The sequence below is a fragment of the Stenotrophomonas genospecies 5 genome (assembly GCF_054473825.1).
In genome coordinates this window covers 2,174,261-2,231,586 of sequence record NZ_JBTMUW010000001.1, presented here as the reverse complement: position 1 = coordinate 2,231,586, position 57,326 = coordinate 2,174,261, and the positions used below count along the sequence as shown (strand labels likewise).

Annotated in this window: 45 protein-coding genes, 1 pseudogene and 1 riboswitch (2 of these 47 running past the window's edge); of the genes and pseudogenes, 27 read left to right on the top strand and 19 right to left on the bottom strand. The window is 67.3% G+C overall.

Features of this window, described 5'->3' with window-relative positions; translation table 11 throughout:
- On the bottom strand, window positions 1–719 hold the 5' portion of the coding sequence (locus ACX9OW_RS10370; protein ID WP_111186370.1) for a kinase. It extends 109 nt beyond the left edge of the window; 719 of the gene's 828 nt are visible here — the first part of the coding sequence; it begins with the start codon at window positions 717–719; its stop codon lies off the left edge, out of view.
- 40 nt (window positions 720–759) lie between these two features.
- On the opposite strand from ACX9OW_RS10370, the gene pdxH reads away from it, so the two are divergent.
- Both pdxH and aacA read left to right on the top strand, forming a co-directional pair.
- Complete coding sequence (gene pdxH / locus ACX9OW_RS10365; protein ID WP_053518654.1) at window positions 760–1,359, top strand: pyridoxamine 5'-phosphate oxidase; 600 nt, start codon at window positions 760–762, stop codon at window positions 1,357–1,359.
- Window positions 1,356–1,823, top strand: a complete 468-nt coding sequence (gene aacA, locus ACX9OW_RS10360) for an aminoglycoside 6'-N-acetyltransferase (protein WP_193396759.1) — start codon at window positions 1,356–1,358, stop codon at window positions 1,821–1,823. The genes pdxH and aacA overlap by 4 nt, the downstream gene beginning before the upstream one ends.
- A 47-nt stretch (window positions 1,824–1,870) precedes the next feature.
- Here aacA and prpR read toward each other — a convergent pair whose 3' ends face one another.
- Window positions 1,871–3,454 carry a propionate catabolism operon regulatory protein PrpR gene (gene prpR, locus ACX9OW_RS10355; RefSeq protein ID WP_193396775.1) on the bottom strand — a complete coding sequence of 528 codons (1,584 nt, stop codon included), beginning with the start codon at window positions 3,452–3,454 and terminating at the stop codon, window positions 1,871–1,873.
- 155 nt (window positions 3,455–3,609) lie between these two features.
- Here prpR and prpB point away from each other — a divergent pair, with 155 nt between their 5' ends.
- The 7 genes from prpB (at window position 3,610) to pbpC (ending at window position 18,728) form a co-directional block, all read left to right on the top strand.
- Window positions 3,610–4,503 carry a methylisocitrate lyase gene (gene prpB, locus ACX9OW_RS10350; protein ID WP_253118632.1) on the top strand — a complete coding sequence of 298 codons (894 nt, stop codon included), beginning with the start codon at window positions 3,610–3,612 and terminating at the stop codon, window positions 4,501–4,503.
- A 36-nt stretch (window positions 4,504–4,539) separates the two neighbouring features.
- A complete protein-coding gene (gene prpC / locus ACX9OW_RS10345) occupies window positions 4,540–5,697 on the top strand; it encodes a bifunctional 2-methylcitrate synthase/citrate synthase (protein WP_053518648.1) in 1,158 nt (385 codons plus the stop codon).
- Window positions 5,698–5,795: 98 nt separating this feature from the next.
- Window positions 5,796–8,414 carry a Fe/S-dependent 2-methylisocitrate dehydratase AcnD gene (gene acnD / locus ACX9OW_RS10340; protein ID WP_065182635.1) on the top strand — a complete coding sequence of 873 codons (2,619 nt, stop codon included), beginning with the start codon at window positions 5,796–5,798 and terminating at the stop codon, window positions 8,412–8,414.
- A gap of 51 nt (window positions 8,415–8,465) precedes the next feature.
- A complete protein-coding gene (prpF, locus tag ACX9OW_RS10335; RefSeq protein WP_253118633.1) occupies window positions 8,466–9,650 on the top strand; it encodes a 2-methylaconitate cis-trans isomerase PrpF in 1,185 nt (394 codons plus the stop codon).
- Between the two features lie 99 nt (window positions 9,651–9,749).
- Window positions 9,750–11,210, top strand: coding sequence for a bifunctional 2-methylcitrate dehydratase/aconitate hydratase (locus ACX9OW_RS10330; protein WP_253118634.1), 1,461 nt, complete (start codon window positions 9,750–9,752; stop codon window positions 11,208–11,210).
- A gap of 179 nt (window positions 11,211–11,389) precedes the next feature.
- The gene (locus tag ACX9OW_RS10325) at window positions 11,390–16,297 is read left to right on the top strand and encodes an alpha-2-macroglobulin family protein (RefSeq protein WP_459062238.1); all 4,908 of its coding nucleotides are present in this window, start codon (window positions 11,390–11,392) and stop codon (window positions 16,295–16,297) included.
- 49 nt (window positions 16,298–16,346) lie between these two features.
- Entirely contained in the window at window positions 16,347–18,728 is a 2,382-nt protein-coding gene (gene pbpC, locus ACX9OW_RS10320) for a penicillin-binding protein 1C (RefSeq protein WP_111186364.1), read from the top strand.
- A gap of 42 nt (window positions 18,729–18,770) precedes the next feature.
- Here the strand turns inward: pbpC and ACX9OW_RS10315 are convergent, their stop codons facing one another.
- Both ACX9OW_RS10315 and ACX9OW_RS10310 read right to left on the bottom strand, forming a co-directional pair.
- Window positions 18,771–19,346, bottom strand: a complete 576-nt coding sequence (locus tag ACX9OW_RS10315) for a ferritin-like domain-containing protein (protein ID WP_065182639.1) — start codon at window positions 19,344–19,346, stop codon at window positions 18,771–18,773.
- 29 nt (window positions 19,347–19,375) lie between these two features.
- On the bottom strand, window positions 19,376–19,858 hold the full coding sequence (locus ACX9OW_RS10310; protein ID WP_065182640.1) for a peroxiredoxin: 483 nt from the start codon (window positions 19,856–19,858) through the stop codon (window positions 19,376–19,378).
- 261 nt (window positions 19,859–20,119) lie between these two features.
- Between ACX9OW_RS10310 and ACX9OW_RS10305 the strand changes: the two genes are divergently transcribed.
- Entirely contained in the window at window positions 20,120–21,004 is an 885-nt protein-coding gene (locus ACX9OW_RS10305) for a DnaJ C-terminal domain-containing protein (RefSeq protein WP_253118636.1), read from the top strand.
- Between the two features lie 118 nt (window positions 21,005–21,122).
- Here ACX9OW_RS10305 and pilH read toward each other — a convergent pair whose 3' ends face one another.
- Window positions 21,123–21,494, bottom strand: a complete 372-nt coding sequence (gene pilH, locus ACX9OW_RS10300) for a twitching motility response regulator PilH (RefSeq protein ID WP_053518630.1) — start codon at window positions 21,492–21,494, stop codon at window positions 21,123–21,125.
- 88 nt (window positions 21,495–21,582) lie between these two features.
- Window positions 21,583–22,578: a YhdH/YhfP family quinone oxidoreductase gene (locus tag ACX9OW_RS10295; protein ID WP_253118637.1), complete on the bottom strand. Its 996-nt coding sequence runs from the start codon at window positions 22,576–22,578 to the stop codon at window positions 21,583–21,585.
- Between the two features lie 151 nt (window positions 22,579–22,729).
- Here ACX9OW_RS10295 and hflK point away from each other — a divergent pair, with 151 nt between their 5' ends.
- From hflK to ACX9OW_RS10265, 6 genes and pseudogenes are all read left to right on the top strand, one after another.
- Entirely contained in the window at window positions 22,730–23,863 is a 1,134-nt protein-coding gene (gene hflK, locus ACX9OW_RS10290; protein ID WP_074899529.1) for an FtsH protease activity modulator HflK, read from the top strand.
- Window positions 23,860–24,723, top strand: coding sequence for a protease modulator HflC (hflC, locus tag ACX9OW_RS10285; RefSeq protein ID WP_065182643.1), 864 nt, complete (start codon window positions 23,860–23,862; stop codon window positions 24,721–24,723). The genes hflK and hflC overlap by 4 nt, the downstream gene beginning before the upstream one ends.
- A gap of 65 nt (window positions 24,724–24,788) precedes the next feature.
- Window positions 24,789–24,974, top strand: a complete 186-nt coding sequence (locus ACX9OW_RS10280; RefSeq protein WP_053518621.1) for a DUF2065 domain-containing protein — start codon at window positions 24,789–24,791, stop codon at window positions 24,972–24,974.
- 276 nt (window positions 24,975–25,250) lie between these two features.
- Complete coding sequence (locus ACX9OW_RS10275) at window positions 25,251–26,543, top strand: adenylosuccinate synthase (RefSeq protein ID WP_053518619.1); 1,293 nt, start codon at window positions 25,251–25,253, stop codon at window positions 26,541–26,543.
- A 150-nt stretch (window positions 26,544–26,693) separates the two neighbouring features.
- Window positions 26,694–27,050, top strand: a complete 357-nt coding sequence (locus ACX9OW_RS10270) for a hypothetical protein (protein WP_340043882.1) — start codon at window positions 26,694–26,696, stop codon at window positions 27,048–27,050.
- 72 nt (window positions 27,051–27,122) lie between these two features.
- Window positions 27,123–27,386: pseudogene (locus ACX9OW_RS10265) on the top strand (hypothetical protein); the annotation flags it as partial.
- A 102-nt stretch (window positions 27,387–27,488) separates the two neighbouring features.
- Here ACX9OW_RS10265 and ACX9OW_RS10260 read toward each other — a convergent pair.
- Window positions 27,489–28,130 (bottom strand): M23 family metallopeptidase, encoded by a 642-nt coding sequence (locus ACX9OW_RS10260; RefSeq protein WP_065182645.1) that lies wholly within the window; start codon window positions 28,128–28,130, stop codon window positions 27,489–27,491.
- 4 nt (window positions 28,131–28,134) lie between these two features.
- The gene (locus tag ACX9OW_RS10255) at window positions 28,135–29,094 is read right to left on the bottom strand and encodes a L,D-transpeptidase family protein (RefSeq protein WP_414488319.1); all 960 of its coding nucleotides are present in this window, start codon (window positions 29,092–29,094) and stop codon (window positions 28,135–28,137) included.
- A gap of 235 nt (window positions 29,095–29,329) precedes the next feature.
- Here ACX9OW_RS10255 and ACX9OW_RS10250 point away from each other — a divergent pair, with 235 nt between their 5' ends.
- Window positions 29,330–31,456, top strand: a complete 2,127-nt coding sequence (locus ACX9OW_RS10250) for a methyl-accepting chemotaxis protein (protein WP_459062237.1) — start codon at window positions 29,330–29,332, stop codon at window positions 31,454–31,456.
- Window positions 31,457–31,511: 55 nt separating this feature from the next.
- Here the strand turns inward: ACX9OW_RS10250 and ACX9OW_RS10245 are convergent, their stop codons facing one another.
- The gene (locus ACX9OW_RS10245; protein WP_459062236.1) at window positions 31,512–32,303 is read right to left on the bottom strand and encodes a hypothetical protein; all 792 of its coding nucleotides are present in this window, start codon (window positions 32,301–32,303) and stop codon (window positions 31,512–31,514) included.
- A gap of 108 nt (window positions 32,304–32,411) precedes the next feature.
- Here ACX9OW_RS10245 and ACX9OW_RS10240 point away from each other — a divergent pair, with 108 nt between their 5' ends.
- On the top strand, window positions 32,412–33,203 hold the full coding sequence (locus tag ACX9OW_RS10240) for a hypothetical protein (RefSeq protein ID WP_459062235.1): 792 nt from the start codon (window positions 32,412–32,414) through the stop codon (window positions 33,201–33,203).
- A 100-nt stretch (window positions 33,204–33,303) separates the two neighbouring features.
- Here the strand turns inward: ACX9OW_RS10240 and ACX9OW_RS10235 are convergent, their stop codons facing one another.
- Both ACX9OW_RS10235 and ACX9OW_RS10230 read right to left on the bottom strand, forming a co-directional pair.
- A complete protein-coding gene (locus ACX9OW_RS10235) occupies window positions 33,304–33,726 on the bottom strand; it encodes a hypothetical protein (protein WP_262218598.1) in 423 nt (140 codons plus the stop codon).
- A gap of 35 nt (window positions 33,727–33,761) precedes the next feature.
- Window positions 33,762–35,852: a catalase gene (locus ACX9OW_RS10230; protein WP_459062234.1), complete on the bottom strand. Its 2,091-nt coding sequence runs from the start codon at window positions 35,850–35,852 to the stop codon at window positions 33,762–33,764.
- Window positions 35,853–35,965: 113 nt separating this feature from the next.
- Here ACX9OW_RS10230 and ACX9OW_RS10225 point away from each other — a divergent pair, with 113 nt between their 5' ends.
- The 3 genes from ACX9OW_RS10225 to ACX9OW_RS10215 all read left to right on the top strand — a co-directional run bounded on the left by ACX9OW_RS10225 (window position 35,966) and on the right by ACX9OW_RS10215 (window position 38,640).
- Window positions 35,966–36,676: an AraC family transcriptional regulator gene (locus ACX9OW_RS10225; RefSeq protein WP_053519032.1), complete on the top strand. Its 711-nt coding sequence runs from the start codon at window positions 35,966–35,968 to the stop codon at window positions 36,674–36,676.
- A gap of 82 nt (window positions 36,677–36,758) precedes the next feature.
- On the top strand, window positions 36,759–38,129 hold the full coding sequence (locus tag ACX9OW_RS10220; RefSeq protein ID WP_065174823.1) for an amino acid permease: 1,371 nt from the start codon (window positions 36,759–36,761) through the stop codon (window positions 38,127–38,129).
- A 100-nt stretch (window positions 38,130–38,229) separates the two neighbouring features.
- A complete protein-coding gene (locus ACX9OW_RS10215; protein WP_053519027.1) occupies window positions 38,230–38,640 on the top strand; it encodes a VOC family protein in 411 nt (136 codons plus the stop codon).
- 83 nt (window positions 38,641–38,723) lie between these two features.
- Here ACX9OW_RS10215 and gcvP read toward each other — a convergent pair whose 3' ends face one another.
- Complete coding sequence (gcvP, locus tag ACX9OW_RS10210; RefSeq protein ID WP_459062233.1) at window positions 38,724–41,591, bottom strand: aminomethyl-transferring glycine dehydrogenase; 2,868 nt, start codon at window positions 41,589–41,591, stop codon at window positions 38,724–38,726.
- Window positions 41,592–41,653: 62 nt separating this feature from the next.
- A riboswitch (glycine riboswitch) is annotated at window positions 41,654–41,756 on the bottom strand.
- 301 nt (window positions 41,757–42,057) lie between these two features.
- Here gcvP and ACX9OW_RS10205 point away from each other — a divergent pair.
- Together ACX9OW_RS10205 and ACX9OW_RS10200 are read left to right on the top strand one after the other, a co-directional pair.
- Window positions 42,058–43,284 (top strand): multidrug effflux MFS transporter, encoded by a 1,227-nt coding sequence (locus tag ACX9OW_RS10205; protein ID WP_459062232.1) that lies wholly within the window; start codon window positions 42,058–42,060, stop codon window positions 43,282–43,284.
- Window positions 43,285–43,396: 112 nt separating this feature from the next.
- Window positions 43,397–43,786 carry a hypothetical protein gene (locus tag ACX9OW_RS10200; RefSeq protein ID WP_128988008.1) on the top strand — a complete coding sequence of 130 codons (390 nt, stop codon included), beginning with the start codon at window positions 43,397–43,399 and terminating at the stop codon, window positions 43,784–43,786.
- A 105-nt stretch (window positions 43,787–43,891) separates the two neighbouring features.
- Here the strand turns inward: ACX9OW_RS10200 and ACX9OW_RS10195 are convergent, their stop codons facing one another.
- The 4 genes from ACX9OW_RS10195 to ACX9OW_RS10180 form a co-directional block, all read right to left on the bottom strand.
- Entirely contained in the window at window positions 43,892–45,859 is a 1,968-nt protein-coding gene (locus ACX9OW_RS10195) for a M2 family metallopeptidase (RefSeq protein ID WP_164151614.1), read from the bottom strand.
- A 567-nt stretch (window positions 45,860–46,426) separates the two neighbouring features.
- Window positions 46,427–48,076, bottom strand: coding sequence for a phosphoethanolamine transferase (locus ACX9OW_RS10190; protein ID WP_065182654.1), 1,650 nt, complete (start codon window positions 48,074–48,076; stop codon window positions 46,427–46,429).
- Complete coding sequence (locus tag ACX9OW_RS10185; protein ID WP_074899518.1) at window positions 48,073–48,825, bottom strand: phosphatase PAP2 family protein; 753 nt, start codon at window positions 48,823–48,825, stop codon at window positions 48,073–48,075. The genes ACX9OW_RS10190 and ACX9OW_RS10185 overlap by 4 nt, the downstream gene beginning before the upstream one ends.
- 111 nt (window positions 48,826–48,936) lie before the next feature.
- The gene (locus ACX9OW_RS10180) at window positions 48,937–50,640 is read right to left on the bottom strand and encodes an ArnT family glycosyltransferase (protein ID WP_459062231.1); all 1,704 of its coding nucleotides are present in this window, start codon (window positions 50,638–50,640) and stop codon (window positions 48,937–48,939) included.
- A gap of 131 nt (window positions 50,641–50,771) precedes the next feature.
- Between ACX9OW_RS10180 and ACX9OW_RS10175 the strand changes: the two genes are divergently transcribed.
- Both ACX9OW_RS10175 and ACX9OW_RS10170 read left to right on the top strand, forming a co-directional pair.
- Window positions 50,772–51,485 carry a response regulator transcription factor gene (locus ACX9OW_RS10175; RefSeq protein WP_065174831.1) on the top strand — a complete coding sequence of 238 codons (714 nt, stop codon included), beginning with the start codon at window positions 50,772–50,774 and terminating at the stop codon, window positions 51,483–51,485.
- Complete coding sequence (locus ACX9OW_RS10170) at window positions 51,472–52,758, top strand: sensor histidine kinase (RefSeq protein ID WP_065174832.1); 1,287 nt, start codon at window positions 51,472–51,474, stop codon at window positions 52,756–52,758. The genes ACX9OW_RS10175 and ACX9OW_RS10170 overlap by 14 nt, the downstream gene beginning before the upstream one ends.
- A 14-nt stretch (window positions 52,759–52,772) precedes the next feature.
- Here the strand turns inward: ACX9OW_RS10170 and ACX9OW_RS10165 are convergent, their stop codons facing one another.
- Window positions 52,773–53,159 carry a VOC family protein gene (locus ACX9OW_RS10165; protein ID WP_197571915.1) on the bottom strand — a complete coding sequence of 129 codons (387 nt, stop codon included), beginning with the start codon at window positions 53,157–53,159 and terminating at the stop codon, window positions 52,773–52,775.
- Window positions 53,160–53,290: 131 nt separating this feature from the next.
- Here ACX9OW_RS10165 and ACX9OW_RS10160 point away from each other — a divergent pair, with 131 nt between their 5' ends.
- Window positions 53,291–54,541 (top strand): DUF819 family protein, encoded by a 1,251-nt coding sequence (locus ACX9OW_RS10160; protein ID WP_459062230.1) that lies wholly within the window; start codon window positions 53,291–53,293, stop codon window positions 54,539–54,541.
- A 181-nt stretch (window positions 54,542–54,722) separates the two neighbouring features.
- On the opposite strand, the gene ACX9OW_RS10155 is transcribed toward ACX9OW_RS10160, so the two are convergent.
- Both ACX9OW_RS10155 and ACX9OW_RS10150 read right to left on the bottom strand, forming a co-directional pair.
- Window positions 54,723–54,947, bottom strand: coding sequence for a YbdD/YjiX family protein (locus ACX9OW_RS10155; protein ID WP_053519004.1), 225 nt, complete (start codon window positions 54,945–54,947; stop codon window positions 54,723–54,725).
- Window positions 54,947–57,028 carry a carbon starvation CstA family protein gene (locus ACX9OW_RS10150; RefSeq protein ID WP_053519002.1) on the bottom strand — a complete coding sequence of 694 codons (2,082 nt, stop codon included), beginning with the start codon at window positions 57,026–57,028 and terminating at the stop codon, window positions 54,947–54,949. Before ACX9OW_RS10150 ends, ACX9OW_RS10155 begins: the two co-directional genes overlap by 1 nt.
- Window positions 57,029–57,297: 269 nt before the next feature.
- On the opposite strand from ACX9OW_RS10150, the gene ACX9OW_RS10145 reads away from it, so the two are divergent.
- A protein-coding gene (locus ACX9OW_RS10145; protein WP_065174835.1) for a pirin family protein crosses the window boundary here: on the top strand, window positions 57,298–57,326 show its beginning. Its footprint extends 823 nt past the window's final position; the window shows 29 of its 852 coding nt (coding positions 1–29); the start codon lies at window positions 57,298–57,300; the stop codon falls past the right edge of the window.

Below are 57,326 nucleotides of genomic sequence, written 5' to 3'. Positions count from 1 at the left end.
AAGCGCTCCAGCTGCGGCCGGCTCATGCCATGCCGGCCGGGCTGAGCCGCCTGCAGGCTCTGCTCCTGCTGCCAGCGCCAGCGCGGTACCACCGAGAAGTCCGGCGGCTGCAGGAACCACAGGCGGTCACAGCGTTGCCACAATGCCGGGTAGTCGCGGCCCAGGGCCTGGTTGCACCAGTGGCGCCAGCGGCCATCGCTGTCGGCATCACGTTCAAGGGCGTTCAACGGCTGAGCCAGTTCGGATTCCTCCTGCGCCGGTGTGCCCAGGAACCAGCCTTCGAACACCAGCAGGTCCAGCGGCTTTTCCAGCCGTGGCCACTGCGCCTGTGGCAGGCGCTCGTCGGCCAGCTTGTCGAAGCGCGGCAGCGCCAGTGGTTCGCGCGCGGCGGCGGCATCGAGCAGCGCGTGGACCAGCGGCAGGTCGTGGGTGCCCGGCGGCCCCCGGGTGATCAACAGCGGATGGACCTGGCGTGCCAGCCGCTGCCGTTGCGCGCGGGTCAGGTAGACATCATCGATGGACAGCGTCGCGGCGTTCAGGCCCCGGTTCCGGGCGCGCGCCACCACCTGCTCGGCCAGCGTCGATTTGCCGCTCCCCTGCAGCCCGCTGATCGCCAATACTGGAACCGCCGCGCCGCTGCCCAGCGCATCATCCAGTGCCTGCTCGGCCAATGTTTCGGGAAATCCTTTCACCTGGGGCATATACGCAGCAGCGACCATGCCGCCACAATAGATCAATCCGTGTGAGAAGAACGCAATCATGAGCGACCTGTACGCCGAAGCCCTGTCCACGTTTGCGGCCCTGTTCGACGAGGCCAAACAGAGCCGCGAGGTCGAGCCCAACGCGATGACCGTGGCCAGTGCCGACCTGCACGGTCGTCCGTCGGCGCGCACCGTGCTGCTGAAGGCCTTCGATGAGCGTGGCTTCGTGTTCTATACCCACCTGGACAGCCACAAGGGCCAGGAGCTGCGGGCCAATCCGCAGGCGGCCCTGCTGTTCCTGTGGCGCAGCCTGCGCGAGGCCGGCATCCAGGTGCGCATCGAAGGCCGTGTCGAACAGGTGGCCGATGCGGAAGCAGACGCCTATTTCGCCAGCCGTCCGCGCATGAGCCAGATCGGCGCGTGGGCCTCGCAGCAGTCGAAGACGCTTGCAACGCGCGAAGAGTTCGATGCGCGCGTGGCCGAGGTCGAGGCACGTTTCGAGGGCAAGGACGTGCCGCGTCCGGACGGCTGGAGTGGCCTGCGCGTGGTGCCCGACCGCATCGAGTTCTGGTACGGCGCGCAGTTCCGCCTGCACGAGCGGTGGTGCTATGAAGCCGGCGCCGAGGGGCGCTGGAGCAAGCGCCTGTTGTATCCGTGAGCGGCTGCGCTGCCACGATCCGCCAGGCCACACCGGCCGATGCCGCTGCATGGTCGCGGCTGCGCGTGGGCCTGTGGCCCGACGCCGATGATCCGCTGGAGGAGCTGGCGCAATCGCTGGCCGATCCGGAAGGTGCGGTGTTCCTGGCGTGCGCGGCTGATGGTGAGGCGGTCGGTTTCGCCGAGGTGCGCCTGCGCCACGACTATGTGAACGGCACCGGTTCCTCGCCGGTCGGGTTCCTGGAAGGCTGGTATGTAACGCCGCAGTGGCAGGGCCGCGCTGTCGGCCGTGCCCTGCTGGCGGAAGTGCAGGCGTGGACGCGGGACGCGGGCTGCAGCGAGCTGGCCTCGGACAGCCGCCTGGAGGACGTAGAGGCGCACGCGGCACACCGCGCCTGTGGCTTTGTAGAGACCGAGCGGGTGGTCTATTTCCGCATGCCGCTGGACGCGGCCACGCGGGGGTAGTGCCAACCTTGGCTGGCGGCGCGCCGCGCGGTCCGCGATGCGCCTGCCTACATTCCTTCCGCGCGCAGCCAGCGCCACAAGGTGGTGCGTGACACGCCGAGCACCTGGGCCATGCCTTCGCGGTCATTGCGGTGTTCCTGCAGCAGCGCCTGCAGCTGGGCCCGTGCCGGGCGCCTGCCATTGCTTTCCAGCCGCAGGGACGGGGTGCTTTCGCGCGCCAGTTCCGGCGCCAGCTGCAGCAGGCGCCCAGCGTCGATCATCCCGTCTGCCGGCTGCCAGTGGATGCGCAGGCGGTCGACCAGATTGCGCAGTTCTCTCACATTGCCCGGCCAGTCGGCGGCACCCAGCACTGCCATCGCGTCCTGGTCCAGGGGGGCGTCGATACCACGCAGCTGGCGGAAGAAGTGCCGGGTCAGCAGCGGGATGTCAGCGCGCCGGGCACGCAGCGGGGGCAGTGCGATGCGCAGTGCCGCCAGCCGGTAGTAGAGGTCGCGCCTGAAGCTGCCGGCAGCTGCGCGATGCTCCAGCGACTGCAGCGTCGCGGCCACCACCCGCAGGTCCACGGGTGTTGGTTCGGTGGCGCCGACGCGCAGCACTTCACGTTCTTCCAGCACGCGCAGCAGGCGGGTCTGCAGCGGCAAGGGCAGCTCGCCGATCTCGTCAAGGAACAGTGTGCCGCCATCGGCCGCTTCGACCAGGCCGACCCGGCCGCCACGACGTGCGCCCGTGAAGGCGCCATCGCTGTAGCCGAACAGTTCGGCTTCCAGCAGCGATTCGCTGATCGCGCCGCAGTTCAGCGCGACGAAACGACCGCGCCGGCCGCTGGCGGCGTGCAGTTGCCGTGCCACCAGTTCCTTGCCGGTACCGGTCTCGCCGGTGACCAGCACGGTGCTGTCGTGCGGTGCATAGAGCGCGATCTGTGCGCGCACCTGCGCCATCGCCTCGCTGTCGCCGAGCAGCGCGTATGCATCGCCGCGCGGGGCGGCACTGCGCCGCGTGGTGGGGCGTGGACCCACCGAGCGTGCCAGGGTCTGGGTCAGTTCCAGCGCATGCTCGAAGGCCTGCCGTACCGAGTCGGCCGAATACAGAAGCACGCCCGGCAGCCCGGCCTGCTCGGCATGGTCGATGGCCATCCCGGTGCCGACGATCACTTCGATGCCGTTGGCACGCAGATCGGCGATGCAGTCGCGCGCATCTTCGCGGGTGACGAAGCGGCGGTGCTCGATATCCAGGCCGAAGCTCTGCTGGAAGCCGCTGAACACCGGCACGTCGCTGGCATGGGTGACCAGGCCGATGCGTGCGGCGATGCGGCGCGCGCGCGCCAGAGCCTCCATCAGGTCGAAGCCGTTGGCCTGGATCGGCACCAGCGGCAGGTCGAGCCGACTGCGCAGCCAGGCCGCGTTCGAGCCACCGGCAATCACCACGTCGCAGTGCTCGCGGCGCAGGCGTTGGCCGATCACCTCCACTGCCTCTTCGAAGCCGAGGTTGATCTGCTCGATGCGCGCGCGGCGGTCGAACTCGGGAATGACGTCACCCAGCAGGCCGGTCAGCCGCGAAACGCTGACCGTCCAGATCACCGGGCGACCGGGGTCGGCATCGGCATGGCGCAGGGGCGAGCGGGGCAGGTACATGGGGCGGACACCGGCACGGGAGTGTTTCATGATACATCTGTTTCAATGTTTCATATGTTTCATCGCTGTTAGCCGATCATGCCTTTGAAATCAATCGCTTGCAGCTTGGCATGGTGCTTGCGCCTACCCACCTGTTCCTCAACATGGATTGCCGCATGACCGCTTCCGCCCCTTCTTCCGCTGGTGCCCGCTTCCGCGAGACTCTGGCCGCCGAATCGCCGCTGCAGGTGATCGGTGCGATCAACGCCAACCACGCCCTGCTGGCCAAGCGCGCCGGCTTCCGCGCCATCTACCTGTCCGGCGGTGGTGTTGCCGCAGGCTCGCTGGGCCTGCCGGACCTGGGCATCAACACCCTGGAAGACGTACTGGTGGACGTGCGCCGCATCACCGACGTCTGCGACCTGCCGCTGATGGTGGACATCGATACCGGCTTCGGACCCAGCGCGTTCAACATCGCGCGCACCGTGAAGTCGCTGATCAAGGCCGGCGCGGCCGCCTGCCACATCGAGGACCAGGTCGGCGCCAAGCGCTGTGGTCACCGTCCCGGCAAGGAGATCGTTTCGCAGGGTGAGATGGTCGACCGCGTGAAGGCCGCCGCTGATGCAAAGACCGATCCGGATTTCTTCCTGATCGCACGCACCGATGCCATCCAGGTGGATGGCGTGGACAAGGCCATCGAGCGCGCCATCGCCTGTGTCGAAGCGGGCGCTGATGGCATCTTCGCCGAGGCTGCCTACGATCTGGACACCTACCGCCGCTTCGTCGATGCAGTGAAGGTGCCGGTGCTGGCCAACATCACCGAATTCGGTGCGACGCCGCTGTTCAGCCGCGACGAGCTGGCCTCGGCCGGGGTCGCCATCCAGCTGTTCCCGCTGTCGGCGTTCCGCGCGGCGAACAAGGCGGCGGAGAACGTCTACCAGGCGGTGCGCCGCGACGGTCACCAGCGCAGCGTGGTCGACGCCATGCAGACCCGCGAAGAACTGTACGACCGCATCGGCTACCACGCGTTCGAGCAGCAGCTCGACGCACTGTTCGCCGCCAAGAAATAAGCAGTACCCTGCACCATCAAGTTTTCGGAGGGAAACATGAACGATACGACCGCAACCCCGACCTTCAAGCCGAAGAAATCCGTCGCCCTGTCCGGCACTGCCGCCGGCAACACCGCGCTGTGCAGCGTCGGTCGCAGCGGCAATGACCTGCACTACCGTGGCTACGACATCCTGGATCTGGCCAACACCAGCGAATTCGAGGAAATCGCGTACCTGCTGGTGCACGGCAAGCTGCCGACCCGCGCCGAGCTGGTTTCGTACAAGGCCAAGCTGAAGTCGCTGCGTGGCATCCCGGCCGCGGTGAAAGCCGCGCTGGAAGAACTGCCGCCGTCGGCACACCCGATGGATGTGATGCGCACCGGCGTGTCGGTGCTCGGCTGCGTGGCGCCGGAAAAGGATGACCACAACCATCCGGGTGCACGCGACATCGCCGACAAGCTGATGGCCTGCCTCGGCTCGATGCTGCTGTACTGGTACCACTGGAGCCACAACGGCCGCGCCATCGACGTGGAAACCGATGACGATTCCATCGGTGGCCACTTCCTGCACCTGCTGCACGGCGAGAAGCCACAGGATTCGTGGGTGAAGGCGATGCACACCTCGCTGATCCTGTACGCAGAGCACGAGTTCAACGCGTCCACCTTCACCTGCCGTGTCATCGCCGGTACCGGCAGCGACATGTACAGTGCGATCTGCGGTGGCATCGGCGCGCTGCGCGGCCCCAAGCACGGCGGCGCCAACGAAGTGGCCTTCGAGGTGCAGAAGCGCTACGACAGCCCGGATGAGGCCGAAGAGGACATCAAGGCCCGCGTCGAGCGCAAGGAAGTGGTGATCGGCTTCGGCCACCCGGTGTACACCGTGTCCGACCCGCGCAACAAGGTGATCAAGGACGTCGCCCGTGAGCTGTCCGAAGAGCAGTCGAGCATGAAGATGTACGACATCGCCGAGCGCCTGGAGACGGTGATGTGGGACATCAAGAAAATGTTCCCGAACCTCGACTGGTTCAGCGCCGTCAGCTACCACATGATGGGCGTGCCGACCGCGATGTTCACCCCGCTGTTCGTCATCGCCCGCACCGCCGGCTGGAGCGCGCACATCGTCGAGCAGCGCATCGACGGCAAGATCATCCGTCCGAGCGCGAACTACATCGGCCCGGAAGATCGCGAGTTCGTGGCCATCGACAAGCGCGCCTGACCGCCGCGTGATCCATCCATCCGGTCGGCCAGGTGCCGGCCGGATGCCTTCATTGCCGCTCGCCGGCATCCGGCCCGCCCCAAGCATTCCGCCAGCCCATGAATACCGATTACCGCAAGACCCTCCCCGGCACCCCGCTGGACTACTTCGATGCGCGCGCTGCGGTCGATGCGATCCAGCCCGGCGCCTACGCCACGCTGCCGTATGTCTCGCGCGTGCTGGCCGAGAACCTGGTACGGCGTTGCGATCCGGCGCTGCTCACCGCCTCGCTGACGCAGCTGATCGAACGTCGCCGCGACCTGGATTTTCCCTGGTTCCCGGCGCGCGTGGTGTGCCATGACATTCTCGGTCAGACCGCGCTGGTGGATCTCGCCGGCCTGCGCGATGCGATCGCCGACAAGGGCGGCGATCCGGCCAAGGTCAACCCGGTGGTGCCGGTACAGCTGATCGTTGATCACTCGCTGGCGGTGGAGTGCGGTGGTTTCGATCCGCAGGCATTCGAGAAGAACCGCGCCATCGAGGATCGCCGCAACGAGGATCGCTTCCATTTCATCGACTGGACCAAGCGGGCGTTCCAGAACGTGGATGTGATTCCGCCGGGCAACGGCATTATGCACCAGATCAACCTGGAGAAGATGTCGCCGGTGATCTACGTGCAGGACGGCGTGGCCTTCCCGGATACCTGCGTGGGCACCGACAGCCATACCCCGCACGTCGATGCGCTGGGCGTGATCGCCATCGGTGTCGGCGGCCTGGAGGCCGAGAACGTGATGCTCGGCCGCGCGTCGTGGATGCGCCTGCCCGACATCATCGGCGTGGAACTGACCGGTCGGCCACAGCCAGGGATCACCGCCACCGACGTGGTGCTGGCCCTGACCGAGTTCCTGCGCAAGGAACGCGTGGTGGGCGCCTGGCTTGAGTTCTTCGGCGAGGGTGCGGCCGCGCTGACCATCGGTGACCGTGCCACCATCTCCAACATGTGCCCGGAGTACGGCGCGACCGCGGCGATGTTCTACATCGACGGGCAGACCATCGATTACCTGCGCCTGACCGGCCGCGAGGAATCGCAGGTGGCGCTGGTGGAGAACTACGCACGCAGCACCGGTCTGTGGGCCGATGCGCTGGCCACGGCGCAGTACGAGCGCGTGCTGCGCTTCGACCTGTCCAGCGTGGTCCGCAACATGGCGGGCCCGAGCAATCCGCATCGCCGCCTGCCGGTGGCCGAGCTGGCCGAGCGCGGCATCGCCGACGCAGCCAAGCTCGATGCCGGCAAGGCCGAGCAGCTGCGGGGCCTGATGCCTGATGGCGCGGTGATCATCGCCGCCATTACCAGCTGCACCAACACCTCCAACCCGCGCAACGTGATCGCCGCCGGCCTGCTGGCGCGCAAGGCCAACGAGCGCGGCCTGCTGCGCAAGCCGTGGGTCAAGTCGTCGCTGGCCCCGGGTTCAAAGGCGGTGCAGCTGTATCTGGAAGAGGCCGGCCTGCTGCCGGAGCTGGAAAAGCTCGGCTTCGGCATCGTCGCGTTCGCCTGCACCACGTGCAACGGCATGAGCGGTGCGCTGGATCCGGCGATCCAGCAGGAAATCATCGACCGCGACCTGTATGCCACCGCCGTGCTGTCGGGCAACCGCAACTTCGATGGCCGCATCCATCCTTACGCAAAGCAGGCCTTCCTGGCATCGCCGCCACTGGTGATCGCCTATGCCATTGCCGGCACCATGCGCTTCGACATCGAGAAGGACGTGCTTGGCGTGGACGCCGACGGCAACGAGGTGCGCCTGAAGGATATCTGGCCGAGCGATGCCGAGATCGATGCAGTGGTGAAGGCGGCGGTGAAGCCCGAGCAGTTCCGCAGCGTCTACAACCCGATGTTCAACGTGCGCGTGGAGCAGGGTGCGGCGGTCAGTCCGCTGTATGACTGGCGCCCGCAGAGCACCTACATCCGCCGCCCGCCGTACTGGGAGGGGGCGCTGGCCGGTGAACGCACGCTGGCGGGCATGCGCGCGCTGGCGGTGCTGCCGGACAACATCACCACCGACCACCTGTCGCCGTCCAACGCAATCCTGGCCTCCAGTGCCGCCGGCGAATACCTGGCGAAGATGGGCCTGCCGGAAGAGGACTTCAATTCCTACGCAACCCACCGCGGCGACCACCTGACCGCGCAGCGCGCCACCTTCGCCAACCCGAAACTGTTCAACGAGATGGTGCGCAACGACGACGGCAGCGTGAAGCAGGGCTCGCTGGCGCGGGTGGAGCCGGAGGGCAAGGTGATGCGCATGTGGGAGGCGATCGAGACCTACATGGAGCGCAAGCAGCCGCTGATCATCATCGCCGGTGCCGACTACGGCCAGGGCAGCTCGCGTGACTGGGCGGCGAAGGGCGTGCGCCTGGCCGGCGTGGAAGCGATCGCGGCGGAAGGCTTCGAGCGCATCCACCGCACCAACCTGATCGGCATGGGCGTGCTGCCGCTGGAGTTCAAGCCGGGCACCACCCGGCTGACCCTGGGCATCGACGGTACCGAGACCTTCGACGTGGTGGGCGAGCGCACGCCGCGCGCCGACCTGACCCTGGTCATCCACCGCCGCGATGGGCAGGACATCATCGTGCCGGTCACCTGTCGCCTGGACAGCGACGAGGAAGTGGCGATCTACGAAGCGGGCGGTGTACTGCAGCGCTTCGCCCAGGATTTCCTCGAAGGTGCCCGGGTGGCATGAGACAACCGACGGCCCGGCAACGGGCCGTCTTTCATTGCAAGGAACCGTTCCATGAGCTTTCTTCCGCAACTCCGCATTGCGGCCACCTACATGCGCGGTGGCACCAGCAAGGGCGTGTTCTTCCGCCTGCAGGACCTGCCCGCAGCCGCACAGGTGCCGGGCCCGGCACGTGATGCGCTGCTGATGCGCGTGATCGGGTCGCCCGATCCCTATGGCAAGCACACCGATGGCATGGGCGGGGCCACGTCCAGCACCAGCAAGTGCGTGATCATCTCCAGTGCGTCCGTGCCCGATCACGATGTGGACTATCTGTACGGCCAGGTTTCGATCGACACCGCGTTCGTCGACTGGAGCGGCAACTGTGGCAACCTCAGCACTGCGGTGGGTCCGTTCGCCATCGCCAACGGCCTGATCGATCCGGCCCGGGTGCCGCGCGACGGCCTGTGCACCGTGCGCATCTGGCAAGCCAACGTCGGCAAGACCATCATCGCCCACGTGCCGATGCGCAATGGCGAGGTGCAGGAGATCGGTGATTTCGAGCTGGATGGCGTGACCTTCCCGGCTGCCGAGATCCAGCTTGAGTTCATAGATCCCTCCGATGATGGCGACGCGGGCGCGATGTTCCCGACCGGCAACCTGGTCGATACCCTGGATGTGCCGGGCGTGGGCAGTTTCGAGGTGACGATGATCACCGCCGGCATCCCGACCATCTTCCTCAATGCGGCCGATCTGGGCTACAGCGGTACCGAGCTGCAGCCGGCGATCAACGACGACAAGGCCGCCCTGCAGAAGTTCGAGAGCATCCGTGCGCACGGTGCGCTGCGCATGGGCCTGATCTCGACGCTGGAAGAGGCGGCGACCCGCCAGCACACGCCGAAAGTGGCGTTCGTGGCACCGGCACAGGATTATGTATCGTCCAGCGGCAAGGCAATCCCGGCATCGGCCATCGATCTGCATGCGCGTGCGCTGTCGATGGGCAAGCTGCACCACGCGATGATGGGCACTGCCGCTGTGGCGATCGGTACCGCTGCTGCGATTCCGGGCACGCTGGTCAACCGTGCCGCCGGCGGTGGCCAGCGCGAGGCGGTGACCTTCGGGCATCCGTCCGGCACGCTGCGCGTGGGCGCCCAGGCCGGTCTCGTTGACGGGCAGTGGACAGTGACCAAGGCCATCATGAGCCGCAGCGCCCGTGTATTGATGGAAGGCAGCGTGCGGGTACCGGCCGACACCTTGTAACGCGGGACCATGGCGGTAGCGCCGGGCCATGCCCGGCGAGCGCGGCAGGGCCCGCCCATGAACCGCCGGGCGTGGTCCGGCGTCAGCGGAGAACAGACGATGTCCGACAGCCACACCCCGTCCAACGAACGTGCCGCGTGGGATGCGCTGCTGGAGGACATCGTCGATTACGTGCGCGACGTGCGCATCGACTCGCCACTGGCATTCCAGACCGCGCATTACTGCCTGCTGGATAGCCTCGGCTGCGGCCTGGAAGCGCTGTCCTTCCCGGCCTGCAGCAAGCTGCTCGGGCCCCTGGTGCCGGGCATCAGCGTGACCAACGGCGCGCGCGTGCCGGGAACGCACTACGTGCTGGATCCGGTGCAGGCGGCGTTCAATATCGGCGCGATGGTGCGCTGGCTCGACTTCAACGACACCTGGCTGGCCGCCGAGTGGGGTCATCCGTCGGATAATCTCGGCGGCATCCTGGCCGTCTGCGATTGGCTGGGGCGCAATGCCGCGGCCCTGCGTCGTCCACCGCCGACCGTGCACGATGTGCTGGTGGCGATGATCAAGGCGCACGAGATCCAGGGCGTGCTGGCTCTGGAGAATTCCTTCAACCGGGTCGGGCTGGACCACGTGGTGCTGGTGAAGGTCGCCACCACCGCCGTGGTCGCCCGCCTGCTTGGGCTGGATCGCGAGCGCATGCTCAATGCGCTGTCGCTGGCCTGGGTCGATGGCCAGGCGCTGCGGACCTACCGGCATGCGCCCAACACCGGTTCGCGCAAGAGCTGGGCCGCCGGCGATGCCACCAGTCGCGGCGTGCGCCTGGCGCTGATGGCGGCCAGCGGCGAGATGGGGTATCCCAGCGTGTTGAGCGCTCCCACCTGGGGCTTCGAAGCGGTCTCCATGCATGGTCAGGCGGTGACGCTGGGTCGGCCGCTGGGCAGCTACGTGATGGAGAACGTGCTGTTCAAGATCAGTTTTCCCGCCGAGTTCCACGGCCAGACCGCAGTGGAGGCCGCGGTCGCGCTGCACGCGCAACTGCGGGCAGGCGGGCGCAGCGTCGATGACATCGCACATATCGCCATCCGCACGCAGGAGGCCTGCATCCGCATCATCGACAAGCGCGGCCCGCTGCACAATCCGGCCGACCGCGACCACTGCGTGCAGTACATGGTCGCCATCGCGCTGCTGCATGGGCGGCTGGTGGCCGAGGACTACGAGGACGACGTCGCTGCTGACCCACGCATCGATGCGCTGCGCGCGCGGATGACCTGCCACGAAGACCCGCAGCTCAGCGCGGATTACCTGGACCCGGACAAGCGCAGCATCGCCAACGGCCTGACCGTCCGCTTCAACGACGGCAGCGAACTGCCGGAGGTCCTGGTCGAGTACCCGCTCGGCCACGCCCGGCGACGCGACGAGGGCATGCCCCTGTTGATGGACAAGTTCCGGCGGCATCTGGCCCATCGGTTCCCCACCACCCAGCAGCAGCGCATCCTGGCGGCCTCGCTGGACCCGGTGGCGCTGGCGGCCATGCCGGTGACCGACTACGTGGATCTGTACCGGCCGGGGTAGGGCGCGCCTTGGTAGGTGCCAACCTTGGTTGGCACGGGCCCAACGCCAACCAAGGTTGGCCGCTACCGGGACCGCCGGGCATGGCCCGGCGCTACCGTTCCGATGTATTCCTGCCGGATCCGCGCCAACACCTTGACGCGGCGCGCCTATAATGGCCGCCTCGATCAAGGAGTGACGACATGAGCGGTCCGGCACGGCGCAAGCGGTGGGGATGGGCGGCGGCGGTACTGGCAGGAGGCCTGTTGCTGGGTCTGGCCGGTTGCCGCAACGACAGCGGGCAGCTGCCCAAGGCCAGTGGCGAGGCCATTGCCACCCAGGCCGAGCAGGTGAAGGATTTCACCCTGCTGCGCGCCTACCCGGACCAGAAGAATGACGGCCTGTCGCTGGCGCTGGAGTTCTCGCGCCCGCTGGTCGGCACGCAGGATTTCGACACGCTGGTGCGCTTCGAAGAGAAGGTCGGCACCGACGACAGCAGCTGGACCCTGTCCGATGACGGACTGACCCTGCGCTATCCGTTCGTCGAAGCCGGCAAGGAGTTCAGCCTGGTGGTATCGCCGGACCTGCTGGCCGCCGATGGCAGCCGGCTGGGCAAGGAGCTGAAGCAGAAGGTGTTCAGTGGCGAATTGAAGCCGGTGGCCGGCTTCGCCTCGCAGGGCAGCGTGCTGCCGGCCAAGGACAGCCGCGGCCTGCCGGTTGTCTCCGTGAATGTTCCCGAGGTCGACGTCGAATTCCTGCGCGTGCGCGAGAAGGATCTGCCGACCTTCTTCAGCCAGTACCAGCGCGGCGGCCGTCGTGGCAGCTGGGAACTGAGCAGCGACTACGAGCGCAGCCCGATCAATGCGTTGGCCGAGCCGGTCTACGTCAACCGCTTCATCCTCGGCGGCAAGCAGAACGAGCGGGTGCTGACCTACCTGCCAACCCAGGACATCAAGGAGCTGCAGGAGCCGGGCCTGTACTTCGCACTGCTCAAGCGCACGGGCGATTACGAGGGCGAGTTCGACACCGCGTTCTTCTCGGTCAGCGACATCGGCCTGCACACGCGCGCCTACAAGGACAAGCTGTTCGTCCACACCGCCGGACTGAAGGACGGAGCACCGCTGAAGAACGTCGAGCTGCGCGTGCTCGACGGCAAAGGCGAGGTGGTGCTCAAGGGCAGTACCGATGGCAACGGCAATGCGCTGCTGAACTGCACGCTCGACGCCACCCACGTGCTGGTGGCCAGCAGTGGTCGCGACACCAGCTTCCTGCCCTTCAACCAGCCGGCCCTGGACCTGAGCGAGTTCGCCGTTGCCGGCCGTGACAATGCCTGGTTCGATGTCTACGCATGGTCCGGCCGCGACCTCTATCGGCCGGGCGAGACCGTGCGCCTGTCCGCGCTGCTGCGCGACAATGATGGCAAGCCGGTCAAGTCGCAGCCGGTGTTCCTGCGCCTGAAGCAGCCCGACGGCAAGACCTTCCGCGAGACCCGCCTGCAGCCGGGCGAGCAGGGCTACATCGCCTTCGAGCAGGTCATCCCGGCCGAGGCGCCGACGGGACGCTGGCAGGTGGAGTTCCGTACTGATCCGGCCAGCAAGGAAGCGATCCAGGGCATGACCCTGCGCATCGAAGAGTTCCTGCCCGAACGGATGAAGCTGGACCTGGACAGCCCGCAGAAGACGCTCAAGCCGGGCGAAGATCTTCGTCTGCAGGCCGATGGCGCGTATCTGTACGGCGCGCCGGCTGACGGCAACCGCTTCACCGCGCGCCTGGCCGTGGCAGCCGAACAGCAGCCGGTCGAGGGATTGCCGGGCTACTTCTTCGGCGACCCGACCCTGCAGCTGCCGCGCGAGGCCAAGGACGTGATCGACACGACGCTGCCGGCCAACGGCCAGCTGCGCGAGGACGTGACGCTGCCGGAAGAAGCGGCCAAGGCCAAGGCGCCGATCGCGGTGGTGCTGTCCGGCAGCCTGTACGAGACCGGTGGGCGGACCGTGACCCGCACCCTGAAGCGGGTGATGTGGCCAGCCAATGCACTGGTCGGCGTGCGTCCGCTGTTCAACCCCGACGATGGTGCCGACTCCAACAGCAACGCACGCTTCGAACTGGTGCGCGTGGACGCGGCCGGCCGGCCGCAGCCGGCCAAGGGCCTGAAGATCACCCTGGTGCGCGAGCTGCGTGACTATCACTGGACCTTCAACGACAACCGTTGGGACTACGATTTCACCCGTCGGTTCGAGAACAAGGAAACCCGCACGGTCGATGCCGGCAGCAGCGCGGTGGCGTTCGATGTCCCGGTCGAGTGGGGCGAGTACCGGGTGGACGTGTTCGATCCGGGCACCGGCCTGACCAGCCGCTATCCGTTCCGTGCCGGCTGGAGCTGGGGCGATGACAATCGCGGTCTCGATGCGCGCCCGGACAAGGTCAAGCTGGGCCTGGACAAGACCGGCTACAAGGCGGGCGACACCCTGCAGGTGACGGTGACGCCGCCGCATGCCGGCAAGGGCATCCTGATGGTCGAGACCGATCGCATGCTGTACGTGCAGGACATCGACGCCAAACCCGGTGCCACCTTCAACATCCCGGTCACCGCTGACTGGGAGCGCCACGATGTCTACATCACCGCGCTGGTGTTCCGGGGTGGCAGTGCGCCGAGCAAGATCACCCCGGCGCGCGCTGTCGGCGTGGTGCACGTACCGATGGACCGCAGGGGCCGCACCGTGGCCGTCGGCCTGGTGGCGCCGAAGCAGATGCGCCCGGAACAGGATCTGCCGGTGACGGTCAGCGCACCGCAGCTGGCCGGCAAGGCCGCGTACGTCACCGTGTCGGCGGTGGATGTGGGCATCCTCAACATCACCCGTTTCCCCGTGCCCGATGCCGGCGCGCACTTCTTCGCCCAGCGCCGCCTCGGCATCGATGCCTATGACATCTACAGCCGGGTGATCGAGAGCTTCGACGGCGGCGCCGGCAAGCTGAAGTTCGGCGGTGACATGGCGCTGCAGTCCCTGCCTCAGGCCAAGCGGCCGACCGCGCGCGTGCAGACCGTGGATCTGTTCTCCGGCCCGGTACAGCTTGATGCCAAGGGCAATGCCCGCATCCGCCTCAAGGTGCCGGACTTCAACGGCACGCTGCGCGTGTCGGCGCTGGTGTACAGCGATGACCAGTACGGCAAGCGCGACGTGGAAACGGTGGTGCGCGCACCGATCCTGGCCGAGGCCAGCATGCCGCGCGTGCTCGCCCCGGGCGACCGCAGCACCGTGACGCTGGACGTGCAGAACTTCACCGGCAAGCCCGGCCAGTTCAACGTGCGCGTGGACAGCGAGGGACCGCTGGCCCTTGGCGAGGGCAGCCGCAGCGTGCAGCTCAACGCCGATGCGAAGACCACGCTGAGCTTCCCGCTGTCGGCACGCGAAGGCCACAGCGTGGCCAAGGTGCGGGTGCGTGTGGAAGGCAATGGCTTCAAGGCCGACCGCCGCTACGACCTGCCGGTGCGTGCGGCATGGCCGCAGGTGCTGCGCTCGCAGGTACGCACGCTCGACCCGCTGGCGGCGGTCAGCCTCGACAGCGGTCTGGCCGATGGCCTGATGTCCGAGTCGGTCAATGCGCGCCTGCTGGTCAGCCCGCTGCCCCCGATTCCGTTTGCCAGTGCTCTGCAGGGCGCGCTGAATTACCCGTATGGCTGCGCCGAGCAGACCACCAGCAAGGGCTACGCTGCGCTGATCCTGGACCAGGCCACGTCGTCGATGCTCGGCGCAGACGGCCTGGACGCCAAGACCCGCCGCGAACGCATGGAGGGCGCGTTCGGCCGCCTGGCGTCGATGCAGGTGGCCAACGGCAACTTCTCGATGTGGGGCGACGATGGTTATGTGAACCCGTGGCTGACCCCGTACATCGCCGAGTTCCTGCTTGATGCCCGGGATGCCGGCTTCGCCGTACCGGACAACGTGCTGCAGAAGGCACTGAACCGTCTCAGCGAGGATCTGCTGTCCGGCGGCAACCCGTTCTACGGGCAGGACGAGCGCGAGAAACTGAAGTTCGCCAACCAGGCGTATTCCGGCTACGTGCTGGCCCGGGTCAACCGTGCGCCGCTGGGTACGCTGCGCACGCTGTACGACAACGAGCGCAGCAAGGCGGTTGGCGGCCTGTCGCTGGTCCACCTGGGCGTGGCGCTGTCGCTGCAGGGCGACGCCAAGCGTGGCCAGGCCGCGTTGGAAGCTGCCTTCGCCAAGTCCAGCAGCGAGCGCCCGTCGTACTTCGGCGACTACGGCAGCGCGATCCGTGATGATGCGCTGATGATCGCGCTGACCCACGAGAACAAGCTGGCGAAGCCGGCATGGGATGCGCGTGCGGTTGATCTCGGCCGCGGCCTGGATGCGCGCCGCAACGCCGGCTGGATGTGGCTGAGCACGCAGGAGCAGGTCGCCATTGCCCGCCTCGGCAAGGCGCTGGCGGCCAACCAGAAGGCACTGGTGGCCGGCGAGCTGGTGATCGGTGGCAACAGTGAATCGATCAGCGAGCGCAAGCTGTTCGGCCGCACCTTCAGCGCCAGCGAACTGGCCAGCGGAGTGCGCTTCACTCCGCAGGGCCAGCCCCCGATGTTCGCCAGCATCGATGTGGCGGGCATCCCGCGCAGTGCGCCAGCGCCGGACAACAGTGTGATCGGTGTCGAGCGCAGCTACTTCGGTACCGACGGCAAGCCGTGGTCGCCGCGCCCGCTGAAGGAAGGCGAAGCGCTGATCGTGCGGGTCGCCGTCAGTGCCGACACCACCATGCCGGATGCGCTGCTGACCGACCTGCTGCCGGCCGGCCTGGAGATCGAGAACTTCAACCTGGGCGATGCCAAGCAGTGGGCAGACGTGGTGGTCGATGGCATCACCATCAGCGACCGCGGTGACGCGGCCGATACCAAGCATGAGGAGTTCCGCGACGACCGCTACGTGGCTGCGCTCAAGCTCTCGCGCGGCGGAAAGGCCAATGTGTTCTACCTGGTGCGTGCGGTGACCCCGGGCACCTACTCGGTGCCGCCGCCGCTGGTGGAAGACATGTACCGGCCGCAGCTGCGTGGCGTCGGCCGCAGCAACCCGACCACGATCACGGTGGTGCAGCCGTGACCGCGCGGACGGGCCGCGACGGCGCGGCCCGTCCTGCTGGCAACCTGCAATGAAGAACGCGATGACGACCCGGCAGGCGGACCTGCGCCGCCGGCTGCGGCCGCTGTGGCCGTGGCTGCGCTGGGGAACGGCGGGTCTGCTGACGCTGCTGCTGGTACTGGACGTCGTTTTCCCGCCGCCACTGCCGAAGCAGCGCGACACCAGCACCCTGGTGGTGGCTGCCGATGGCACGCCACTGCGTGCGTTCGCCGATGCCGAGGGCGTGTGGCGCTATCCGGCCTCGATCGACAGCGTCTCGCCGTTGTACCTGCAGGCGTTGTTGACCTACGAGGACCGCTGGTTCTGGCGCCATCCGGGCATCAACCCGCTGGCGATCCTGCGTGCCAGCGGCCAGCTGCTGCGCGGCGGCCGCATCGTTTCCGGTGGCTCGACCCTGACCATGCAGGTGGCACGCATCCTCGACCCGCATTCGCGTACCCCGTGGGGCAAGCTCAAGCAGGTGCTGCGGGCCCTGCAGCTGGAAGTGCATCTTTCCAAGCGGGAGATCCTGGCCCTGTATCTGGAGCGTGCGCCCTACGGCGGCACCATCGAGGGCGTGGAGGCTGCCAGCTGGGCCTACCTGGGCAAGCCGGCCGCGCAGCTGTCACATGCCGAGGCCGCGTTGCTGGCGGTGCTGCCACAGGCACCCAGCCGCCTGCGCCCGGACCGCCATCCGGAAGCGGCGCAGAAGGCACGTGACAAGGTGCTGGCACGCATGGCCGAACGGGGGGCGTGGACACCGGATGAGGTGGAGGATGCACGCATCGAGAACGTGGTGGCGCGGTCGCTGCGACCGCCACTGCATGCGGCATTGCTGGCGCAGCGGCTGCATGCGGCACACCCCGGCCAGGCGCGCATCCGGAGCAGCATCGACATCGGCCTGCAGCGTACACTGGAAGAGCGCGTGGCCAGCTATTTCTCGAGCCTGCCGGAGCGGACGTCGGCGGCATTGCTGGTGGTCGACAACCAGACCCTGCAGGCGCGCGCCTACGTGGGAACGCTGTCCTTCGGCGACCGCCAGCGCCTGGGCCACGTCGACATGGTGCAGGCCTGGCGCTCGCCGGGTTCGACCCTCAAGCCGTTCCTGTACGCGATGGCGCTGGATGACGGCCTGATCCACTCGGAGAGCCTGCTGGTGGACGCGCCGCAGAGCTTCGGCAGCTACCGTCCGGGCAACTTCGACATGGCGTTCAATGGCCCGATCGGCGCCTCCAGTGCGTTGCGTCTGTCGCTCAACGTACCCTCGGTGGACCTGCTGCAGCGGGTCGGCGCCGCGCGCTTTGCCGCGCGCCTGTCACACGCCGGCATCCAGCTGCGTTTTCCCGCGGGCAGCCCCCCCAATCTCTCGCTGATACTCGGTGGCACCGGCGCGAGGCTGGAAGATCTGGTCGGGGCATTCGCCGCACTGAACCGCAACGGTATCGCCGGCCGCGTGCGCTACACCGATGACGAGCCGATGATCGAGCGGCGGTTGGCGTCGCCGGGGGCGAGCTGGATCGTACGCGAGATGCTGGAGTCGAACCCGCGTCCGGGGTATGGCGTGGGCACCTTCGATGTGGGAGGGCGCCCCCGCGTTGCCTGGAAGACCGGGACCAGTTACGGCTACCGCGATGCCTGGGCCATCGGCAGCACGCGGCATTACACCGTGGGCGTATGGGTGGGGCGGCCCGACGGCACGCCCCTGCCGGGCCAGTACGGCGCGGTCACCGCGCTGCCGCTGATGTTCGAGGTGGTCGACAGTCTGCCGCGCCAGCGTGGCGATTCGGCGGCGGCACCGATGCCGGCCAGCGTCAGCCAGGGCGACATCTGCTGGCCGACCGGTGAACGCGCCGAAGGATTGCCGCCGGCCGTGTGCCAGCGGCGGATGCCGGCGTACCTGCTCGACGGCGCCGTACCGCTCACGTTCCCCGAGCGCGAAGCCCGGCGTTGGCAACCGGGCCGTCAGCGCTACCTGGCAGATGCACGCACCGGTCTGCGCGTCTCGGCCGATTGTCGTCTGCCTCATGAGGAGGTGGCGCGCGAAATCGCCCGTTGGCCGGCGCTGCTGTCGCCGTGGCTGCCGAAGGCGACCCGGGAGCTGTCGCAGCTGCCGGCGCTGTCACCGGACTGCCGCGACGATGGCCGTGAGGCCAGCGTGGCGCTGCACGTGGACGGTCTGAATGACGGGGCCACGCTGGCGCGCGCGCCCAATGCCGAACACGGCGTGCGCCTGCAGCTGCGCGCGCTGGGCAGCGAGCAGGCAGTGGACTGGCTGCTGGATGGCCGCTGGATCGCACAGACCCGGGGATCTCAGCTGATGCAGCGCGAGTTCGCCGAGCCGGGCGCCCATACGCTGACCGCACTGGCCGCCGATGGCGCATGGACGCAGGTGCGTTTCAACGTCCTCCGGTAGGTGCCGGCCCCGGCCGGCACGCGATATCCGATACGCGCAGCGCTATTCCCCGATCCACCCGTCCAGCAGGTCGGCGAACTCATCGGCGTGTTCTTCCTCCTGCGCCAGGATCTCCTCGAGGATGCGCTTGGTGGTCGTGTCGCGATCACCGATGAAGTCGATCATCTCGCGGTAGCTGTCGATGGCGATGCGTTCGGCGACCAGATTCTCGCGGACCATGTCACGCAGGTCGCTGCCCTCCTTGTACTCGGCATGCGAACGCGCGCTCAGCGTGTCCGGATTGAGGTCCGGCTCGCCGCCGAGCTGGACGATGCGTTCGGCCAGCTTGCCAGCATGCGCCTGTTCCTGCTGCGCATGCTCAAGGAACTCGGCCTTGACCGCATCGGCCAGCATCCCCTTGGCGGTGAAGTAATGCCGGTAGTAGCGCAGCACGCAGACATACTCGGTGGCGAGGGCGTCGTTGAGCAGCTTGATCACGGCCTTGCGGTCGGCACTGTAGCTTTCGGTGATCGCGCCATCTTCAAGATTGCGCCGCGCGCGTTCGCGCAGGACCTTGCGGTCGCTGATGCCGGGAAGCGGGTGGGCAGACGTGTTGGCGTTGGCTGGCGTATTGGACATGGCTGGCCGTTTCCTCTTGCGGTGGAAGATCAGGTGGGCAGGTGCTCCAGCACGTACTCGGCCGAGGACACTTCGAACTGCCCGGGCTGCTCGATCCAGGCCGCGCGGACGACGCCGTCGTCCACGTACAGGGCAAACCGGCGCGAGCGGATGCCCATGCCCGAAGCACTGGCATCCAGTTCCAGGCCCAGCGCGCGGGTCAGTTCGGCATTGCCGTCGGACAGCATCAGCAGGCCCTCGGGTACGTGCTGGTCAGCGGCCCAGGCCTTCATCACGAACGGATCGTTGACCGCCATGCAGTAGACCTCGATGCCGCGCTGGCGGAACGCCTCGAACTTCTCGACGAAGCCGGGCAGGTGGCGGGCGGAGCAAGTGGGGGTGAAGGCGCCGGGCACGGCGAACAGCACCACTTTGCGGGCGTCGAACAGCGAGTGCGTATCGAGCGTCTCGATGCCCTCGCGGATGCGCTTGAGGGTCACTTCCGGAATGCGGTCGCCGACATGGATGGTCATGATGGACTCCTTGCTGGGGCAGGCTAGTGGACGGGATGGGACAGGGGCGTCAAGACATTGGAAACCCCGCGTGCAGGCCCCATCTTCAGGGGGCACGCGCCAGGGTTCCAGCCACAGCGTGGCGCAGGCCGATGGCAGGCGCATTGCGCAGGATCAGTCGGCCTCACCGGGGCCGCACGAGGGGCGGCGTAGCATCGCCGGCGCGTAGAATGAACCCGGGGCGGCGCCACCGGCGCGGCCGAAGCGAATCGAGGTAGCTGGATGGAATTCAAGGATTACTACGCCACCCTGGGGGTGGAACCGAGTGCGGGTGATGCGGAGATCAAGACCGCATACCGCCGGCTGGCACGCAAGTACCACCCGGACGTCAGCAAGGAGGCCGGGGCCGAAGACAGGTTCAAGGCGGTCAATGAAGCCTATGAGGCGCTGCGCGATCCGGAAAAGCGCGCGGCCTATGACCAGCTGCGCGCGCAGGGCTACCGGCCGGGCGAGGAATTCAATGTGCCGCCGAACTACGGTGGTGGTGGCTTCAATTTCGAGGAAGTGTTCGGCGGTGGTGGCCCCAATGGCGGCTTCAGCGACTTCTTCGAGAGCCTGTTCGCCCGCCAGCGCGGTGGCCAGGGACCGGGCGCGGGATTCAGCAGCCAGGGGCATGCACCCAACCGCGATACCCGCGCCAAGCTGTCGGTGCCGCTGGAGGCCGCCTACAACGGTGACAGCCTGCGCATCACCGTCAACGGCAGGCAGCTGGATGTGCGCGTGCCCAAGGGCATCCGTCCCGGCCAGGTGATCCGTCTGGCGGGGCAGGGCAACCACGGTGGCAACCTGCTGCTGGAGGTGGAGTACGCCGCACACCCACAGTTCGAGGTCGATGGCCGCAACATCCTGTATTCGCTGCAGGTCACGCCCTGGCAGGCAGCGCTGGGCACCAGCATCAGCGTGCCCACGCTGGGCGGCGCGGTGGAGCTGAAGATTCCGGCCAATTCCGAAGCCGGTCGCAAGCTTCGCCTGCGCGGCCGCGGCCTGCCGGGCAATCCCGACGGCGATCAGATCGTCGAGCTGGAGATCATTGCCCCGGCCGCCACCGACGAAGCGCAGAAGAAGGCATACCGCAACCTGGCCAAGGCCTTCGGCGAATCAATCTGACGTCCTGTGCAGCGCCCTCGGTGAATCAACCCAGGGGTAGCGCCGGGCCATGCCCGGCGGCTCCTGACCCGCTGCGCTCGCCGGGCATGGCCCGGGGCTACCCGCGCATGCTGCGGCTTCAGCCCTGCCCGGCGAACACCCGCTCCAGCACCTCGGACAGCTCATCTTCCGAGAACGGTTTGGTGATGTAGGCCTTGGCGCCCTGGCGCATGCCCCACATACGGTCGGTGTCCTGGTCCTTGGTGGTCACCAGGATCACCGGGATGTGCCGGGTCGCCTCGTCGCGGGCGAGGGTGCGGGTCGCCTGGAAACCGTTGAGGTTGGGCATGACCACGTCCATCAGCACCAGATCGGGCAGCTCGGCACGGGCGGCTTCCACCCCGGCGGCGCCATCTGTGGCGGTCAGGATCTGGTGCCCGAGCTTCTCGACGATGCGCTGTATCCCCAACAGCTGCGACGGTGAGTCGTCGACGATCAGAATGCGTGCCATGTTGTTCCCCAGGTAATGCCCGCAGTGTAGTGCGGGCGGATTACCGGCGGGAGGGCGGCGCCTGCCGTCCGTCGCCTGCCTGCAACGTTCAGTCGATCCGTACCACCGTGCGTCCCAGCGAGCCGCCGGCCAGCATGCGCTCGAACACCGCCGGCAGCGCCTCCAGGCCGACTTCCGCCGTACAGATCTGCTGCAGATGCTGCGGCTTCCAGTCGTCGCCCAGCCGCGCCCAGACGGTTTCGCGCAGGGCGCGTGGCGCGTTGGCCGAAGAAACGCCCAACAGCGATACGCCACGCAGGATGAAGGGCATCACCGTCATGTCCAGCTTCGGGCTGGCGGCGAGGCCCGCGCTGACCACGCTGCCGTAGGGCACGGTCTGCGCCAGCAGGCTGGCCAGCATGTCGCCGCCGGCATTGTCCAGGCCCCCGCCGAAGCGCCCGGTCTGCAACGGGCCGGTATCGGCCAACGCCTCGCGTGGCAGAACCTCGCTGGCGCCGATGTCGCGCAGGAAGCGGGCCTGCTCCGGCTTGCCGCTGATGGCGTGCACGGTATAGCCGGCGCGGCTGAAGATCGACAGCGCCAGGGCACCCACGCCACCGCTGGCGCCGGTCACCGCCAGCGGGCCCAGATCCGGGGTCTGCCGATTGTCCTGCAGGCGCAGCAGCGCCAACGCGGCGGTGAAACCGGCCGTGCCCAGCACCATCGCCTCGCGCGGGCTGAGCCCGGGCGGCTGCGCGATCACCGCACTCGACTCCAGCCGCACGTACTGGCTGTAGCCGCCGTCGCGGGTTTCGCTCAGGCCGCAGCCGGTGGCCAGCACGGCGTCGCCCTCGCGCCAGGCGGGGTCGGTGGAGGCCACGACCGTGCCGGCCACATCGATGCCGCCCACCAGCGGGAAGCGGCGCAGGATCCGGCCCTTGCCGGTGCCGGCCAGGGCGTCCTTGTAATTGACCGAGGACCACCGGGCGCGGATCAGCACCTGCCCGGGGTTGAGGTCGTCGACCCCCAGCCGGGTCAGGCCGCTGCGGTAGCCGGCGTCGTCGCTCTCGATGCGGAAGGCGGTGAACGGGGTGGTGGGGACCATCGGCGTGCCTGACTTCGAGGAAAACGCCACCTTACCCCGTTCGCCCCCTTTCGATCCTGCCGATCCGCCCCATCTTGTATGATCGGTGATGGTTCACGGCTGGCGCCGCGGGAAGGGCCCGCGCCGCAGCCCATATCTTGATGGAGCGTGCATGGCCTGGAATACACCCGGCGGCAACAAGGGCGGACAAGGCCCCGAGGACAATCGACGCGGGCCGTTCGGGTCGCGCGGCGGTGGCAATGGTGGTGGCTGGGGCGGGCTGCCCGGGCCGTTGAAGGATCTGTTCGATGGCGGCATCGTCCGCTGGGTGGTGGCAGCCCTGGTGCTGCTGGTGCTGTTCTCCAGCTTCCAGCTGATCGGCGAGCAGCAGCGTGGCGTGGTGCTGCGCTTCGGCCAGTTCTCGCGCATCCTGCAGCCCGGACCGAACTTCAAGCTGCCGTGGCCGATCGAGTCGGTCACCAAGGTCAACGCGACCGAGATCAAGACCTTCTCGATCCAGGTTCCGGTGCTGACCCGCGATGAGAACATCGTCAACGTGTCGTTGAACGTCCAGTACCGCATCGATGATCCGCAGCAGTACCTGTTCGGCACGGTCGATGCCAACCAGGTGCTGGAACAGTCCGCCCAGAGTGCCGTGCGCGAGGAAGTCGGCCGTGCCGATCTCAACGCCGTGCTGAACAACCGTGGACCGCTGGCCGCGGCTGCCGAGGAGCGCCTGCAGGCGCTGCTGCGCGCGTTCAAGACCGGCCTGACCGTCACCGGCCTGACCCTGCAGGACGCCCGTCCGCCGGAGGAAGTGAAGCCGGCCTTCGACGAGGTCAACGGTGCGCAGCAGGTCAAGGAACGCCTGATCAACGAAGCCCAGGCCTACGCTGCCAAGGTCGTGCCGGAAGCACGAGGCCAGGCCTCGCGCGCCCGTACCACCGCCGAAGGCTACAAGCAGGCCGTGGTGTCCAAGGCCGAGGGTGATGCACAGCGCTTCAGCCTGCTGCAGGCCCAGTACAAGGATGCGCCGGACGTGACCCGCAAGCGCCTGTGGCTGGAAACGGTGCAGCAGGTGCTGAGCGAGAACCGCAAGGTGATCGGCGGCGATGGCCGCCAGCTGATCTACGTGCCGATGACCGGCGATACCCGTCCTGCGACGTCGGCCTCCGGCGTGCCGAATCCGGACGTGGTGATGCCTTCGTTGCCGGGTACCACGGCAGCGGAACCTTCCCGTGACCCGGGCCGGCCCACAGGCCGCCCGACCGGGCGACCGAGCGGCCGTGAGGAGGGCAGCCGATGAAGAGTCCAATCTGGATCGCCGTGATCGTGGCGGTGGTGCTGGGCCTGCTGGGCTCGGTGTACGTGGTCCGCGAGGACCAGACCGCCATGGTCCTGAACCTGGGCAAGGTGGTGCGCTCGGACATCAAGCCGGGCCTGCACTTCAAGCTGCCGATCGTGGAAACGGTGAAGGTCTTCGACCGCCGCTTCCAGGTGCTTGATACCGCCCCTGCGCGTTACTTCACCGCCGAGCAGAAGGACGTCAGCGTCGACTTCTTCGCGATCGGCCGCATCTCCAACGTGGGTGACTACTTCCGCGCCACCGGCGGCGATCCGCGCATCGCCAATGCCCGCCTGGCACCGATCATCACCGACTCGCTGCGCAACCAGATCAACTCGCGCACCCTGCAGCAGCTGGTGTCCGGCGACCGCACCGAGCTGATCAACGAGCAACGCAAGAACATCAACGAGGCGGTGGCGGGGCTGGGCATGCAGATCATCGATCTGCGCATCAAGCAGGTCGATCTGCCGACCGACAGCCAGGTCATCAACGACGTGTATGAGCGCATGCGCGCCCAGCGCAAGCAGGAGGCCGCCAAGCTGCGCGCCGAAGGCGAGGAACAGTCGCTGACGATCCGCGCCCAGGCCGACCGCGACAGCACCGTGCTGATCGCCGAAGCCGAGCGTGATGCCCAGCGCCTGCGCGGTGAAGGTGATGCCGATGCCGCGCGCATCTATGGCAAGGCCGGTTCTGCCGATCCGGCGTTCTACGCCTTCTACCGCAGCCTGGAGGCCTACCGTGGCTCCATGACCGACGGCAACGGCGTGATCGTGCTCGACAAGAACGACCCGTTCCTGCAGTACCTCAAGAGCGATCGCTGAGGTCGCACGCACTACCCACGGGGCCCGGCCAGATGCCGGGCCCCGTGCCATTTCTGGAGTTCCCGATGAAAGACCTGTTCGCGGCCGTGTGCCTGGTCGCGGTGCTGGAAGGCCTGTTCCTGTTCGCGGCCCCGCTGGCCTGGAAGCGCATGGCCGAGCGCCTGCTGGACCTGCCTGGACCGGCCCTGCGCAGCTTTGGCGGCCTGATCCTGCTGGCCGGCCTGAGCCTGCTGTGGTGGGCACGGCATTAGCAGCGGGTCATGTTCCTTTCCGCAGGAAAGGGATCTGACCCCGTTTCGGGCCCCTGACCGCTGGGTGAAGCCGTCCGTCGGAAAGGTGGCACCCGACCCCGGAAACCCGGATAATGCACAAAAGCCGGACGGGCCTCCCCCGTTCGGCTTTTTCCGTGTCTGGGCCATCCATCGCCGGCCGCTCCCCGTTTGGAGCCGCCATGACCGCGCTGGCCACCCCCGCCACGGTTTACCCGTCCGCGGCCCCGATGGCCGCAACAAATCGAGGAGCCCGTCATGGGTCAGTCTGTCGTAGTGTTGGGTGCCCAGTGGGGCGATGAAGGCAAGGGCAAGATCGTCGATCTGCTCACTGAGGAAATCGGCGCGGTCGTGCGCTTCCAGGGCGGCCACAATGCCGGCCACACGCTGGTCATCAACGGCAAGAAGACCGTCCTGCACCTGATCCCGTCCGGCATCCTGCGCGACGACGCACTGTGCCTGATCGGCAACGGCGTGGTGATCTCGCCGGCCGCGCTGCAGAAGGAAATCGCCGAGCTGGAAACCTCCGGCGTGGAAGTGCGTTCGCGCCTGAAGATCTCCCCGGCCGCGCCGCTGATCATGCCGTACCACATCGCCCTGGACCAGGCGCGCGAACGCGCTGCCGGCGGCAAGGCGATCGGCACCACCGGGCGTGGCATCGGCCCGGCCTACGAAGACAAGGTGGCACGTCGCGGCATCCGCATCGCCGACCTGCATTACCCCAAGCAGCTGGAAGAACTCCTGCGCACCGCGCTGGATTACCACAACTTCGTGCTGACCAAGTACCTCAACACCGACGCGATCGACTTCCAGAAGACCTACGACGAGGCACTGGCCTTCGGCGAGTACGTCGAGCCGATGAAGTCCGACGTCGCCGGCATCCTGCACGACCTGCGCAAGCAGGGTAAGCGCGTGCTGTTCGAAGGCGCGCAGGGCGCGCTGCTGGACATCGACCACGGCACCTATCCGTACGTCACCAGCTCCAACACCACCGTCGGCGGCGCACTGGCCGGCGCCGGCGTGGGTGCCGATGCGATCGACTACGTGCTGGGCATCGCCAAGGCCTATGCCACCCGCGTCGGCGGCGGTCCGTTCCCGACCGAACTGGACGATGAGATCGGCCAGGGCATCCGCGACCGCGGTGCCGAGTACGGCGCCTCGACCGGCCGTCCGCGCCGCTGCGGCTGGATGGATATCGTCGCGCTCAAGCGCGCCGTGGCCATCAACGGCATCAGCGGCCTGTGCATCACCAAGCTGGACGTGCTGGACGGCATGGAGAAGCTGAAGGTCTGCATCGCCTACGAATACCGCGGCAAGCGTACCGAGTACGCGCCGCTGGACGCGCAGGGCTGGGAAGAGTGCACCCCGGTGTACCTGGAGTTCCCGGGCTGGAGCGAGAACACCCACGGCATCACCCAATGGGATGACCTGCCGCCGGCCGCGCGCGCCTACCTGCGTTCGCTGGAGGAGCTGGCGGGCTGCCCGATCAGCATCGTCTCGACCGGCCCCGATCGCGACCACACCATGGTCCTGCAGGATCCGTTCGCCTGAGGTAGCGCCGGGCCATGTCTGGCGTGGTGGTAACGCTGTTCAATTGAAAAAAGAGCGCCGCGACTCCCTGTGGGGTCGCGGCGCTTCAGTTTGGGCCGGTTTCATCTGTCGGCGGTGGCGCTGTCAAGTGCAGCCACGGAAGCCGACACCATGACCGCTCGCAAGACCCCGCCGTTCCATGTTGTTGAGCCCATCAACGACGACGCCAATCCCGCCGACGATCTCAGCACGTTCCAGGGCTGCCTCACCCGCATCCGTGATGGCGAGGGCTCCGATGGCATGTTGTGGCCGGAGGAGAACCTGTCCGACGGACGACGTCAGTCCTTGGCGCGGATCGACCGTGCGGCCGTGGGCATCCTCACCGCGGTGGAGATGCTGCATGCGGCCAACCGTTGCGCCACCATGGCGACGCCGCGCAGGCACCTGGACGAAGGTGGGGTGGAAGGGCTGTTCTTCGCCTGCCGCGAACTTGCCGAGCTGGTCTGCAGAGAAGTCAGGCCGGCCTGACCCCCTTCCGCATGTGCGATGCCTGGCCTCGCCATCTGGCGAGGTATCGGGTGGGTTCACGCGCTTCAGACTGACTTCCACGCTGGCGCGCGTTCGGGCGTGCCGGGCTCCGGCATCACCCGTGCTGGAATCGGTTGAGTCCGCTGGAATTGCCGCCTCGTACTTCGGCTATGGGCGCGGCGACGCACGTCCGCGCGGGCGTTCCTGGCTGCGGCTGACCGTGCTGGAGGTCTGTGGCCGTTCTTCTTCTGGCAGCCCCTGGCACTGCTGTTACTGCTTGCCGGTGGCGGGCTGGCGACCGCCAGCATCGCGCTGCGGCGGTGGCGACGCCGGTAGGCCGGGCCATGCCCGGCGGGGTACTTGTCAGATACCCAATACGGCTAGGATCGTGCCCAAATCGGGCATCACTGCGACTGGCTCTGCCACGCGGCACACGCGCTACCCTCCCGCCTGCAACAGCGGGTACGGATTGATCGATTCCCCCTTCCACCACTGCTTCTCCGGCCCCAGCACGTGCACTTCGAAATGCAGGTGCGGGGCCTCGGCGCTGGCGTTGCCGGTGCTGCCTACGTAGCCAATCACCTCGCCACGCTTGATCACCTGCTTTTCGGCCAGGCCATCGGCATAGCGTTGCAGGTGGGCGTAGTAGTAGCACCAGTGCCCGCTCGGCTCGAACTGGTAGATCGTCAGCCCCCCACGCTTGCTGTCGAACAGCTTTTCCACCGTCCCATCGGCCACTGCCAGCACCGGAGTTCCTGCGTCGGCCATGATGTCGATTGCATCATGCACGCGCCCTTCGCTGCGGGCATCGGTGAAGGTATCGCGCAGCTGCGAAGGCAGTACGCCCTGCACCGGCAGCAGCAGGCCGCTTGCCGCATCGGTGGCGCTGGACGGCGGCACCGCCGTGGGAGCCGCAGCGCCCACACGCGGCGTCGCAGCCGCAACCTCCGGCGCCGCAGCCACCGCAGGTGGTGCTGCAGGCCGGGCAACCGCTACTGGCTCACCCGCATCGCGGCGCAGCCACCAGCCCATTCCCACACCCACCAGCACGCCCAGCACGATCAACTGCGAAAGTCGCATCGGTTCACTCCTGCATCACCACGGGGACAGAGGTATCCACCGCATCGGCCACGCGCAGTGCATCCCAGTTGGTCATGCGCACGCAGCCATGCGATTCAGTCTTGCCGACATGCCCGGGTACCGGCGTTCCGTGCAGGCCATAGTGGGGTTTGGACAGATCGATCCAGACCCGGCCGACCGGATTGTTCGGACCGGGCGGCAGCGTGGCCTTCTTCTCGCCTTTGCGCGCATCCCAGAACAGCTTGGGGTTGTAGTGGAACGGCGGGTCGCGATGGACGCCGAGAATCTTCCATTCACCGATCGGCAGCGGATCGTGCTGGCTGCCGGACGAAACCGGCACCTGTGCGATCACCTTGCCCTGCGCATCCAGCAACTGAAGAGTGGAATCGGACTTGTCGACCACGATCTTCGCCGCCTTCGGCAATGCCGCGGGGGCGATGTTGGGCACCTGGATACGGCTGCCGGCCTTGGCCAGATCGACGCCGGGGTTGAGCAACTTCAGAAGGGCAGGGGACGCGTGGAAGCGTTCACCGAGCGCTTCCTCGACGCTGCTGTAACCCAGCGACTTCAGCTTTGCCTGTGCGGCGGGTTTCTTGGGAATGGACTGGAACGGACCGGCAACATCCTCGGCCGTCAGCGTGTAGTTGGCCAGCGGCGCGATCGTCTCGGCCTGGAGAGCCTCCCAGGTGCTGTCGTCCAGCTCTCCGCTCACCGTCAGGCCGTGTGCCGCCTGGAAGCCGGCCACGGCCCGATGCTGGTTGCTGCCGACTTCACCGTCGATCTCGCCCGGGGAGAAATTGGCGCGATCCAGCAACACTTGGGCGTGCAGCGGCGAGCGGGCTGCTGTATCGGGTCCGGCCTTCTCGGCAATGGGCTCCGGCAGCTGGGCCGGCGGCGGTACCTGCGCGAAGGCGGGCGACACCAGCAAGGACAGGGCGAGCAGGGCGGGGCGGTACACGGGCATGAAGATCTCCGGCAGATGGCAGCTCCACCCTGCCCGCAGAGGCTGCGCAGCCTCCGTGAAAGCAACCTGATGCCGGCATGAGCAGGGCAGCCCCGGCGTGGCTCAGGCCCTTGTCGCAGAAGTACGGGGCGGGGCCTCACCAAGGTGAACGGCTGCCGACGCCGGTGCTTGTTGCCGATCAAGATTGCCGGTGGCGCGGCCGATACGGGCGCATCCCCCCGTTTTGGATGTACCCATGGATTACTTGAGGAATGTCAGGGTTGCCTGGCGTCTTGGGCTGGGCTTTGGCCTGTTGCTGCTGCTGGTCGCCGCGGTGGTGGCCACCGGCGCCACCGCCAGTGTCGTGCAGAAGCGCGCGATGCAGCAGGTGGTCGACGTCAGTGTGGCCAAGGTACGCCTGCTGTCGCAGATGCTCGATGCCAACAACCAGATGATGGTAGTGCGCCGCGAAATGCTGATCCGCCAGGGCGAAGAGCGCGGCAGCGACGAGAAGCGCATTGCCGACCTGGTCAAGCGCTACGAGGCGGATTGGTCCGCCTATCAGGCCCTGCCGGGCGATGCAGAGGGCAAGGCCATCGCTGAAACCATCGCGGCCAAGCGCGCCCTTGCGCGCCCGCTCAACAAGCAGACCAGCGAACTGATGGAGCAGGGCGACTACCCCGCTGCCGTGGCACTGACCCTGGGGCCGGTGCAGGAAGCGGCCAACGGCTGGAACAAGGCGTTGTCCGAGGGAGTCGACTTCGAAGAGAAGGAAAGCCGCGAGGCCGCCGCCGAGGCGATCCGCCTGGGTGAACGCAGTCTGCTGCAGTTGCTGGTGCTGGGAGGCGTGGCCCTGCTGGTCGGCATTGCCGCCTCGGTGATGATCGGTCGCAGCCTGACCGGTCCGCTGGCACGCGCGGTGAACCTGGCCGAGCGCCTGTCCAAGGGCCAGCTGGACCAGGAATTCCGCCTCGGCGGCCGTGACGAGCTGACCCGGCTGGGCGAGGCGATGGCCAGCGTGCGGCAGAGCGTGCAGGCCGCCATCGGGGCGCAGATGCACATGGCCGAGCAGCACGAGGCGGGTGCGATCCGCTACCGCATGGACGCCAGCGCGTTTCCGGGCGATTTCGGGCGCATGGTGCAGGCCACCAACAGCCTGGTGGAATCACACGTGCAGGTGGAACTGCTGATGGCCGAGGTCATGCAGCGCTATGCCATCGGCGACCTCAGCCGCGACCTTCCGGACTATCCCGGCGAGAAGGGTACGCTGACCCGCACCCTGGCCGCAGTGAAACAGAGCCTGCTGGCAGTCAACACCCAGATTGACGACCTGGTCCGCGCGGCGCGCGCCGGAGATTTCAGCGTGCGTGGGGATGCCAGTGCGTTCCAGTATCAGTTCAGGGCGATGGTCGAGCAGCTCAACGGCATGATGGCCAGTTCGCAGGCCAGCATCGCCGACGTCTCCGATGTGCTGCGCGCGGTCTCCGGGGGCGACCTCACTGCGCGCATGGACGGTCACTACGACGGCGTGTTCGCCCGCATGCGCGACGATGCCAACACCACCACAGCCCAGCTGACCGGCATCGTGCGCGGCATCCAGGACGCTGCCGACAGCATCAACACTGCCGCGCAGGAGCTCGCCGCCGGCAACAGCGACCTGTCGCGCCGTACCGAACAGCAGGCCGCCAACCTGGAAGAAGCGGCGGCATCGATGGAAGAACTGACCTCGACCGTCCGCCAGAATGCCGAGCTGGCCCGCCAGGCCGACAGCGAGGCACACGCTGCCGGCGCGGCGGTGCGGGCCACCGAACAGGCAATGGCACAGATGGCATCTGTGATGGGAGAGATCGATCAGTCCTCGGCGCGCATCTCGGAAATCTCCACGGTCATCGATGGCATCGCCTTCCAGACCAACATCCTGGCCTTGAACGCTGCGGTGGAAGCTGCCCGCGCGGGTGAGCAGGGCCGCGGCTTTGCCGTGGTCGCCAGTGAAGTGCGCACGCTGGCGCAGCGTGCGGGCATCGCCGCCAAGGAGATCAAGGAACTCATCGAAGAGGCGGCAGGCAAGGTGCAGAGCGGTCTGGCGGTTACGGTCGAGTCGGAAGCAGCCATTGCCCGCTTGGCACAGGCCAGCGCACGCACCAACCAGCTGATGAGTGACATCGCTGCGGCGAGCAAGGAACAGGCGGCCGGCATCGAACAGGTCAATCAGGTGGTGGTGCAGATGGATCAGGTGACCCAGCAGAATGCCGCACTGGTGGAAGAAGCCACTGCCGCCAGCCGCGCGCTGGAAGAGCAGGCCAATGCGCTGACCGCGTCGGTCGCGGTGTTCCATATCGAGCAGAGCGGTGCAGTCCGCACGGTGGCAGCACGCGCGGCCTGACCGTCGGCAGCCGCCTGCAGGCCCGGGCCGCCACGTGTTCGCGCGTGGTGGCCGGTCAGTCCTGCATGCGGCGGATGCGGCCGTCCTCGATCTTCCAGATCACGTCCTTACCCGTGGAGACGTACAGCGGCGAGCGGGCCCACAGGCTCCAGAACACATGGATCTCGGTCGGTGTCGGGTCCTGCAGATGGGTGATGAACATCGCCGCACCGGGTGGCGCACGCTTCAGCTGGATGCAGCTGTGGGTGAAGGCGCGGTGGGAGACGATCCGGCCGCGGGCGATGTCGAGACGATGCGTGCCGCCCAGCGGAACTACGGCAGGATCGGTGGTGGCGGGCAGCAGGTAGACCGTCCACGCATCGGCGGCCGTACCGGGCGCCGGAAGAACCACGCTGTTGTAGGTCTGCGCGCAGGCGTCGAAGGCGCTGTTCAACGCCAGCGCCCGTGCGGCGGCAGCGCCGGCCTGGTAGGTCGTTGGCGCCGCTGGAACATCCAGAGTCTCGGTTGCGCCGGTCATCCTTCCCTGCGCGTCGGTGGCGGCCCTATACAGGACCACTGCGCCGTCGCCGATCATGCTGACTTCGTAGTGGCTGCCGCGCTGTTCGGTTATCCAGCCCCTTACCCGGGTGTCGCCGCGCATGCCCTGTTCGAGCAGGGCGTCGGTTGCGCGCTCGGCCGCCAGGTCGTGCTCGAACATCTGCCGGCCACGCGCTTCAGCCTGTGCGACGGCCTGCGCGGTACCCACATCGTCCGCTGGCGCGGCGGGAGCCCGCGCATTGCCGGAAACGGCCGGTGACGCGGCGCAGAGCCACGCCAGCAGCCCCAACATGCCAGTCCATCGTTTCATGGCCCTTTCCTCCGCTCTGCGCCCTGCGGCACCGTGGAGTATGCCGCAGGCCGGTGGTCTACCGCGCGCCACCTTTTTCGGCGATGCTCGCTGAAAAGGGGAGCGGGCATGGACAACAGGGAACCGGAAGGGACCTATGGCGATGTGCCGCGGGTGCAGGGCATCGAGGTGGCTGCGGCGCCACCGGAGCCGGAAGCAGCGACCGACTGGTCGATGCTGCCGCTGACCCGTGGTGATGATGACTCGGCGGTGATGCAGGCGCTGTCCCGCATGCGCCGTGAGCCGGCACTGCTGTTCACCACTGCCTATCTGCTGCTGTCGCTGCTGGGGCTGTGGTGCAGCTTCTGGTTCTACCGGGGATTCGAGCTGTCGATTCTGGATTACCTGCAGCCCAGCGATTTCCTGGTGGCCGGCATCCGTGACCCGGCCTATGCACTGCTGCTGGCTGCGGGCGTGCTGCTGGTGCTGCTGGTGAGCTGGCCGGACACGCTACGGATGCGCAATGCGGCCAAGCTCGAGCAACTGCGCGCACGCAACTGGGCATGGCGGGCGGTGCTCATGCGCTCGGTACTGACCAGCTGGGAGGGCGTAGGTCTGCGGCCGCTGACGGCGATGACCCTGGCCGTGGCCGCTTTCATGGCCATCGGCGCGGCCAACTACGTGCAGGTGCGGGGGCAGCAGATCCGCAACGAGGGACGTGGGGAAGTGATCCGCCTGCAGTTGAACGGCGACGCGGCGCCCTTGCCTGGCACCGCGCGCCTGCTGGGCTCCAGCAGCGCATTCCTGTTCGTCTGGTGGCCGCAGCAGCGACGGGCCGAAGCGATTCCGATCGCTGCGGTGCGCAAGCTGCAGGCGGTGGCCGTGGCGGCACCCGCGCCCAAGGGCCGGGCCGGCGATTGACTGAGCCGTGGCGCCTCCGGGTGCTCATGCTGCCCGGCGTGCGCCACGTCACCGTGCAGGGCCGCAGGCATCGTGTGCCCGCTGCGCTGCCGGGTGCATCTCAACCGCCTGCGCGGGTCCGCGCGGCCTTCTTCGCGGCGGTCGAGCGTGCCGCCTTCTTTGCCGCCCGGGTTGCCGCTGCCTTCTTCGCGGCCGCACTGCGCGTGCTGGCGGTGGACTTCTTCGCGGGCGCTTTCTTCGCGGCAGTCTTCTTTGCGGCCTTCTTCGCCGGTGCTTTTCCCGCAGTGCTCTTCGTTGCGGCCTTCTTTGCCGGTGCTTTCTTCGCCGCCTTCTTCGCAGTCTTCTTGGCGCCCTTGCGGGCACTGCCACTGCGCTTGCCTCCGCCATCCTGCTTGTTCACGGTGGCCCACGCGATGCGTTCGGCGGTGCTTTCACTGGCACCACGCTCGCGCTCGCTTTCCTCGATGTGTTCAGCCTGGCGCTTTTGCTTGTCGGTATAGGCGGATTTGTCTCCACGGGGCATGACACGTCTCCTTGCAGGCGATGGGGGTGAGGCCGTCAGGCCAGTTGCCGCAGCTTCGGTTCGCGGGCCCACTGGCGGGTGGCGGCGACGGCGAGGAAAGCGCCGGCATCGCCCGCGTCGACGATGCCTGCATCCTTGCCCACGCGCGCCGCCTTGAGCAGCATCCGGCCTCCTTCATCGCTGCCGATGGCCTTCAGGTGTGCCCACGCGGTGCTGGCAAATTCCAGCCCCGCACTGTCGCTGGACAGCCGCTTGCCGGCCTCCTCGCTGAGCACGATCGCGACCGCATCGAACACCGCCGATGGAGTCCCCGCCAGTTGCCCGTCGGCCGCTTGCAGCTTGCCGTTGCTCAGGGTGGCGCCGCCCACCTTGGGAGCCACCAGCTTCACCGCGGCGCCGGCCTTCTCTGCGGCCTTGCGCAGGCTGCTGATGACACCGGCATCGGAGCCTTCATCAAACAGGATGCCGATGCAGCGCCCTTGCAGGGTGGGTTTGTTGCGGCCGATCACGCGGACTTCCGGTGCGGGGGGCATGTCCTGTGCCGGCGTAGCAGTGGGCGCCGGGTCGGGCAGGGCGGGCAGCGCCAGTCCTTCCGCTACCCGCTGCGCGAGGGTTTCGTCGATGTTGCGCAGGTGGCTGACGGTACGAACCCGCACCTTCAGCGTTTCCACCTTGGACAGCTCGAATACCAGTGCCGAGGCCAGATGTGCCTGCTCGGGTGCTTCCAGGCTGCGGAAGAACATCCGTGCCTGGCTGTAATGGTCGGCGAAGCTCTCGGCACGCGTGCGCCCCTTGCGGCCGTCATCCGCGCTGGCATGGCTGCGGAATCCGGCCGGTGTCTCGCGCGGGCTGTCGTCCTCCAGCGAACTGGGGTCGTAGGCCACGCGGCCCTTGGGCACCTGCATCTGCATATGCCCATCGCGCTGGTGGTTGGCAAACGGGCACTTTGGCGCATTCACCGGGATCTGGTGGAAGTTGGGTCCGCCCAGGCGGATCAGCTGGGTATCCAGGTAGGAGAACAGCCGGCCCTGCAGCAGCGGGTCGTTGCTGAAGTCGATGCCGGGCGGCACGTTGGCCGGGCAGAAGGCCACCTGCTCGGTTTCGGCGAAGAAGTTGTCCGGCCAGCGATCCAGCACCATGCGCCCGATCACCTTCAGCGGCACCAGCGATTCGGGAATGATCTTGGTCGGGTCCAGGTGATCGAACGGAAATGCATCAGCCTCCTCTTCCGTGAACAGCTGCACCGCCAGTTCCCATTCGGGGAAGTCGCCACGCTCGATCGCCTCGAACAGGTCGCGCCGATGGAAATCGTTGTCCGCGGCCTGCAGCTTCAACGCCTCGTCCCACACCGTGGACTGGATGCCCAGCTTCGGCCGCCAGTGGAATTTGACGAAGGTGGAGTCGCCGGCCTCGTTCAACAGGCGGAAGCTGTGCACGCCGAAGCCTTCGATCATGCGCAGCGAGCGTGGAATGGCGCGGTCGCTCATCGCCCACATGATCATGTGCATCGATTCGGGCATCAACGAAATGAAGTCCCAGAACGTGTCGTGCGCGCTCGCTGCCTGCGGGAACGCGCGGTCCGGTTCCATCTTCACCGCATGCACCAGGTCGGGAAACTTCATTGCGTCCTGGATGAAGAACACCGGGATGTTGTTGCCCACCAGGTCCCAGTTGCCTTCAGGGGTGTAGAACTTCACCGCGAAACCCCGCACGTCGCGGGGGGTGTCGACCGACCCGGCACCGCCGGCCACGGTGGAAAAGCGGGTGAACACCGGAGTCTTCTTTCCGACTTCGCCAAGGATGCGCGCACGGGTGTACTTGGCCAGCGAGTGAGTGAGTTCGAAATAGCCGTGGGCGGCGCTGCCACGGGCATGCACGATGCGCTCCGGGATGCGCTCATGGTCGAAGTGGGTGATCTTCTCGCGGAGGATGAAGTCCTCCAGCAGGGTGGGGCCTCGTGGGCCCTGGCGCAGCGAGTTCTGGTTGTCGGCGACGGGGATGCCCTGGGCCGTGGTCATCGGGGGGTGCGTGCCGCCGGCGTGCAGGTGCAGTTCGTCGCCGTCGCCACGGCGATGGTCGGGGGAGGGGGCGGGTGCGCGCTTGCCGGAGGGCTTGCTGGCGGCCATGGGTTCAGGTCCTGTAGCGGGGAAGTCAACCTCTACCCTCGCGCGCCAGACGTTAAGCCCCGGTCCCGCGCAGGTGATCGCGCGGACAAGGGCGCCTCGGCTATGCTTGGCGCATGCGAGTCGAGCCCGCCGACATCGAAGCCCTGTTCGACGCCATCCCGGACGTGCTGTTCTTCATCAAGGACCGCCAGGGCCGTTACACCCACGTCAACCAGACCATGCTGCGGCGGCTGGGCCTGCGCGCGCGCAAGGACGTGATCGGGCGTACCGCGGCCGAGATCTACCCGACCGGCCTCAGTGCGGACTATGTCGACCAGGACGCACGCGTGCTGTCCGGCGAGGTGATCGAGAACCTGATGGAGCTGCATCTGTTCGCCAACCGCGAGCCGGGCTGGTGCCTGACCTGCAAGCGGCCGCTGGTGGTCGACGGCAGCATCGAGGGCCTGATCGGCATCTCGCGCGACCTGGGCCAGAAGGACAGCCTGGGAACCCAGTACGAGCAGCTGCGGCTGGCCCTGGCCCATCTCAACGCGCATTACGCCGAGAACGTGCGCATGCAGACATTGCTGGACATCACCGGGTTCTCGCTGTCCAAGCTGGAGCGCAGCTTCCGCAAGGTGTTCCAGATGACCCCGCAGCAGGTGCTGACGCGGCTGCGGATCCAGATGGCCATGCATCTGCTGCATGGCGACGACAGCATCGCCTGCATCGGCCAGGCCTGCGGGTTCAGTGACCAGAGCGCGTTCACCCGCAAGTTCAAGGCCGAAACCGGTTTCTCGCCGCGCGCCTACCGCGCCCGCATCGGCGAGCCGGCGCTGGCCTGAGCGGCCTGCTGCACTGTGCCTATCCCCACAGGCGCGGGACAGGGTAAGGTGACGCCCCTGTAGCCGCCGCCCACTCCTGCCGATGCCCGCCAGCCCCGTTACGCCTGCCTCGCCCTCCCGCCTGGGCCATTCGCTCAAGCCACGCCAGCTGATCATGATGGGGTTGGGCAGCGCCATCGGCGCGGGCCTGTTCCTGGGCTCCGGTGTGGGCGTACAGGCGGCCGGCCCGGCGGTGCTGGTGTCGTACCTGGTGGCCGGCGCACTGGTGATCATCGTGATGAACGCACTGGGCGAAATGGCGGCGGCCAAGCCGACCAGCGGCGCGTTCTCGGTCTATGCCGCCGACGCCATGGGCGCCACGGCAGGGGCGACTGTCGGCTGGCTCTGGTGGGTACAGCTGGTGATCGTGATCGCCGCCGAGGCCGTGGGAGCGGCGGGCCTGCTGGCCACGGTCTGGCCTGCCATTCCGGTGCCGATGGCCGCCCTGGCGTTCATGCTGTTCTTCACCGCGATCAACCTGCTGGGGGTCAGGAATTTCGGTGAGTTCGAGTTCTGGTTCGCCATTCTCAAGGTGGTGGCGATCCTGGCGTTCATCGCCATCGGTTTCGCGCTGCTGATGGGCTGGCTGCCGCAGGTGACCTCTCCGGGACTGAGCAACTTCACCGCACACGGCGGTTTTGCACCGCAGGGCCTGGCCGGTATCGGCGCAGCCCTGCTGGTGGTGGTGTTCGCCTTCGGCGGCACCGAGATCGTGGCCGTTGCCGCGGCCGAGACCGAGGATCCCGAGCGCAGCATCGCCCGCGCCATCCGTACCGTGGCCTGGCGCATCCTGGTGTTCTACATCGGCTCGCTGAGCGTGATCATCGCCGTGGTGCCGTGGACCAGCGAAGCGCTGAAGTCGCCGTTCGCCGCGGTGCTGGATGCGGCCCGCATTCCGGGGGCGGGCACGGCCATCACGCTGATCGCAGTGATCGCCCTGCTGTCGGCCCTCAACGCCAACCTCTACGGCGCGTCGCGGATGATGTATTCGCTGGCGCAGCGCCGCGAGGCACCGGCCGTGCTGGGCTGGACCGACCCGCGGCAGGTGCCGGTGATCGCCGTTCTGGCCAGCGTACTGTTCGGGTTTGCCGCGACGGTGATGGAACTGCTGTTCCCGGACAAGGTGCTGCCGGTACTGCTGAACATCGTCGGCTCGACCTGCCTGCTGGTGTGGACGCTGTCGCTGCTTTCTCAACTGGTGCTGCGCCGCCGTGCGGACCGCCTCGGCTCGCGCCTGCCGTTCCGCATGGCCGGTTTCCCGTGGCTGACCTGCTGCGCCCTGGCGATCCTGGCACTGATCTTCGGCCTGCTGCTGAGCGAGGCGCATACGCGCCTGCAGTTCCTGTCGATGGTGGCCCTGACCGCCACGATCGCGGCCGGCAGTGCGATCGCGCGCCGCATGCGCGAGGCCTGATCCGTACAGCCGAGCGTGGGCTTGGCTCTACAGCGGGCATACATTCTGCGTGCCATCCTGTTCGCGGGGCCGTCATCGGCCCGCTGAACTGGAGCACCCCATGCTGCGCAGTCGTCCGTTCCTGATGTTCACCGGCCAGGCCGAGGCGGCCCTGGCCCTGTACGCCGAGGCGTTCGCCGATTTCCGGCTGCTTGCCCTGCAACGCCATCCCGACGGCGCAGGGGCGGGAGTGCCCGGTCAGGTTCGGCAGGCGACCTTCATGCTCGGCGGCACCAACTATCTGTGCTTCGACAGCCTGGATGTGCACGACTTCACCTTCAGTCCGTCGATCTCGCTGTTCGTCGAGTGCGGTGGCGCCGAACAGTTCGAGCGCGCGGCGCGCGTGCTGGGCGAGGGCGGGCACTGGCTGATGCCGGTGGGCGACTACGATTTCAGCAATCGCTACGGCTGGGTGCAGGACCGGTTCGGTGTGTCCTGGCAGTTGAGCCTGGGGCAGATGCCGGATCCGTGATCGGTTCAGCCGCTGCGCTCGCCGGGCATGGCCCGGCGCTACCGTAAACGAAAACGGCCCGCTTGCGCGGGCCGTTCCGTCAATCACGCTTCGACTTCATCATCCTTGTAGGCGTCGACCGGGATGCAGGCGCACATCACGTTCTTGTCGCCGTAGACGTTGTCGACGCGGGCCACCGGCGGCCAGTACTTCTGCAGCTTCAGGCTGGGCAGCGGGAAGGCGGCCAGCTCGCGCGGGTAGGCGTGGGTCCACTCGCTGGCCGTCACCGCGGTGGCGGTGTGCGGCGCGTTCTTCAGCGGATTGTCCTCGCGGTCCAGGCGTCCATCCTCGATCGCACGGATTTCCTCGCGGATCTGGATCATGGCATCGATGAAGCGGTCCAGCTCATGCAGCGACTCGCTTTCGGTGGGCTCGACCATCAGCGTGCCGGCCACCGGGAAGCTCAGCGTCGGCGCGTGGAAGCCGAAGTCGATCAGGCGCTTGGCCACGTCCTCGGCGCCGATGCCGCTGCTCTTCTCCAGCGGGCGCACATCGAGGATGCACTCATGCGCCACCAGGCCATTGCGGCCGGTGTACAGCGTCCTGAAGTGCGGCGCCAGGCGCTTGGCGATGTAGTTGGCATTGAGCTGCGCGACCTGGGTCGCCTTGCGCAGGCCCTCGCGGCCCATCATCGCGATGTACATCCAGCTGATCGGCAGGATCGAGGCGCTGCCGAAGCTGGCGGCGCTGACCATGCCGACGGGGCCGTTGTCACCCAGCTTGCCCGGCAGGAACGGGGCCAGGTGCGCCTTGACCGCGCACGGGCCGACGCCCGGGCCGCCGCCGCCGTGCGGGATGCAGAAGGTCTTGTGCAGGTTCAGGTGGGAAACGTCCGAACCCCACTTGCCCGGCTTGGCCACGCCGACCAGGGCGTTCATGTTGGCACCGTCGGTGTACACCTGGCCGCCGTGCTTGTGGATGATCTCGCAGATCTCGACCACCTCCTCCTCGAACACGCCGTGCGTGGACGGGTAGGTCATCATGATCGCGGCCAGGCGGCCGCTGTACTTCTCGGCGTTGAGGCGGATGTCCTCGACATCGACGTTGCCGTTGGCATCGGTCTTGGTGACCACCACCTTCATGCCGCACATCTGTGCCGAGGCCGGGTTGGTACCGTGGGCCGAATCCGGAATCAGGCAGATGTCGCGATGCTCCTCACCACGCGAGCGGTGGTAGGCGCGGATCGCCAGCAGGCCGGCGTACTCGCCCTGTGCACCCGAGTTCGGCTGCAGGCTGACCGCATCGTAGCCGGTGCATTCGACCAGCATCGCTTCCAGCGACTCGATCAGTTCCTTGTAGCCCAGTGCCTGGTCGGCCGGCACCAGCGGATGGATCTGCGAGAACTCCGGCCAGGTCACCGGGATCATCTCGGCGGTGGCGTTGAGCTTCATGGTGCACGAGCCCAGCGGGATCATCGTGCGGTCCATCGCCAGGTCCTTGTCGGCCAGTGAACGCAGGTAGCGCAGCAGTTCGTGCTCGCTGTGGTGCGTGTTGAACACCGGATGGGTCAGGAACGCGGACTGGCGCAGCAGCCCGGCCGGCAGCGCGTCGGCGGTGCTGGCATCCAGCGCATCCACATCGGCTTGGGCACCGAAGACGGCGGCCAGCGCAACCACATCGGCGCGGGTGGCGGTCTCGTCCAGGCTGATGCCGACCGAGTCGCTGTCGATCGCGCGCAGGTTGTAGCCGGCGGCGCGCGCCTTGGCGTGGATCTCATCGGCGTGCACACCGGTGACGTGCAGGGTGTCGAAGAAGTCGCCAGCAACCTGCACGCCGGCCTTGCGCAGTGCGGCGGCCAGGATCGCGGCCAGGCGGTGCGTGCGGCGGGCGATGCGGGTCAGGCCTTCCGGACCGTGGTAGACGGCGTACATCGAGGCCATCACCGCCAGCAGGACCTGTGCGGTACAGATGTTGGAGGTGGCCTTCTCGCGGCGGATATGCTGCTCGCGGGTCTGCAAGGTCAGGCGGTAGGCCGGGTTGCCCTGCGCATCGATCGAGACGCCGATCAGGCGGCCGGGCATCGAGCGCTTGTAGGCGTCACGGCAGGCCATGAACGCCGCGTGCGGGCCACCGAAGCCGAACGGCACGCCGAAACGCTGGCTGTTGCCGACCACGATGTCCGCGCCCCATTCGCCCGGTGCGGCGAGCAGGGTCAGCGCCAGCAGATCGGTGGCCACGGCGACCAGGCCGCCGCGTGCATGCACGGCCTCGACCAGTGCCCGGTAGTCGGCCACCTGGCCGAACGTATCCGGGTACTGCAGCAGCACGCCGAAGCTGTCTGCTTCCAGCGCTTCGGCCGGCGTGCCGACGCGCAGCACGATGCCCATGGGCTCGGCGCGGGTGCGCAGCAGCTCCAGGGTCTGCGGGTGCACGGCATCGTGCACGAAGAAGGTGTCCGACTTCGACTTGGCCGAACGCTTGGCCAGGGTCATCGCTTCGGCCGCTGCGGTGGCTTCGTCCAGCAGCGAGGCGTTGGCGATCTCCATGCCGGTGAGGTCGGCGCACAGGGTCTGGAAGTTGATCAGCGCTTCCATGCGGCCCTGCGAGATCTCTGCCTGGTACGGGGTGTAGGCGGTGTACCAGGCCGGGTTTTCCAGGATGTTGCGCAGGATCACGTTCGGCGTGTGGGTGCCGTAATACCCCTGGCCGATGAAGCTGCGCAGCACGGTGTTCTTGTCGGCGATCGCGCGGATCTTCGCCAGCGCCTCCACTTCGGTGATCGACTCCGGCAGCGCCAGCGCTGCCGGCGACTTGATCTTGGCCGGCACGATGGCATCGGTCATCGCATCCAGCGACGCGTGGCCGACGACGTCGAGCATCTGCGCGATCTCGGCGTCATTGGGGCCGATATGGCGCTCGACGAACGCACTGTGGTGCTCGAGCTCACGCAGGGAAGGGGTGTTCTGGGACATGGCGAAGGATCCGTCAGGAAAGGGCACACGCACGGGCACAAGCCGCCGGATGGCGGGCTGCGGGGCGCCCCTCTGTCCTTTTGCCTGAGAGTTTGGAAGCGCGGCTGGCCGCAGCTTCGTGCCCCTTCGGCGCCGGATCGAACCGGTCTCTCCAGAGTTGTGTTGCGGGTGGTATCGGGCCTGAGCGATTACGGGCGTTGCGCCTTCGGCAGCGGTGTTCCGCTTCTCCCACCGTGTTGCCCGCCGATTATAGCCGGTTATGGCCTGCTGCCGGGGCCGCCCGGGCAGCGCCGGCGCCTGAATGGCCGGTGGCCCGGGGCATGCGTTTTGTGCGGTGCTGCATGGCATCGGGCGAATTCCCCGCCTATCATGGGCGGATACCCGAATTCATCTGGCGCCGTCCCTGCTGCAGCGGGACCGGCGCCCGCCGTGCGTGCCGCGCATGGCCTTGCCGGACACCGTTCACATGACCGCCGCTGTTGCTCCGTCCACCCGTCGCATGGCCCTGCTGCTCGCGGGCCTGGCCATGTTCGGCCCGTTCTCCATCGACACCATTTTCCCGGCCTTCCCGCAGCTGGCCCAGCGCCTGGCGGTGGATGAGGTGGCCGTCCAGCAGACCATCAGCGTCTACCTGCTGTTCTATGGCCTGATGAGCCTGGCGCACGGGCCGCTGTCCGATGCCTGGGGCCGCAAGCGGGTGATCCTCGGTGGCCTGGTGGTATTTGCCGGGGCCTCGGTCGGCTGCGCGCTGTCCACTGACCTGCCGACCCTGCTGGCGTTCCGCGCGCTGCAGGGCCTGTCGGCGGGCGTGGGCATGATCGTCGGCCGCGCGGTGATCCGTGACCTGTACCACGGCCATGACGCCCAGCGGTTGATGAGCCAGGTCTCGATGCTGTTCGGCATCGCGCCGGCCATCGCCCCGATCATCGGTGGCTGGATTCTGCTCAGCGGTGCCGGCTGGCCGCTGATCTTCTGGTTCCTCGTGGTGTTCTCGCTGCTGCTGCTGGTGGCCACCGCGCGCTTCCTGCCGGAAACGCATCCGCCGGAGGCGCGGGTACCGCTGTCGCCGCGCGCACTGCTGCGTGACTATGTGCGCATCGGCTTCAACCCGCGTTTCCTGCGCCTGGCACTGGCCGGCAGCATCGGCTTCGGCGGCATTTTCCTGTACATCGCGTCCGCGCCGGTGTTCGTGATGCAGCACCTGCATCTGGGCGAAGGCGACTTCGCCTGGCTGTTCATTCCCACCATCGGTGGCATGACGGCCGGCGCGTTCCTGTCCGGGCGCATGGCCGGGCACACCACGCCGACCCGGCAGGTGACCATCGGCTTCTCCCTGTGCGCGCTGTCGACACTGCTCAACGTCGGCTACGTGGTGCTGGCGCCGCAGTTCGCGCTGCCGTGGGCGGTACTGCCCATTTTCCTGGGCGGCATGGGCATGGCGCTGATCTTCCCGATCCTGGCGCTGGCCGTGCTCGACATGTATCCGCACCAGCGCGGCCTGGCCTCGTCGCTGCAGGCCTTCGCGCAGCTGATGGTCAGCACCGTGGTGGCCGGCGTCGTGTCGCCCCTGCTCAGTGCCAGCCCGCTGCATCTGGCGCTGGGCCAGGCCGGCTTCTTCGCCGCCGGGTTTGTGTTCTGGTACTGGGAGCATCTGCGCGAGCGCACCGCCCAGGCGACCTGCACGGAGGCGTGAGCCCACGGCGGCGACGGCTCGCGGGCTGCGCCGCGGCGCGCGCCAGGCGACGTGAAGCGGCGCAACGGCCGGGGTGCGTTATCCTTGCGCCCCCCACGCAGCGGTAGCGCCCATGTCCATCTCCTCCAAGATCCGCCGCGACCAGCGCCGCCGCAAGGAAGCGCAGGCCGCCAGCCGCGCCGCTGCGCAGGCTTCGCCCGTGGAGCCGCACGCCGAGCTGCGCGACCCGCAGCGCACCCTGCTGGCCGGTATCGTCCGTCGCGACGGCGAGTGGGTACTGGGCATGGATGGCCGCATTGCCGGGCAGACCCACAGCGCGGCACACGTGCTGGCGATGATCATGCAGGCGGGCGAGCTGCATGAGCGCAGCGGCACCCCGGTGCGACTGATGTACTCCGACGCGCTGCGCGACGCCGCGCAGGCCGAAGCGCAGGCACAAGGGCAGACGTTCGAGGAATTCAAATCCGCGCTGGCCGCGCAGCTGGCCGCGAAGAAGGGGTAGCGCCGGGCCATGCCCGGCGAACGCAGCGGTGCGATCAAGGCCGCCGGGCATGGCCCGGCGCCACCGGAACGAAAGGGGCGGATCCTCGCGGATCCGCCCCTTTTCTCATTTCGCCACCGGGGCCGCAGCGCTGGCCTGCCAGCCGCACATCTGGCCTTCGTTCTGCTGCTTGAGCCACTCATTGACCGGGCTGAAGTACTCGATCATCGGGCCGGCATCCAGCTTGTCGGTGCCGGTCAGCTCCTTCAGCGTGGCCTGCCACGGCTGGCTGGCGCCCTTGCTGAGCATCGCCCAGTACTTCTGGCCGGCTTCCTTGTTGCCGTAGAAGGTGCACTCGTGCAGCGGGCCCTTGTAACCCGATGCATCGCACAGGCCCTTGTAGAACTGGAACTGCAGGATGCGGGCGAGGAAGTAGCGGGTGTACGGCGTATTGCCCGGCACGTGGTACTTCGCGCCCGGATCGAAGAACTCCTCGCCGCGGGTGCTGGCCGGGGCAACGCCCTGGTATTTGGCCTTCAGGTCCCACCATGCCTTGTTGTAGTTGTCGGCGGTGATCGATCCATCAAACACGCCCCAGCGCCAGCGGTCGATCATCAGGCCGAAGGGCAGGAATGAAACGCCCGACAGCGCCATGCGCATCTGCGCGTTGATCACGGCCTCGCGGCTTTCCTGCGGTGCATCAACGAGACCGATCGAATTCAGGTACTTGGGCGTCATCGCCAGCACGATCGTGTCGCCGATTGCTTCGTGGAAGCCATCGTTGGCGCCGCCCTGGAACAGGGGCGGCAACGGGTTGTAGGCCAGGTCGTAGTAGATGTGGCCCAGCTCGTGATAGATGGTGGTGAAGTTCTCTTCGTTCGGCTTGATGCACATCTTGGTGCGCACATCGCCTTCCATGTTCATGTCCCAGGCGCTGGCGTGGCAGACCACGTCACGGTCGTCAGGCTTGATGAACTGGGTCTTGTCCCAGTACGACTGCGGCAGCGAGGGCATGCCCAGCGACACGTAGAAATCCTGTGCGCGCTCGGTCATCTGTTTCGCGGTACGCAGTTCGGCCTCGCGCTGGGCCCTGTACTGGCCCGCGACGCTGGCATCCCTGCCAGCCTTGGCCAGCGCAGCACTCAGGTTGGTCTGGTACTGCTTTTCCAGTGCGGCGGTGATGTCCAGGCTTCCGGCACCGGGATAGGGCTCCAGCTGGTCCCACAGGTTGGACCAGTCCTGCTGCCACATGTTGCCCAGCAGGTGCGCGGCGATCAGGCCATTGCCCACCTCGGCCTTGTCCTTGCCGTAGGTCTTGTCCAGCTTGCCGCGCGCGTAGCAGTGCAGCTGCTCGTACATCGGCTTGACCTGCTCCCACAGGCGGTCGGTTTCCGGGCCGATCTGCTCCGGCGGCATGTCATAGCCGCTGCGCCACATCTGCCCGGCATCGGTGAAGCCCATGCCCTTGGCGCCTTCGTTCACCAGGCTGACGAACTTCTGGTAGTCGCCACGCATGTTCCGCGTGGTGCTGTGCCAGCCCTGCCAGGCATCAAGCTGCGCGTCGTAGTCGCGGCTGCGTGCCAGCACCTGTTCCAGTTCCCCCAGCTGGCGGCAGGAGGCCGGGTCGTTGGCATCGGTGCAGTACTTGCCGGCACCGTAGCTGCCCTCCATGCGGGTGGCGATCTGGGTCAGCTCGGCCAGCTTGGCCGGGTCGCGCGGTGCCGGCATCGAGGACATCAGCTTCAGCAGATGGATCGCACGCTTGCTGTCTGCGCTCATCGGCTGGCCCTCGAACTTCGCGGCCTGCTCGATCCAGCTGTTGAGCTGGGTCAGCGAACGCTCGTTGGCCTTGGCCGCGATGCGCTCCGAATCGCTGTTGATGTAGGTGGAGGACAGCCACTGCGCCGAGGTCATCTCCGGATAGGCGGCCTTGTATTCGGCATTGATGCGGGCAACGAACTGGTCGGCGGTCTCGCCGGCCGGTGCGCTGCTGCCGGCGGTCTCGGCGCCGGGGGACGCTTCCTTCTTGCAGGCAGCCAGGGCCAGCGTGGCGGCGGCGACAGCAGCGGCCAGCAGGAGATGACGGTGTTTCACGGGCGGTCCTTGGGTGGTGAACGACGGCCGAAGGCTAGTGGGCGCGCGTGCCCACCGCAAGTGGGGAAGGTTGGTGGGGTTCGGCAGGGCTTGCAGCCCTGCACCCGCAGAAGCAACTGCGACGGCAACGGCCGGAGCAAAAGCGGGTTTCCTGTGAGTCGGCGGGGTGGGGCCGGTTGCGGGGGACGCCGTAAATACGTCCCTGTAGGCTCGGTCGCGCCATCCATGGCGCTCACGCCCCCGCAACCGGACCCACCCCGCCTTCGACAGTTGGCCGCGATCTGTCGGAAATACTCTCGGGGTCAGATCCGTTTTCCGCAGGAAAACGGATCTGACCCCGGAATTTCACCTACCAACAGCGGAGTGAACCTGTCGAAGGCGGGGCACTGTGGGTTTGCGGGGTGTGAGCGCCATGGATGGCGCGACCAAGGCTACATGGACGTACTTGCGCCGTCCCCGCGAACCCACAGTGCCCCGCCATCCCACGGAATGCCGCTTCGGCTTTTGACGTTGACGTTGCCTTGGCTTCTGCGGGTGCAGGGCTGCAAGCCCTTCCGCCCCCGCCCCTCAGCTCTCGCAGCCGGCGAACACGTCGCGATCGCGCTCGTACAGCGCCGTCCTCACCTGCATCAGGCCCAGCACCGACGGGAACAGGTTGTCGTGGTCGGTATACGCTGCCGAACGCTTTCGCACGCACTGCAGGTCCAGCCCGCGACTGCTGGCGAAGCCCGGCGAGAACCACATCGTCATCGGTACGCGGGTCTGCTCGGCCGGGGCGATCGCATAGGGCACGCCGTGCAGGTACAGGCCCTTCTCACCCAGCGATTCGCCATGGTCGGACAGGTAGATCATCGCCGTGTCGTAGTCCTGCATGCCCTGCAGCGTGCCGATGGTCTTGCTCAGGAAATGATCGGTGTACAGCACGGCATTGTCATAGCTGTTGGTGATCTCTTCGCGTGAGCACCGGCCGATGTCACGGGTGTCGCAGGTTGGCTTGAAGCGGGCAAAGGCGGCCGGATAGCGCTCGAAATACGCCGGGCCATGGTTGCCCAGCTGGTGCAGCACGACCACGCGGTCGCCGGGCCTGGCACGCACCTGGGTGGCGAGGTCCTGCAGCAGGATCTCGTCCATGCAGCGGCCGTCGGCGCACAGGCCCGGGGTGGTCGCATCGGACAGCGACTGGAAGTCCAGCCCTTCGCACACGCCCTTGCAGCCGGACTGGTTGTCACGCCACAGCGGTGCGATGCCGGCACGGTTCAGTACGTGCAGCAGCGACTGGTGCGCGCGGATCTTCTTCTCGTCGTAGTCGTGGCGTCCCCATGGCGAGAACAGGCAGGGCAGCGAAACTTCGGTGCTGGTGCCGCAGGAGTGCATGTCGGGGAAGTTGATCACCGGTGCCTGGGCCAGTTCCGGCGTGGTATTGCGGCCGCCGTTGAGGCCCCAGTTCTGTGCACGCACGGTCTCGCCCATCACGATTACCAGCAGCCGCGGTTTGCTCGCCGGAGCGCGTGGGGTGGCCTTGGCGTCGGTGCCGATCGGCAGTTTCGGCGCGCGCTGCACCGGGTTGTCGCCGCGCAGTGCACGTGGAAGACCCAGCAGCACGTTGGCCGGGGTGGCGAGGTAACGCACTTCACGCTGGTTGCGCATCAGTGCGGAGACGTCCTGGAACGAGATCAGTGCACCGCCAACAGCGGTCACCGCAGCCACCGCCAGGAAGCCCAGGCGCCACAGCAGGCTGCGCCCCCAGCTGCGCCGCTGCAGCTGCACCCGCCACACCAGCACCATCGGCAGTGCCGCCAGCAGCAGTACCGGCCACAGCAGCGAGACCGTCATCAGTTCGCGGCTTTCCTTCGGATCGGTCGCCAGCACGTTGCGCAGCATGTCCGCATCCAGATAGATGTGGTAACGGCTCATGTAGTGGGCGGCGAAGGCCGTTACCAGCAGCAGCGCGCTGATCACCACCTTGGCGTTCCAGCGCCAGACCAGCAGGCCAAGCAGCAGGCCATGCGTGCCGAGCAGCAACAGCAGCAGCGACACCGCGTAGCGCAGGCTCTCCGGGTGGCTGGCCATCGCGCTGCGCCAGAACAGGCCGTTGCCGGCCAGGGCGAAGAACAGGCTGGTCAGCGCGATCAACGCCTCGGTGGACAGCTGTGGCCGCCAGCTGCGCAGTCCGGCCAGCGATGGCACACGGAGCGAGCGTTGAACCGAAGCATTCATGCGTTCGCCTCCAGGCGGTTGGTGCGGTCCAGGTGATGGCGGACCAGAACGTACAGCCCCAGTGACAGCAGCCAGCACAGCAGGGCTGTGGCAAGGTCATGCGACAGAAAATGTGCACCCCGCAGCTGCTGGCTGATGCCGAACAGCAGCCCGCTGCCCAGGCCCAGTGCCAGGCCGGTCCAGCGCCAGGCAGGACGCCACAGCAGGGCGAAAAAGTACAGGCTCAGCCAGGCATAGCCGGCGCTGGCATGGCCGGCGGGAAAGCACGCGATCACCGGCATGTCGGCCGGACGATGGCTGAAAAGCCCGATATAAGGCTGGTGGCCGCCGTAGCGCAGCAGATCCCACGGGCAGTCCATCGGCACCAGCGACTTCAGCAGAGACACGCCGCCGGTTCCCAGCGCCAGGGCAATTACGACATAAAGCAGCGCCCATCGCAGGGTGCGATCACGTCCGCGGCGCCAGTGGTGAAAGCTCAGCAGTATCACCACCAGCGCCGCGGCGGTGCTGAACCACTTGCCGCCCCGGTGCACCAGCGAGCGGGTGAACCACGCGTCCTGCAGTGCCCAGCGGCCGCCCTCCAACCGGAACAGGTGGTCAGCCAGCCATTGATCGGCTCCCCCCTCCATGAACACGGCGAACAGGGGCAGCACGATGAGCAGTGGAAGCCACAGGTGGGTCACGGCGAACCGCGATGCCAGCGTGGAGTAGGCCGAAGCAACCCCGGAGACGGGAGGACGGACGGACATGCAGGAAAACACCGTGACGATGAACCGGCGCCATGCTCGTCAGGTTGATGTCGGAGAAGGGTCGGACCTGCGTTCGGGCCGGGTTAACCGCCGGCCCGCGTGGGGGATGATTCAGTCTTCTTCTTCGTTGGCGCCGGCCCGCTCGGCGTGGCAGCCGGCATCCCAGGCAGTGCCGGGCACCAGCTGCCAGCGGTTGCGGTTGGCGACGCCGATGTCGATCACCTGGGCGGCATCCACGCAGGGACTCATGGCCTTGTCGAGCACCAGCAGCCAGCGCCGGTCGGGTGCTTCGGCCAGCCAGGGGCCGGCGTCGTGCCACTGTTCAGGCCAGGGCCGCTTGAAGCCGAACTCGCGCACGGCGCGGTCGGCCTGCAGCAGGTTCTGTTCGCGCCAGGCCACCAGTGCCAGTTCGGCATCGGGGCCGATCCTCGCGCCGACCCGGCGCATCAGCGCCGACGACGAGGCGTAGGGGTCGAGCGCCGGAATCAGCACCAGGCCGTACAGCATCCACAGCAGGCCGTGGGTGAGCAGTACCAGGGTGGCGGCGCGCCGCACGCGCAACCACACGGCCAGGGTAGCCACGGCGATCGCGAACGTCAGCAGGCCGTCGCCCAGCACCGGCAGCAGGGTGTCGGGCATCGCACGCCGCTGCAGCTGCGCCTGCGCCCAGTGACTTTCGGTGAGCAGCATCACGCCCAGCACGGCGGTTGCCAGCATCAGCACCAGGCTGTAACCGAACAGATACCGGCGCACGCACAGCCTGCGCAGCAGGCCGGGCAGCAGGGGCGCGGCGGCAAGGGCCACGGCAGGCAGCATCGGCAGCAGGTAGACCTCGCGCTTGCCGGGGCTGGCGCTGAAGAACACCAGCACCAGCAGCGCCCACCCCAGCAGCAGCCACTGCCGGCGGTCGCCACGGCGCAGGCGCCGCCACCACGGGCGGGCCAGCGCCGGCAGCAACAGGGCACCCGGCAGCCACAGTGTCAGGATCACCTGCAGGTAGTACCAGACCGGCTGCCGGTGGTGCCAGGCATTGGCATAGCGGGTGCCGGTCTGCTTGAACAGCAGTTCATGCGCATAGGACTGCAGCGAGGCACTGGGTTCGTGCAGCAGGGCCCAGCCCAGCGGGGCCAGCCAGACGGCCACGCCGAGCAGGAATGCAGGGATCAGCCACAGCAGGGTCGCCGGGTGCGGGCCCTCGATCCGACGGCCGCGGCGATGCTGGTACAGCCACCAGCCGAACCAGGGCAGCACCATCAGCAGCGGCAGGAAACCTACGCCTTTGGTCACCGTGCCCAGGCCGGCGGCAAAGCCGGCCAGCCACAGCGCCGGCACATTGCGTCGCTCGCACAGATGCCGCAGCAGGCCCCACAGGGCCAGCGTGGTCATCCCGACCAGCACCATATCGATCTGCGCACGCTTGGCCATCAGGCCGAACTGCAGGGTGCAGAACAGGGCGCCGATGGCATAGAGGGAGTGGCGCGGCGACCACAGTCGGCGTGCCAGATCCGACACCAACCACAGACTGAGCAGGGCCCCCAGCAGCGAAGGCAGCAGGAACGACCATTGCCAGCTGCCCACCACTTCGTAGGCCGCCGCCTGCAGCCACATGAACACCGGCGGCTTCTCCGCATACAGCTCGCTGCCACGGTGCGGCAGCAGCCACTCCCCGCTTTCCACCATGGTCCTGGCGGCCAGTACGAAGCGGGGTTCGTCCGGTGGCTGCGGTTGGCGCATGCCGATGCCGGCAGCCAGTGCCGCGATGATCAACAGCCAGAGCAGGGGTAGGCGCCAACGGCGGGGCAGGGCTACGGGCACGGCAGGCTCCGGGAGCAAAACGGCCATTTTGAGGCGGCGGGGGTGGGAAAAGCGTCGGAGTATCGCCGGGGCGACCTCATTCCGACATGCGTGGCGCTACCATGGTACGAACTTCCGTGGAACTTTCATGCATGCGCCTGTTGGTGATCGAGGACAACCGGCAGCTGGTGGCCAATCTGTTCGACTACTTCGAGTCGCGCGGTCATGTGCTGGATGTGGCTCCCGATGGCATCACCGGCCTGCATCTGGCGGGCAGCCATCCCTATGACGCGGTGATCCTGGACTGGATGCTGCCCCGGATGGAGGGGCCGGAAGTGCTGCGCCGCCTGCGTGCCGAGCATGGCTCGGAGGTGCCGGTGATCATGCTGACCGCACGCGACGAACTGCCGGACAAGATTGCCGGCTTCCGTGCCGGCGCCGATGACTACCTGACCAAGCCGTTCGCGTTGCCGGAGCTGGAAGTGCGGCTGGAGGCCCTGCTGCTGCGGGCACAGGGACGCAACCCCCGCAAGCGGCTGCAGGTGGGTGATCTGGTGCTGGACCTGGCGACCCTGGAGGCGCAACGCGCCGGACAGGTCCTGCATCTGTATCCGGCCTGCCGCAAGCTGCTGGAAGTGCTGATGCGCGCCAGCCCCGGCGCGGTCACCCGCCAGCAGCTCGAATTCGCCCTGTGGGGCGACGAGCCACCGGACGGCGACCTGCTGCGCTCGCATGTCTACGAACTGCGCCGCAGCGTGGATGGACCGTTCGTGGACAAGCTGATCCACACGCTGCCGCGGGTCGGCTACCGGTTGGCCCTGCCCACCGCCGCCGAGGCCGGCAGGAATGACGATGAAGGTGCGTAGACCCGGCCCGCTGTACCGCCGCGTGCTGTGGTGGCTGCTGGGCTACCTGGCACTGCTTTCGCTGGCGGTGTTCAGCGTAGGCAACTATGTGCACGAGCACGCCGAACACGCCGCCTGGCGCGCGCTGCTCAACTCCGAACTGGACAGCATCGTCGAGCATGTCGAGCACGAGCCACACTATCGATGGCAGGACTCGGACACGCTCAGCCTGTACCGTTTCGACGCGGTGAACCTGCCTGACAGCCTGCGCACCCTGCATCCCGGCCTGCATGACGGGGTGATGGTGAAGGACCGCGAAACGGCGGTCATGGTGCGTGATACAGACTCGATGGGGCGCGTTGCGCTGGTGCTGGACATCTCCGACTTCCACGACCTTGAGCAGTTCGCCACGCGGTGGGTGATGCTGGCCGGGGTGATCATGATCTTCGTCACCGTGCTGATGGCGTCCTTCGGCATGGAGCGCATGGTGCGTCCGCTCAGCCTGCTGGCGCAGCGCATCGGCGCGTTGCGGCCGGGCGCGCAGGGCCAGCGCATCGATGTCGACCCGCGTGGCAGTTCCGAGCTGCACACCATCGCCGATGCGTTGAATGACTACCTCGAACGCAACGAGCAGTTCGTGGAACGCGAGCGGGTGTTCATCAGCACTGCCAGCCATGAGCTGCGCACCCCGATTGCGGTGATGACCGGCGCCGCCGAGCTGGCACTGGAGCAGCCGGGCCTGCCGGACCGTGCCCGGCAGCAGATCCAGCGCGTGCTGCGCACCGCGCAGGGCGTGGAGCAGCTGATCGAACTGCTGCTGGTGCTTGCGCGCGATCCGGCGCGGCTGGCGGCGCGTGCCGAGCGCATCGCACTGGACCAGCTGCTGCCGGACATCGTCGAGCATCATCGCCATCTGCTGGGCGACAAGGATCTGAGCATCGGTATCCAGGCCGCGCCGGTGGACATCGTTGCCCCGCTGGCGGTGGTGCAGGCGGCGATCGGCAACCTGTTGCGCAACGCGATCGAGAACAGCGGCCGCGGGCACATCGAACTGCGCCTGAGCGCTTCGGCGGTGCTGACCCTGCAGGACCCGGGGCATGGCATGAGCCCGGAGGAGATCGCTGCGATCCACGCACGCATGGCCCGGGGAGAGCGTGTCGATCGTGGCGGGATCGGCCTGGACCTGATCGCGCGCCTGTGCGAGCACCTTGGCTGGACCCTGCAGCTGCAGCCCTGCGAGCCGCGCGGGACGCAGGCCACGCTGGATTTCGGTGCTTCGCGCCCAGGCGGATGATCGCAGTCGCGGGGTCAGGCCTTCGGTCGCGGCACATGCTGGTCGACCAGGATCACGTTGCCGTCCGGATCCATCAGTTGCAGGAAGGCGGGGCCTTCACTGTCGGGATCGGCCCGGACCTGCAGCGCGATACCCTGCGCATCCAACGCTGCCTGCAGTTCGCGGACGTCCTGGAAACGCGGCAGTTCCTGCTTGTGCTGGTCCCAGCCCGGGTTGAAGGTCAGCAGGTTGCCTTCAAACATGCCCTGGAACAGGCCGATGACGACACCGTTGTTGCGCAGTACCAGCCAGTTCTGCGTCGCATCGCCGCCGGTGATCGAGAAGCCCAGCGCCTCATAGAACGCGCGCGAGGCGGCCAGGTCCTTGACCGAAAGGCTGACCGAGAAGGCACCCAGTTGCATGGACACGCTCCGTTTCGGGAAAGGCGAGGCCGGCACTGCAGCATGACCCGCCGTGAAGAGGGTGTTAATCTCGACCCGCGCCGCCTTATGCGGCGCTTTTTTTTCCGCTCTTTCGATCGACAGAGGATCCCATGCCGACCGAACCCGCTACTGCCCTGATCAGCAACGACATCGTTGGCCTGGGCCTGATTGCCGCCACCCTGGCCCTGATCTTCTGGGCCGCCAGTGGTCCCACCCCGCTGCTGAAGAAGATCTTCGCCTGGGTGCCGGCCCTGCTGCTGTGTTACTTCATCCCGGCCATCTACAACACCGCCGGTGTCATCGATGGCCACAACACGTCGCTGTACAACCCGGTCGCACGCGATGTGCTGCTGCCTGCCGCGCTGGTCCTGCTGACCCTGTCGATCGACCTCAAAGGGGTCATCAAGCTCGGCCCGAAGCTGCTGCTCGTGTTCTGTGCCGGTACCGCCGGCATCATGCTCGGCGCCATCGTCTCGTTCCAGGTGATGAAGCTGATCCACCCGGAAACCTTGGCTGGTGATACCTGGGCCGGCATGGCCGCACTGGCCGGCAGCTGGATCGGCGGTGGCGCCAACATGGTCGCCATGCGCGAGATCTTCGGTACCGATGCCACGACCTTCGGGCAGTTCGCCGTGGTCGATGTGGCCTGCGCCAGCCTGTGGATGGCGATCCTGCTGTTCCTGGCCAACCGCGCGCAGCAGATCGACACGCGCAACGGTGCCGACACCCGTGCCATCGACGAGATGAAGGCGCGCATCAGCGCCTATGAAGCGCAGAACGCACGTATTCCCAGCATGACCGACCTGATGGTGATCGTCGGCGTTGCCCTGGGCGGTGTCGGCCTGGCGCACGCGATCGCCGCGCCGCTGTCGGGCTGGTTCAAGGCCAACGTGAGCTGGGCCAGCCAGTTCAGCCTGGACAGCCAGTTCGTCTGGGTGATCCTGCTGTCCACCGCGATGGGCCTGGGCCTGAGCTTCACCCGTGCACGTCGTCTGGAAGCGGCGGGTGCCTCGCGCCTGGGCACGGTGTTCCTGTACTTCCTGATCGCCTGCATCGGCATGCAGATGAACCTGCTGTCGCTGCTGGATCGGCCGTGGCTGTTCCTGCTCGGCGCGATCTGGATGGCGACCCACGTGCTGGTGCTGTGGGCCGTGGCCAAGCTGGTCCGTGCGCCGCTGTTCTTCTTCGCCATTGGTTCGCAGGGCAACATCGGTGCGGCGGCATCGGCGCCGGTGGTGGCTGCGGCCTTCCATCCGACATTGGCACCGGTCGGCGTGCTGCTCGGCACGGTGGGCTATGCCACCGGCACCGGGCTGGCCTATGTCACCGGCCTGATCCTGAAGTGGATGGCCAACGGCTGAGCGCGGGTCGCTATGGCTGCGCTTTCCCGCGATCTGCGGCAGATCCACGCCATGCGTGGATGCACTTGATGCCGACCCATGAGCAGAGAAGGGGTCAGATCCGTTTCCCGGAGGAAACGGATCTGACCCCGGACTCAATGCGATGCGTGGATCTACAACAGATCCAGCACCGTCATGCCTTTCAGCAGCAGCGTCCGCCGTTGCGTCCGCCGTACCGCGCTTCCTGACGTTCGCGGAAGAACGTCTTGTAGTCCATCGGTTCCTGGTCCGGATGCTTCTCCAGCATGTGCCGGACGTAGTTGTCGTAATCAGGGATGCCACAGCACAGGCGTGCCGTCTGCACCAGGCGTCGCCACACGCGGCGGTGCGCCTGGTACTGGCCAACGGGAACCAGTTGCGTGCTCATTACAGATCCACCATTTCATGCGGCTTCAGCGCCACGTACGGGGTCTCGCGGTCGCTGCGCTGCGGATTGCGGCGTGCGGCCAGGATCGTGCGGATCGAATAGGTCAGCACCGCACCCACCACCAGCAGGAACAGCGCGGTCAGGCCGGTGTTGACGTAGGCATTGACCACGATCTGCTGCATCTGCGCCACCGACTTGGCCGGTGCGGTGATGGTGTCGCTGGCGATGGCGGCCTGGAACTTGTGCGCCTGCGCCAGGAAGCCCTGCGCCGGGTTGCTGTCGAAGATCTTGATGAAGCCGGCATAGGTGGTGCAGATCAGCAGCCAGGTGGCCGGTACCGCGGTCACCCACGCGTAGCGGTCACGCTTCATCTTGAACAGCACCACCGTCCCCAGCATCAGCGCGATACCGGCCAGCATCTGGTTGGAGATGCCGAACAGCGGCCACAGGGTCTGGATGCCGCCGAACGGATCGACCACGCCGGTGTAGAGCAAGTAGCCCCACAGCGCCACGCAGCCGGCCGTGCCGATGATGTTGGCCGTCCACGACTCGGTCTTCTTCAGCGCCGGAATGAAGTTGCCCAGCAGATCCTGCAGCATGAAGCGGCCTGCGCGGGTGCCCGCATCCACGGCGGTCAGGATGAACAACGCTTCGAACAGGATGGCGAAGTGGTACCAGAACGCCATCATCGCGTCGCTGCCGCTGGGAATGGCTTCATGCAGGATCATTGCGATGCCCACCGCCAGCGTCGGCGCACCACCGGCGCGGTGCAGGATCGTCGGTTCGCCGATCGCGGCGGCCGTGGCGGTCAGCTGTTCCGGCGTGATGGTGAAGCCCCAGGTGTTGGTGATGTAGTGCGCGGCAGACGCCGCATCGGCACCGATCACCGCCGCCGGGCTGTTCATCGCGAAGTAGATGCCCGGATCGATGATCGACGCAGCCACCAGCGCCATCACCGCCACGAACGATTCCATCAGCATGCCGCCATAGCCGATGTAGCGCATGTGCGATTCATTGGCCAGCAGCTTCGGTGTGGTGCCCGAGGAAATCAGCGCGTGGAAACCGGATACCGCGCCGCAGGCAATGGTGATGAACAGGAACGGGAACATGCCGCCCTTCCACACCGGGCCATCGCCACTGGCGGCGAACTGGGTCAGTGCGGGCATTTTCAGCTCGGGCATCACGATCAGGATGCCGATGGCCAGAGCGACGATGGTGCCGATCTTGAGGAAGGTCGACAGGTAGTCGCGCGGTGCCAGCAACAGCCACACGGGCAGCACCGAAGCGACGAAGCCGTAGCCGATCAGCATCCAGGTGATCTGCGTGCCGGTGAAGGTGAAGGCCGGGCCCCACACCGGATCTGCAGCAACCTTGCCGCCGTACCAGATCGCGGCCAGCAGCAGCACCAGGCCCACCACCGAGATCTCGCCGATCTTGCCTGGCCGGATGTAGCGCATGTAGATGCCCATCAGGATCGCGATGGGCATCGTGGCTATCACCGTGAACATGCCCCACGGGCTTTCCGCCAGCGCCTTGACCACCACCATCGCCAGCACCGCCAGGATGATGATCATGATCAGGAACGCGCCGAACAGCGCGATGGTGCCGGGCACCTGTCCCATTTCCTCGCGGACCAGATCGCCCAGTGAGCGGCCGTTGCGCCGGCTGGACAGGAACAGGACCATGAAGTCCTGTACCGCACCGGCCAGCACCACGCCCACCACCAGCCACAGCAGTCCGGGCAGGTAGCCCATCTGCGCCGCGAGCACCGGGCCCACCAGTGGACCGGCGCCGGCGATGGCCGCGAAGTGGTGGCCGAACAGCACGTGCTTGTTGGTCGGCACGTAGTCCAGGCCATCGTTGTTGATCACCGCCGGCGTAGCCCGGGTCGGATCCACCTGCATCACCTTGTTGGCGATGAACAGGCTGTAGAAGCGATAGGCGATCAGGTAGATCGAAACAGCGGCGACGACGATCCACAGCGCGTTGATATGTTCGCCGCGGCGCAAGGCCACGGTGCCCAGACAGAACGCGCCGAGCAGGGCGAGTGCCGCCCAACCCAGTTTGGCAAACCCTTTCATGAGGTGCTCTCTCCCGGAAAGACATTCAAAGAGTCCCGCGTGCCCTTTACAGGGTCAATGCGTGCGGGGCCCATCGGCGGTAGTACTTTGGTCGTACGAAGGTGGTGACCGCGTGTGCGGCATGGGCTGCGGGCAGACATCCGTGTCGCGGAACCGCCGGCATGACGCCCGGCGAACACCAGGGATGGAACAATCGGTTGCGGCGTCATCCATTGGCGGACGGCGCCGCGGCGTCCATCTTCAGTGGCATCCATCCAACAGGAGTCGCCATGAGCCTTCCCGAACCGGTCCGCGTCCT

Excerpts from the sequence above, each read along its gene's own strand:
- pdxH (WP_053518654.1), top strand. The coding sequence starts at position 760 with ATGAGCGACCTGTACGCCGAAGCCCTGTCCACGTTTGCGGCCCTGTTC.
- prpR (WP_193396775.1), bottom strand. The coding sequence starts at position 3,454 with ATGTACCTGCCCCGCTCGCCCCTGCGCCATGCCGATGCCGACCCCGGT.
- prpB (WP_253118632.1), top strand. The coding sequence starts at position 3,610 with ATGACCGCTTCCGCCCCTTCTTCCGCTGGTGCCCGCTTCCGCGAGACT.
- prpC (WP_053518648.1), top strand. The coding sequence starts at position 4,540 with ATGAACGATACGACCGCAACCCCGACCTTCAAGCCGAAGAAATCCGTC.
- acnD (WP_065182635.1), top strand. The coding sequence starts at position 5,796 with ATGAATACCGATTACCGCAAGACCCTCCCCGGCACCCCGCTGGACTAC.
- prpF (WP_253118633.1), top strand. The coding sequence starts at position 8,466 with ATGAGCTTTCTTCCGCAACTCCGCATTGCGGCCACCTACATGCGCGGT.
- ACX9OW_RS10330 (WP_253118634.1), top strand. The coding sequence starts at position 9,750 with ATGTCCGACAGCCACACCCCGTCCAACGAACGTGCCGCGTGGGATGCG.
- ACX9OW_RS10325 (WP_459062238.1), top strand. The coding sequence starts at position 11,390 with ATGAGCGGTCCGGCACGGCGCAAGCGGTGGGGATGGGCGGCGGCGGTA.
- pbpC (WP_111186364.1), top strand. The coding sequence starts at position 16,347 with ATGAAGAACGCGATGACGACCCGGCAGGCGGACCTGCGCCGCCGGCTG.
- ACX9OW_RS10315 (WP_065182639.1), bottom strand. The coding sequence starts at position 19,346 with ATGTCCAATACGCCAGCCAACGCCAACACGTCTGCCCACCCGCTTCCC.
- ACX9OW_RS10310 (WP_065182640.1), bottom strand. The coding sequence starts at position 19,858 with ATGACCATCCATGTCGGCGACCGCATTCCGGAAGTGACCCTCAAGCGC.
- ACX9OW_RS10305 (WP_253118636.1), top strand. The coding sequence starts at position 20,120 with ATGGAATTCAAGGATTACTACGCCACCCTGGGGGTGGAACCGAGTGCG.
- pilH (WP_053518630.1), bottom strand. The coding sequence starts at position 21,494 with ATGGCACGCATTCTGATCGTCGACGACTCACCGTCGCAGCTGTTGGGG.
- ACX9OW_RS10295 (WP_253118637.1), bottom strand. The coding sequence starts at position 22,578 with ATGGTCCCCACCACCCCGTTCACCGCCTTCCGCATCGAGAGCGACGAC.
- hflK (WP_074899529.1), top strand. The coding sequence starts at position 22,730 with ATGGCCTGGAATACACCCGGCGGCAACAAGGGCGGACAAGGCCCCGAG.
- hflC (WP_065182643.1), top strand. The coding sequence starts at position 23,860 with ATGAAGAGTCCAATCTGGATCGCCGTGATCGTGGCGGTGGTGCTGGGC.
- ACX9OW_RS10280 (WP_053518621.1), top strand. The coding sequence starts at position 24,789 with ATGAAAGACCTGTTCGCGGCCGTGTGCCTGGTCGCGGTGCTGGAAGGC.
- ACX9OW_RS10275 (WP_053518619.1), top strand. The coding sequence starts at position 25,251 with ATGGGTCAGTCTGTCGTAGTGTTGGGTGCCCAGTGGGGCGATGAAGGC.
- ACX9OW_RS10270 (WP_340043882.1), top strand. The coding sequence starts at position 26,694 with ATGACCGCTCGCAAGACCCCGCCGTTCCATGTTGTTGAGCCCATCAAC.
- ACX9OW_RS10260 (WP_065182645.1), bottom strand. The coding sequence starts at position 28,130 with ATGCGACTTTCGCAGTTGATCGTGCTGGGCGTGCTGGTGGGTGTGGGA.
- ACX9OW_RS10255 (WP_414488319.1), bottom strand. The coding sequence starts at position 29,094 with ATGCCCGTGTACCGCCCCGCCCTGCTCGCCCTGTCCTTGCTGGTGTCG.
- ACX9OW_RS10250 (WP_459062237.1), top strand. The coding sequence starts at position 29,330 with ATGGATTACTTGAGGAATGTCAGGGTTGCCTGGCGTCTTGGGCTGGGC.
- ACX9OW_RS10245 (WP_459062236.1), bottom strand. The coding sequence starts at position 32,303 with ATGAAACGATGGACTGGCATGTTGGGGCTGCTGGCGTGGCTCTGCGCC.
- ACX9OW_RS10240 (WP_459062235.1), top strand. The coding sequence starts at position 32,412 with ATGGACAACAGGGAACCGGAAGGGACCTATGGCGATGTGCCGCGGGTG.
- ACX9OW_RS10235 (WP_262218598.1), bottom strand. The coding sequence starts at position 33,726 with ATGCCCCGTGGAGACAAATCCGCCTATACCGACAAGCAAAAGCGCCAG.
- ACX9OW_RS10230 (WP_459062234.1), bottom strand. The coding sequence starts at position 35,852 with ATGGCCGCCAGCAAGCCCTCCGGCAAGCGCGCACCCGCCCCCTCCCCC.
- ACX9OW_RS10225 (WP_053519032.1), top strand. The coding sequence starts at position 35,966 with ATGCGAGTCGAGCCCGCCGACATCGAAGCCCTGTTCGACGCCATCCCG.
- ACX9OW_RS10220 (WP_065174823.1), top strand. The coding sequence starts at position 36,759 with ATGCCCGCCAGCCCCGTTACGCCTGCCTCGCCCTCCCGCCTGGGCCAT.
- ACX9OW_RS10215 (WP_053519027.1), top strand. The coding sequence starts at position 38,230 with ATGCTGCGCAGTCGTCCGTTCCTGATGTTCACCGGCCAGGCCGAGGCG.
- gcvP (WP_459062233.1), bottom strand. The coding sequence starts at position 41,591 with ATGTCCCAGAACACCCCTTCCCTGCGTGAGCTCGAGCACCACAGTGCG.
- ACX9OW_RS10205 (WP_459062232.1), top strand. The coding sequence starts at position 42,058 with ATGACCGCCGCTGTTGCTCCGTCCACCCGTCGCATGGCCCTGCTGCTC.
- ACX9OW_RS10200 (WP_128988008.1), top strand. The coding sequence starts at position 43,397 with ATGTCCATCTCCTCCAAGATCCGCCGCGACCAGCGCCGCCGCAAGGAA.
- ACX9OW_RS10190 (WP_065182654.1), bottom strand. The coding sequence starts at position 48,076 with ATGAATGCTTCGGTTCAACGCTCGCTCCGTGTGCCATCGCTGGCCGGA.
- ACX9OW_RS10185 (WP_074899518.1), bottom strand. The coding sequence starts at position 48,825 with ATGTCCGTCCGTCCTCCCGTCTCCGGGGTTGCTTCGGCCTACTCCACG.
- ACX9OW_RS10175 (WP_065174831.1), top strand. The coding sequence starts at position 50,772 with ATGCGCCTGTTGGTGATCGAGGACAACCGGCAGCTGGTGGCCAATCTG.
- ACX9OW_RS10170 (WP_065174832.1), top strand. The coding sequence starts at position 51,472 with ATGAAGGTGCGTAGACCCGGCCCGCTGTACCGCCGCGTGCTGTGGTGG.
- ACX9OW_RS10165 (WP_197571915.1), bottom strand. The coding sequence starts at position 53,159 with ATGCAACTGGGTGCCTTCTCGGTCAGCCTTTCGGTCAAGGACCTGGCC.
- ACX9OW_RS10160 (WP_459062230.1), top strand. The coding sequence starts at position 53,291 with ATGCCGACCGAACCCGCTACTGCCCTGATCAGCAACGACATCGTTGGC.
- ACX9OW_RS10155 (WP_053519004.1), bottom strand. The coding sequence starts at position 54,947 with ATGAGCACGCAACTGGTTCCCGTTGGCCAGTACCAGGCGCACCGCCGC.
- ACX9OW_RS10150 (WP_053519002.1), bottom strand. The coding sequence starts at position 57,028 with ATGAAAGGGTTTGCCAAACTGGGTTGGGCGGCACTCGCCCTGCTCGGC.